This window comes from Kitasatospora sp. NPDC053057 (assembly GCF_044546945.1).
In the GTDB taxonomy this organism is placed as follows: Bacteria; Actinomycetota; Actinomycetes; order Streptomycetales; family Streptomycetaceae; genus Kitasatospora.
The window spans coordinates 202,306-257,602 of sequence record NZ_JBITZP010000004.1; the positions used below are offsets into that span (position 1 = coordinate 202,306).

Here is a 55,297-nt window from a genome sequence, read left to right on the forward strand (position 1 = left end):
CCCGCGGCCCCCCGGCCGCGCCGTCACCGCGGGGGGGGGGGGGGGGCGGGGGGGGGGCCGGGGGGGGGGGCGCGCCCCCGGGGGGGGGGGGGCCGGGGGGGGCGCCCCCCCCCCCGCCCGGCTCGTCGGCGGAGCAGCCGGTGGAAATTCGTCGCACCGCTCCCAACCTCCGTGCGCTGCAGTACCATCGGCGATATGCCTGCGCTCAACATCGAGTACACGGAGCACGAACTCGCCGCGATCCGCGAGGCCGCCGCCGCGGACGGCAAGAGCGTGAAGGCGTACGTCCACGATCTCAGCGTGCGGGAGCAGCAGCGGCGGGTGTTCGTGGACCACGCGGTGGCATTGTGGAAGGACCACCGGGCGGAGTTCGACGCCGCGTTCCCGGGGGACGCGCCCGCTGCGTGAGCCGCGGGGAGCGGCCCGGTGCACTGCGCCCGGGCGGGCACGACCGCCGCGTACCCGAGCGGGAAGGCCTGCCAGAGCGGGATGTCCTTCCAGGCCACCGCGTTACGCGGGGCTGTTCCGGCGGTTCAGCCCGGGAGCACGAACCCCGACTCGTACGCCGCGATCACCGCCTGGGTGCGGTCCCGGGCGCCCAGCTTGGCCAGCACGCTGCCGACGTGCGTCTTCACCGTCTCCTGGCTCACCACCAGCTGCCGCGCGATCTCACCGTTGTTCAGTCCGGTGGCCATCAGCCGCAGCACCTGCCCCTCCCGCTCGGTCAGCCGTCGGATCGGCCCCTGGTCCGCGGCCGCCTCCCGCCGGCCGTCCGCGCCGTGCCGCAGCGCGAGTTCGCGCACGGCCGCCGGGAACAGCAGCGAGTCCCCGCGCGCCACCAGCCGCACCGCCTGGACCATCTCCTCCGCCCGTGCCCGCTTCAGCAGGAACCCGGCCGCGCCCGCGCGCAGCGCGTCGTACACGTGGTCGTCGTGCTCGAAGGTGGTGACCACCAGGATCCTCGGCGGCTCGGCCATCCCGCCGAGCAGCTGCTCGGTGGCCCGGATGCCGTCGATGCCGGGCATCCGGACGTCCATCAGCACCACGTCCGGGCGCAGCTCGCGCACCAGCGGGACGACCTCGGCGCCGTCGGAGGCCTCGCCAACCACGCAGAGGTCGGGTTCGGCGTCGATCACCACCCGCAGGCCCATCCGGACCAGCCGTTCGTCGTCCGCGATCACCACCCGGATGCTGCCCGGCCCGCTGCCGCCGTTCCCGCGCTCGTGCTCGTTATTCGCGTGCCCGTTCTCGTTCTCGTGCTCGTTGATCATCCCGCAGTCCCTCCCACCGGCAGCCACACGGCCAGCCGCCACGTCGTCCCGTCCTCGCTCGGCCCCACGGCGCTGCCGCCGCGCAGGGCCGTCGCGCGTTCCCCGATCCCGCGCAGCCCGCGCCCGCCGCCGGGGCGGCTCGGGCGGGCCGGGCCCAGCGGGTTGGTCAGTTCGATCTCCAGCCGGCCCGCGTCGAGCGCGACCCGCAGCCCGGCCGGGGCGGGCCCGGCGTGCCGCAGCACGTTGGTCAGGCCCTCCTGCACGATCCGGTACGCCTCGCGGGAGACCTCGGCCGGCAGCGCGCCCAGGCCGGGCGCCAGCTCGGCGTCCACCGTCACGCCGGTGCGGGCGAGTTGGCGCAGCAGGTCGTCCAGCCCGGCCAGGGTGGGCCCGGCCGGTCCGGCGCCGGCGTCCTCCTCCTCGCGCAACAGCCCGAGCACGGTGTCCAGTTCGGCGACGGCCCCCCGGGCGGTCTCCTCGATCGCCCGCAGTGCCTCGGCGGCGAAGTCCGGGTTGGTGCGCAGCACCCGGGCGGCGGCCGTGGCCTGGATGCCGACCGCGCTGAGCGCGTGCCCGACCGAGTCGTGCAGCTCGCGGGCCAGCCGGTTGCGCTGGGCGAGCACGGTGGCCCGCCGCTCGGCGGCGGCCAGCCGCTCCTCCGGGGTCGGGCCGAGCAGGGCGGGCGCCCAGCGGGCCAGCAGTGAACCGCAGGCGGCGCTGGCTCCGACGATCAGCAGCAGCACGGCCAGGCCCAGTGCCGGGCCGGTGAACATCCAGCCGGGGAAACGGTCCGTCCAGTACTCGGCGAGCTCCTCGCCCCCGGCGAAGCCGAACAGCAGCACCACCCCGAACGGCACCCCGGCCAGCGTCATCCCGGCGACCACCCCGCCGGAGAACAGGTGCAGCACGAACCAGAGCACGGTGCGCCACCGGGCCGCCCAGGACCGGGCCGGCCCGGTGGCCAGCTCCTCCGGCCGCGCCACCGCGCACAGCGCCCGGGCGGCCGCCCCCTCCAGCCCCCGGACCGTCGGCACCAGGGCGGTGACCGCGGCCATCGGCAGCGAGGTGAACAACGCGAGGATCTGCAACAGCAGTTGGCGCGCGTGCCCCTGATCGGGATTCAGCGCCCCGAGCGCCACCACCGACAACAGGTAGTACGGCATGAGCAGCGCGCCGCCCAGCACTAGGTGCACCCAGCGCAGTCGGGCCCGCCGCCCGAACAACGCCTCTCCCGCCCGCCGAATCCGGCCGCCCCCCGTATCCACCCGGGTGACTCTACGACAGCGCCGCGCGCCGCGGCCGCCCGTTCGACCAGCGCCACCGCGCAGACGGCCAGCATCAGCACGGCGGCCACCACCTGCGCGGCCTGCACCAGGGCCAGCAGTCCGGTCGTCTCGGCCGCGGTGGCGCCGTAGGCCACCAACTGCCAGCAGCCCCAGCCGAACAGCGACCCGGCAGCCGTCCACACCACCAGCAGCGGCGCGCGCAGCGGTCGCCGGGGCCGGACCCGGAACACCAGCATCAGCAGCCCCGTCGACGCGGCCACCGCCATCACCGCCGTCACGGCGTCCATCACCGCCGGGCCCCTGGACCGGTCCTGTGCCAGCGCGATCGGCAGCCCGGCCGTGCCGCCCGCCGCCCAGTACGCCCGGGCCGCCGCGACGCCCAGCCCGAGCAGCGCGGCGACGCAGGCCAGACTGCGCTGCACGGTCAGGGTGGGGGAGTGCGGCAGGTCGCCGGTCCTCGCCCGGAGCAGCTCGGCCCAGCGCTGCCGGGTGTACAGGACGAAGGCGGTGATCAGCGCCAGCCCCTGGACGGCGAAGCCGCCGTACACCACGGGGAAGACCCACCCGCCCAGGCCGTTGCCGTTGTCCTGCGGCGTGCTCCGCTCGGGCCCCAGCAGCAGGATGCTCAGCAAGTACAGCGGCAGCGCCACCAGAATGGTGCCGAGCAGCCCGGTCGCCACCCACATCGGGAAGACCACGAGTCCGGCCGGCGCCCGCCGTCCCCACGGCCGGACGAAGGCCAGCGCCAGGGCCACGGCGATGGCGTCCATCCCGACGGTCAGCAGGTTCACCAGCCACAGTTTGTCCATCACGCCGGGATCGTCCGACCCCACGGGATGTCCGGTCAGCCACAGCGCCTTGAGCGTCAGGTACGGCCCCGTCGCCGCCACAGCGGTCCACGCGGCCGCGGCCCGTACCCGTCCTTCATCGATCCTCATGCCCCCACGCTGCCGCCGCGCCCCGGTCCGCGGCCTCCGCCCTGGGCGCGATCTCCCTCCCCCCGGCGGGGGATCTGCGGGCCTACGCCATCCGGTGGATCAGCCGGTCCTCGTGGTCCACCCGCCCGTCCGGGTCCGCCACCAGCCCGAGCCGCTCGGCGAGCCGGCGCGAGGGCAGGTTGTCCTCCCGGATCAGCGCCGTCACCGGAATCCCCGGGAACCGCGGCAGCGCCTCCGCCATCGCCGCCCGGCACGCCTCCGCCGCGTACCCCTTGCCCCAGGCGGACGGCCGGAACCGGTAGTACAGGTTGAACACCGGCTCCCCGTCCAGGCTGTGCAGGAACAGCCCGGCGATCCCGATGATCACCTCCGGTTCCTCCCGGGTCGACACGGCGCAGTACCCCACCCCGTCCCGCGGCCAGTCCGCCACGAACCCCGCCAGCTGCTCCCGCGCCTGCGCGATGTCCCGCTGCGGCCCGTACGGGTTGTACCGGTTGGTCTCCGGATCCCCGTGGATCGCGAACATCGCCTCGGCATCCCCCTCCTGCGGCCGCGTCAACACCAACCGCTCGGAAACGGCGACGATCGCCCGCCCGGTGATGACGGCCTGCTCAGCGGTGGTCATGCTACTTCCCCCGATGTCGTACGTAATGGGTCGCTCGCACGATAGACCATTACGTCGCCACCCGTCCGCCCAATTTCCCGCCGGACCGGCTCGCGCCGGTTCATCGAGGGTTGATGGAGGGGTGATCGGGGACGCGAGACCGGGGGTCGAGGTCTTGTTACCGGCGGGTTGCTTCCCTATCATCACGAGTGTTACAGCTTTACTGTCAAACCCCGAAGGGTTCTGCAGCCAGTGGGTGACACGAGCAGTCCGGCGGGCCGTGCCGGTGGTCCGGGGCCGTTGGCGGGTGTGCGGGTGGTCGAGCTCGCCGGGATCGGGCCGGGGCCGTTCGCGGCGATGCTGTTGGGCGATCTCGGGGCGGACGTGGTGCGGGTGGACCGTCCCGAGCCGTCGCCGCTCGGGACGGATCCGGCGTACGACCTCAGCAACCGGAACAAGCGGTCGGTGCTGGTCGACCTCAAGTCGCCGGAGGGGCCCAAGCTGGTGCTGGACCTGGTCGAGCGGGCCGACCTGCTGATCGAGGGCTACCGGCCGGGGGTGGCGGAGCGGCTCGGGGTGGGGCCCGAGGCGTGTCTGGCGCGCAATCCGGCGCTGGTGTACGGGCGGATGACCGGCTGGGGGCAGCAGGGGCCGCGCTCCGCCACCGCCGGGCACGACCTCGGCTACGCGGCGGTGGCCGGGGTGCTCGGGCTGGTCGCCTCACCGGGAGGGGCCGACGCGGCGCCCGGCATCCCGGCGAACCTGCTCGGCGACTACGCGGGCGGCTCGCTCTACCTGGTCGTCGGCCTGCTGGCCGGGCTGCACCATGCCCGTGCCACCGGCGCCGGTCAGGTGGTCGACGCCGCGATCGTGGACGGCGCGGCGCACCTCGGCAGCATGCTGTGGGGGCTGCTCGCGGCCGGCCACTGGCAGGACCGCCGGGGTGTCAACCTGCTGGACGGCGGTGCGCCGTTCTACGCGATCTATCGGGCGGCCGACGGCGGGCACCTCGCGGTGGGCGCCCTGGAGCCCCGGTTCTACGCCGAGTTCGCCCGGCTGCTGGAGCTGGGCCAGGATGCGCCCGGCCAGTACGACCTCGCCCGCTGGCCCGAACTGCGGGCCCTGATCGCCGCCCGCTTCGCCACCCGGGCCCGGGCCGAGTGGGAGGCCGTCTTCGCCGGCTCGGACGCCTGCGTGGAACCAGTGTTGACGATGCGTCAGGCGGCCGGTGAGGCACACCTGTTGGCGCGCGGGACGTACGTCGAGGCGGACGGCGTGACCCAGCCGGCCCCCGCCCCGCGCTTCTCCGCCACCCCGGGTGCGCTGCGCCGCCCGCCGGCCCGGCCGGGCGCGGACACAGCGGCGGTGGCCCGGGACTGGGCCGTTCCGTCCCTCGGTGCCGCAGCCGCCGACGCAGAATCATCCGACTCCGCAGCAGAGCAAGGAGAGTAGCGTTGCAGCGCGAGATCTTCACCGAGCAGCACGAGGACTTCCGGGCCACCGTGAAGGCCTTCCTCGCCAAGGAGGTGCTGCCGCACTACGACCGCTGGGAGAAGGCCGGCATCGTCGACCGCTCTGTCTGGCTGGCGGCCGGCCGGCAGGGCCTGCTCGGCATCGCCGTGCCGGAGGAGTACGGCGGTGGCGGCGCCCCGGACTTCCGCTACGCCGCCGTGCTGGCCGAGGAGTTCGCCCGGGCCGGCGCCTCCGGGCTGGCGATCGGGCTGCACAACGACATCATCGGCCCGTACCTCACCTCGCTCGCCACCGAGGAGCAGAAGCGCCGCTGGCTGCCCGGCTTCTGCAGCGGCGAGCTGATCACCGCGATCGCGATGACCGAGCCCGGCACCGGCTCCGACCTGCAGGGCATCCGCACCCAGGCGGTCGACCGCGGCGACCACTACCTGCTCAACGGCGCCAAGACCTTCATCTCCAACGGCATCCTGGCTGACCTGGTGATCGTGGTCGCCCGCACCACCCCCGAGGGCGGCGCGCGGGGGCTGAGCCTGCTGGCCGTCGAGCGCGGCACGTCGGGTTTCGAGCGCGGCCGCAACCTCGACAAGATCGGCCAGAAGGCCCAGGACACCGCGGAGTTGTTCTTCGAGGACGTTCGGGTGCCGAAGGAGAACCTGCTCGGCGAGCTCAACGGCGGCTTCGTCCACCTGATGCAGAACCTGGCCCAGGAACGGCTCACCATCGCCGCCGCGGCGATCGCCGGTGCCGAGTACCTGGTCGAGATCACCACCGACTACGTCAAGCAGCGCGAGGCCTTCGGCCGTCCGCTGGCCAAGCTCCAGCACGTCCGCTTCGAGATCGCCGAACTGGCCACCGAGTGCGCGATCACCCGGACCTTCGTCGACCGGTGCATCACCGAGCACAACCGCTACGCGCTCACCCCGGCGGACGCCTCGATGGCCAAGTGGTGGGCCACCGAACTGCAGAAGCGCACGGCCGACCGCTGCCTCCAACTCCACGGCGGCTACGGGTATATGAGCGAGTTCCCGGTCGCCCGGGCGTTCACCGACGGCCGCATCCAGACGATCTACGGCGGTACCACCGAGATCATGAAGGAGATCGTCGGGCGCTCCATCCTCGACTGAGCCCGCTCCGGTGCTCCCCGCCGCTCTGGTACTCCGGCCCGCTCCGGCACCCCAGGACCCTCAGGAATCCCCCTGCCCCGAAAGGCATTCCCATCGTGACCACCGAAGCGTACGTCTACGACGCGATCCGCACCCCGCGCGGCCGCGGCAAGGCCAATGGCTCGCTGCACGGCACCAAGCCGATCGACCTGGTCGTCGGCCTGATCCACGAAATCCGCCGCCGCCACCCCGAGTTGGACCCGGCCGCGATCGACGACATCGTGCTCGGCGTGGTCTCTCCGGTCGGCGACCAGGGCTCCGACATCGCCCGGATCGCCGCCATCGCGGCCGGCCTGCCCGACACCGTGGCCGGCGTCCAGGAGAACCGCTTCTGTGCCTCCGGTCTGGAAGCCGTCAACCTGGCCGCCGCCAAGGTCCGTTCGGGCTGGGAGGACCTGATCCTGGCCGGCGGCGTGGAGTCGATGTCCCGGGTGAAGATGGCCTCCGACGGCGGCGCCTGGTTCGCCGACCCGATGACCTCGTACGAGACCAACTTCGTCCCGCAGGGCATCGGCGCCGACCTCATCGCCACCATCGAGGGCCTCTCCCGTACGGATGTGGACGCCTTCGCCGCCGAGTCCCAGGCCCGCGCCGCCAAGGCCCAGGCGGACGGCCTGTTCGACCGCTCGGTGGTGCCGGTGCGCGACCGCAACGGCCTGGTCGTGCTGGAGCGCGACGAGTTCATCCGCCCAGGCACCACCGTCGAGACCCTGGCCGGTCTCAAGCCCTCCTTCGCCGCGATCGGCGAGGCCGGCGGCTTCGACGCCGTCGCCCTGCAGAAGTACCACTGGGTGGAGGCCATCGACCACGTCCACCACGCGGGCAACTCCTCGGGCATCGTGGACGGCGCCGCCCTCGTCGCGATCGGCAACCGCGAGGTCGGCGAGCGGTACGGGCTGCGCCCGCGCGCCCGGATCGTCTCCGCCGCCGTCTCCGGCTCCGAGCCGACCATCATGCTCACCGGCCCCGCCCCGGCCACCCGCAAGGCGCTCGCCAAGGCCGGTCTCACCGCCGCCGACATCGACCTGGTCGAGATCAACGAGGCGTTCGCGGCGGTCGCGCTCCGCTTCATCCGCGAACTCGGCTTCCGGCACGACCAGGTGAACGTCAACGGCGGCGCGATCGCCCTCGGCCACCCGCTGGGCGCCACCGGCGCGATGCTGCTCGGCACCGTCGTCGACGAGCTGGAGCGGCGCGACCTGCGCTACGGCCTGATCACCCTGTGCGTGGGCGGCGGCATGGGCGTCGCCACCATCGTCGAGCGCGTCTGAGCCCACCCGTCGCCCGCCGCCACCCTTCTCGGGACACGCTGCGCGTGGCACCTCCCCTGGTAGACCTGGAGACCTTCAACTCATGAGCGACACCACCACCATCCGCTGGGAGCAGGACCAGGACGGCGTGGTCACCCTCGTCCTCGACGACCCCACCCAGTCCGTCAACACCATGAACGAGGCCTTCACGGCCGACTTCGAGGCCGTGGTCGAGCGACTGGCCGGCCTCGCCTCCTCCGACGCGCTGCGCGGGGTCGTGATCACCTCCGGCAAGAAGACCTTCTTCGCCGGGGGAGACCTGCGGATGCTCTCCGCCGCACGCCCCGAGGACGCCGAGGCCGTCTTCGAGAAGTCCATGCGGATCAAGCGCTCGCTGCGCAAGCTGGAGACCCTCGGCAAGCCGGTCGTCGCCGCCGTCAACGGCAGCGCGCTCGGCGGCGGCCTGGAGATCGCCCTCGCCTGCCACCACCGGATCGCGCTGAACACCCCCGCCAGCCGGATCGGCCTGCCCGAGGTCACCCTCGGCCTGCTGCCGGGCGGCGGCGGCGTGGTCCGTACGGTCCGGCTGTTCGGCATCACCGACGCCCTGCTGAAGTACCTGCTGCAGGGCCGCCAGTACCGCCCCGCGCAGGCGCTGGAGCACGGACTGGTGCACGAACTGGTCGACACCCCCGAGGAGTTGACCGCCCGGGCGAAGGCCTGGATCGAGGCCAACCCGACCGCCGTCCAGCCCTGGGACGTCAAGGGGTACAAGATCCCCGGCGGCACCCCCGCCACCCCCGCGTTCGCCGCCAACCTGCCCGCCTTCCCGGCGAACCTGCGCAAGCAGCTGAACGGCGCCCCCTACCCGGCGCCGCGCAATGTGCTCGCCGCCGCGGTGGAGAGTGCCCAGGTCGACGTCGACACCGCGATGGTGATCGAGGCCCGCTACTTCACCGAGCTGGCCTGCGGGCAGACCAGCAAGAACATGATCCAGGCGCTGTTCTTCGACATGCAGGCGGTCAACTCCGGTGCTGGGCGCCCCAAGGACGTCGAGAAGCGGTTGGTCCGCAAGGTCGCGGTGCTCGGCGCCGGGGTGATGGGCGCCGGCATCGCCTACGCCTGTGCCAGGGCCGGCATCGACGTCGTGCTCAAGGACGTCAGCGTCGAGGCCGCCGAGCGCGGAAAGGCCTACTCCGAGGGGCTGTTGAACAAAGCCATCGCCCGCGGCCGCTACACCGAGGCCAAGCGCGACGCCCTGCTCGCCCGGATCACCCCCACCTCCGAGGCCGCGGACCTGGCCGACTGCGACGCGGTGATCGAGGCCGTCTTCGAGAACACCGAGCTCAAGCACAAGGTGTTCCAGGAGATCGAGGGCGTGGTCGCCCCCGACGCGCTGCTCTGTTCCAACACCTCCACCCTGCCGATCGGCGTGCTCGCCGAAGGCGTCCGGCGCACCGGCGACTTCATCGGCCTGCACTTCTTCTCGCCGGTCGACAAGATGCGCCTGGTCGAGATCATCCGCGGCCCGCAGACCGGCGACGAGGCGCTCGCCCGCGCCTTCGACCTGGTCCGGCAGATCGACAAGACCCCGATCGTGGTCAACGACTCGCGCGGCTTCTTCACCTCGCGGGTGATCGGCCAGTTCCTCAACGAGGGCGTCGCCATGGTCGGCGAGGGCGTCCACCCGTCCTCCGTCGAGCAGGCCGCCGCCCAGGCCGGCTACCCCGCCAAGGTGCTCTCCCTGATGGACGAGCTCACCCTCACCCTGCCGCGCAAGATCCGCGACGAGTACCGGCTCGCGGTCGAGGCCGCCGGCGGCACCTGGACGCCGCACCCGGCGGACGCGGTGGTGGACCGGATGGTCGACGAGTTCGGCCGCCCCGGACGCAGCGGCGGCGCGGGCTTCTACGAGTACGGGGAGGGCGGCAAGCGCGGCCGGCTCTGGCCGGGGCTGCTGGAGCACTTCTCGCAGGAGGGCGCCGGTTCCGGGTCCGAGGTGCCGTTCGAGGACCTCAAGGAGCGGATGCTGTTCAGCGAGGCGCTCGACTCGGTGCGCTGCCTGGAGGAGGGCGTGCTGACCTCGGTCGCCGACGCCAACGTGGGCTCGATCCTGGGCATCGGCTTCCCGGCCTGGACGGGCGGCGTCTTCCAGTACATCAACGGCTACCAGGGCGGCCCGGCCGGCTTCGCGGCGCGCGCCCGCGAACTCGCCGCCGCGTACGGCGAGCGGTTCGCGCCGCCGGCGCTGCTGGAGCGGATCGCGGCGGAGGGGCGGACCTTCACCGACTGACCCGGGGGATCGGGCCCGAGCCGGCGCCGGGCCGGATCGGGCCCGAGGCCCTGGTGGATCAGGGTGAGGTCGTGCCCCGCACGGCCTCGCCCAGTTCCTCGCCCAACTCCTCCCGCAACGACCGCTGGAACGCGGTGACCAGCGCCTGCGCCACCATCGGCTGGATGTGGTCGGTCAGCTCCTTCATCCGGGCCAGCTCCGCAGGGTCCGGCTCGCTCTCCCGGTACGGCTTCCACACCGTCTCCCGGAACAGCCGCTGCAACTCCCGCGCCGTCGCCCGGCTGTGCTGCAGCACCACCGCGCGGGCGGCCAGCAGCGTCTCCAACGGGATCGGCACGTCCAGGATCCGTACGCCCAACGGCAGTAGGCCCGGGTCCGCCCGGAACACCTCCGGGTCGGCCGTCCGCTCCAGCGCGCCCATCGCGACCAGGCGTTCCACCTGCTCCTCCGACAGCCCCCGACCGGCCCGCCGCTCCAACTGCGCCCGGCCCACCTCCTCGGCCGCCTCCGGCGTCCAGGACGCCACCAGCGCCCGGTGGATCGCCAGGCCCAGGGGTGTGCTGTCCTCCGGCAGCCGCGCCAGGTACCGCTCGATCGCGGCCAGCGTCAGCCCCTGCCGCTGCAACTCCTCGATCAGCCCCAGCCGGTCCAGGTGCGCCGCCCCGTACAGGCCCACCCGCCGTGGCCCCAGCTCCGGTGGCGGCAGCAGGCCCTTCGTCCCGTAGAACCGCACGGTCCGCACCGTCACCCCGGCCCGCGCCGCCAACTCGTCCACCGTCAGCCGCACCTCGCCCACCCCTGCGCCGTGCTCCCCCATCTGCTGCCTCCCGCGCTGGCACACTCCTGCTGTGACAGCAGCAGTGTGACAGTGCGCTGCGGTCAGGTCCATCGGGTGGCCTGGTGGCCTGGTGGCTTGGGGGCTGAGCCGAGCCGGCGGGGGCTGGAACGTGCGAACCGGCACGCGCCCCGGTGTGCGGGGTGCGTGCCGGTTCGGGTGCCGGATATCGGTGCTCAGCTGCTGGCTACCAGTGGTCGCCGTTCGCCGCTCGGTGCTCGCCGTCCGCCGCTCGGTGGGAGGCGGGTCAGGCGAGGGCGGCGTGGTGGCGGCGGGTGACCTCGGGGTGGGCCCGGGTGTAGCCCTTCCACTCGTTGAAGCCGAAGTCGGCGAAGAGCGGGTTCGCCGGGTCCTCGGTGGCGCCTGGGGCGTGGTGGGCGAGGGGGAAGTCGAGCGGCTCGATGTGGGCGTCGAGGCGGGGGTTGTAGAAGAACGGGACGGAGTAGCGCTCGCGGGCTCCGGCGGGGCTGACCACGCGGTGGCTGGTGGCCTTGAGGTAGCCGTCGGTGGCCACTTCCAGCAGCTCGCCGAGGTTGACCACGAAGGCGCCGTCGAGCGGGGGGATGTCCAGGAAGGTGCCGTCCGGGCGCTCGACCTGGAGGCCGCCGACGGTGTCCTGGAGGAGCAGGGTGATGAAGCCGTAGTCCTTGTGGGCGCCGACGCCCTGACCAGCGCCGTCCGGGGCGGTGCCGGGGTAGCGAACCAGCTTGAGGCGCAGGTGGGGGTGGCCCGCGAAGGCGTCGTCGTAGAAGTCGGGGCGGGCGCCGATCGCGGTGAGGAGTTCGTGCAGCAGGCGGCGGGCGACCGTGCCGAGGTGGTCGATCCAGCCGAGCGCGGCGGTGCGCAGCTCGGGGAGCGCGGTCGGCCACTGGTTGGGGCCCTCCAGCCACCAGTACGGGGGCTCGCCGCTGCCGGGGGTGTGCGGGGGCAGTTCGGCACCGATGTCCAGCTGGTCGCGCCAGTCCTGGCTGCCGCCGGTGCGCTCGTCGCCGGTACGGGTGTAGCCGCGGTAGTGCGGGGAGTTGAGGTTGCTCACGGCGAGCCGGTCGGCCTCGGGGAGGGCGAAGAAGGCGCGCATGGCTCCGGTGAGCGCGGCCGTTTCCTCCGGGGTGACGCCGTGGCCGACGAGCTGGAAGAAGCCGACGCCGGTGGCCGCGGCGCGGAGCTCGTCGTGCAGTCGGAGGCGATCCTCCGGGGTGCCGTCGGCGAGCGACAGGTCGATCACCGGGAGGGCCTCGGGGTGCGCCTCCGGGGTGGAGCCGGTTCCGGATATGGGCGTGTGCTGCTGCGTCATGTGTGACATCCGCTGGTCTCGTCCCGGCTGGTCCCGGTGGTCGACCAGGGATGGCCGGAGCCGCGCCTGGTGCGGCGGGTGCTCCGGTAGCCGGGAGGTGATGGCGGCCGCTCGGGGCCGCCGTGAGGGTGGGGGCGCGAGGTTCAGCCGGAGCGTCGACAGGACATGCTGGTCACGCGGAGCAGGTCCACGTGACGGCGGCGAACAAGGATGAGCACCCCACCACCCTAAATGACCCGTTCGGTGGCGGGCGAGCCCCCTGCCGCGGAGGGCCAGCTTTAGCTTGTCCGTGGTCCATCAAGACGTGGGGTGTGTGGTGATCGGCGGCTCCCTTCCAGGGGTGTCGAGGCATTCAGGGGGTGTCGAGGTCTTCAGGCGTTGTTGAGGTAGGCCAGGACGGCCAGGACGCGTCGGTTGTCGTCATCGGACGGCTGGAGGTCGAGCCGGACGAAGATCGACGCGGTGTGCTTGGCGACTGCCCGCTCGGTGATCACCAGCTGCTGGGCGATCGCCGCGTTCGAGCGGCCCTCGGCCATCAGCCCCAGCACCTGCCGCTCCCGGGGGGAGAGGGTGGAGACCGGGCCGGCCGAGGAGTTGTGGGTGAGCAGTCGGGTGATCACCTCCGGATCCATCGCGGTACCGCCCTGGGCGACCCGCCGGACGGCGTCCAGGAACTGCGCGCCGTCCAGTACGCGGTCCTTGAGCAGGTAGCCGATTCCGCCGGAGCTGCCGGCCAGCAGCTCGCGGGCGTACAGCTGCTCCACGAACTGCGAGAGCACCAGCACCGGCAGGCCCGGGTGAGCCTGCCGGGCCGCCAGCGCCGCGCGCAGCCCCTCGTCCGTGAAGCTCGGCGGCAGCCGCACGTCGACCACGGCGATGTCGGGCCGATCGGCAGCCACCGCGGCGAGCAGCTGCTCGCCGTTCTCGACCGCCGCGGTGACCTTCATGCCGTTGGCCTCCAGCAACCGAGTCAGCCCGTCCCGAAGGAGGAAGAGGTCTTCGGCGATGACAACGCGCACGGGATCTCCAGGTTCACGATGGTCGGACCACCGGACGGGCTGCTGATCGCGAGCACCCCGTCGAAGGCGGCCAGTCGGCGTTCGGTTCCGCTGAGGCCGGTTCCCCGGGACGGTTCGGCGCCTCCGCGCCCGTCGTCGGTGACCGATATCCGCAGCAGCCCGTCACTGTGCCCTATCTCGATCCATACGTGCGAGGCCTCAGCGTGTTTCACCACATTGGCCAGCAGCTCACTCACCGCGAAGTAGGCGGCCGACTCCACCGGAGCCGGGGCCCGGCCGGGCAGGCCGCCGGTGAAGGTGACCGGCAGCGGCAGGTCCAGTGCGGTCGCCTCGACCGCGTCGGCCAGGCCGCGGTCGGCCAGCACCGGTGGGTGGATGCCCCGGACCAGGTCCCGCAGCTCGCCCAGCGCCTTCACCGAGGACGTCCGGGCCTCGGCCAGCAGCGGCCCGAGGGCGTCCGGGTCGTGCTTCACCTGCTCGGCGACGGTCAGCAGCATGCCCAGTGCCACCAGCCGGGCCTGCGCCCCGTCGTGGAGGTCCCGTTCGATCCGGCGCAGTTCGGCCGCTCCGGCGTCGATGGTGTCCGCCCTGGTGCGCGCCAGGTGGTTGACCTGACGGGTGAGTTCGGCCTGCCGGGAGGGCCCGAGCAGCGACCGGGCGGCCTTCTCGTGAATCCGCAGGACGGGTGGGGCGGCCCACAGGATGGCGAACGGGGCCACCCAGATGCCCATGCCGTAGACGAGAAACAGCGGGAAGAGCAGTCCGTTCCGGCCGAAGATCTCCATGGCGATCGGGGTCAGCAGCACGATCGCGGCGGTGAACAGCACGGCGAAGCCAGTGAGGAACGCCCAGGCGAGGTCCCGCCAGATCGCCGGGTCGGTCAGCCAACCGCCGGACCGCAACCGGTGCCAGGGGCCGAAATCGCCGTCCGGGCGGCGGTACGGTTCCGGGACCGGCCGCCCGCTCCACCGGTCGACGACCCGCCGGCTCTCGGTCGCGATCCAGCGTGCGCCGAACAGCCCGAGCACCAGTAGTGACGGCGCCAGCCAGAGCGAGACGGACCGGTCACCGGGTGCGGCGCCGCCGTACAGGTGGGTCGCCGTCACCGCGAGCGCGCCCGGGGCGAACAGCGCGGCCCCGACCGCCCGGCCGCCGCCCCCGGTGGCCCAGCAGAGCGCCCAGAGGGCGACCGGCGCCAGCGGCACGAGCAGGATCAGCGGCCCGCCGGGGGAGGAGAACGGCCGGGACTCGTCCGGGCCGAACAGCGCCGAGGCCAGCAGGATCGGCCCGGCCAGCAGCGAGACCAGCCCCGTCACGGCCAGCGTCACCACGTACCAGGCGCGCACGCCGTCCACACAGGCCCGGCCCACCCGCCGGGCCACCCTGCCGATCGCTCCGGCCCTCATGTGGCACCCCCTCCGTCCTGAGCCCCCGACCGGGGGCTCGAAGCCTTGGTCCCGGAGCCCCGTGGGCCTCGGTTCCGATCTTTCGCTGGGTCAGTCTGCCCCGCCTGCAAGTCCGATGCTCTAGGCCTGAACACCCAGTTCGAGGTGTATCTGGATACACCCCCGGGACGCCGCCTAGACGGCTGTCTGCACCCGGCCGCGGATTCGTAGCGTGATGTTCCGTCAGCCGGCCCGGGTCCCCCGGTGCCGGACCCCGAACAGTGGAGGGCCCGTGAACGCGCCGATCATCAGGATCCGCGGCGTCAGCAAGACGTACGACCGATCCGACAGCGCCCGTCCCGCCCTGGCCGGACTCGACCTGGAGGTACGGGCCGGCGAGGCGCTGGCCGTGCTCGGCCGCTCGGGCAGCGGCAAGTCCACTCTGCTGAACCTGATCGCCGGCCTCGACCGCCCGAGTGAGGGCGGCGTCGAGGTGGACGGCGTGGCCGTCCACGAACTCGGTGAGGCCGCGCTGGCCGAGTACCGGCGGACACGGATCGGCATGGTGTTCCAGTTCTTCAACCTGCTGGACGACCTGAACGTGGAGGACAACGTGCTGCTCCCGGCCCAACTGGCCGGGATGCGGCGGGAGCAGGCCAGGGCCCGGTCCGGGGAGCTGCTGGAGCGGCTCGGGGTGGCCCGGCACGCCAAGGCCTTCCCCGGCCGGCTCTCCGGCGGTGAGCGCCAGCGCGTCGCGGTTGCCCGGGCGCTGATGAACCGCCCGCCGCTGCTGCTGGCCGACGAGCCGACCGGGGCGCTGGACACCGCCTCCGCCGCCGACGTTCGCGACCTGCTCCGCGGGCTCAACGCGGAGGGCCAGACGATCCTGCTGGTCACCCACGACAACGCGCTCGCCGAGGCCTGCGCCGACCGGACGATCGAACTGCTCGACGGCCGGCTGGTCCGGGACACGGCGGCCGTGCCGGCGCCGGGGGGCAGTCGGTGAGCGCGATGAGCAAGGTGGTCCGGGCCGGGGTCGGCCGCAAGCGTGTGCAGACCCTGGTCATGGTGCTCACCACGATGATGTCCGTGACGGCGTGCATCCTCGCCCTCGGGTTGGTGGTCGCCGCTCAGGGCCCGTACGAGCGCTCCTTCGCCGACCAGCACGGCGCGCACCTCAACGTGCTGTACGACCAGACCAAGGCGAGCCCCGCCCAGCTCGCCGCGGCCGCGCACGCGCCCGGCGTGACGGCCTCGGCCGGTCCCCTCCCGGCCGTGACCGTCCAGCCGCGCTCCGGCCCGGACACCAAGATCCCGCCGGCCGGTAGCCTGCTGCCGCCGATGACGTTGGTCGGCCGCACTCAGAACGGCCCGATGGACGACCTGCGGATCACCAAGGGCCGCTGGATCGCCGGTCCCGGCGAGGTGGTGTTCCTGGACGGGCACTCCCCGCTGGCCGTCGGCGACAGCGTGCAGTTCCCCGACCTGCCCGGCCATCCGACGCTCAAGGTCGTCGGCCTGGCCGCTTCGGTCTCCTGGAGCGCGGACGGCTGGGTCGCCCCGGAGCAGGTGGCCGGGCTGACCGCGCCAGGCACGACGCCCGCCGCCCAGTACCTCTACCGCTTCGCCCACGCCGGCAGCGACGCCGAGACGGAGGCCGACCACGCGGCGATCGCCGCCGCGGTCCCGAACGGCGCGATCACCAAGGCGACCACCTACCGGCCCGCCCGGCAGGAGGCCAACCGGACGGCCTCGACCTTCGTCCCGTTCGTCACGGCCTTCGGAGTGCTCGGCCTGGCCATGTCGGTGCTGATCATCGGCGTCGTGGTCAGCGGGGCGGTGAGCGCCGCCACCCGGCGGATCGGCATCCTCAAGTCCCTGGGCTTCACTCCGGCCCAGGTGGCGCGCGCCTACGTCGGCCAGGCGCTGATCCCCGCAGGGGTCGGCACCGCGCTGGGCGTGTTCGGGGGGAACCTGCTGTCCGTACCCGTGCTCGGGATGGCCCACAAGGCCCTGCGCGGTGGTCTGCTCGGCATCCCGATCTGGGTGGACGTGGTGGTCGCGGTGGCGGCCCTGGCCGCGGTGGTCGGCACGGCACTGGTGCCGGCGTTGCGGGCCGGACGGCTGCGCACGGTGGAGGCGCTAGCGATCGGCCGGACGGCGCCCGGCGCCAAGCGGGCGGCCGCCGGGGGAGCGGCGAGCGGGGCCGGAGCGGTGGGGCTGCTGTCCCGGGTGCAGAACCTGATCAGCCGACTGCCGGTGCCGCGCGCACTCAGCCTCGGACTGTCGTCCCCGCTGAACCGACCGGGCCGCTCGGCCACCACGGCCGCCGCGGTGGTGCTCGGCACGGTCGGAGTCACCCTCTGCGTCGGTCTGACGCTCTCACTGGGCTCCCTCCAGGACGGGCTGGCGGCCGACCGCGCGGGCAAGGTGATAGTCCAGCCCCCGATCGACGGCTCCAAGCCCGTCGACCACGTGGACGAGGCGGCCGTGGTGAAGGCGATCGAGTCCCGCCCCGGCACCCGGGCCTGGTACAGCAACGTGCCGGTCCCGGCCACCGTGGCCGGGAACACCGGACGCTCCGAGGTGGTCGCCTTCGCCGGCGACGCCTCGTGGAGCGGCTTCCAACTGGTCTCAGGCCGCTGGTTCCACGGCCCCGGCGAGGTGGCGGTCAGCGCGACCTTCCTGCGCACCAACCAGAAGAAGGTCGGTGACACCGTCACCCTCACCGACCACGGGCGCGACACCCCGGCGAAGATCACCGGCGAGGTCCTGACCACCGAGGACGTGGTGTTCCTGGACCGGTCCACGCTGGAGCCGCTCGGTGGCGCGATCCACGCCGAGGCGATCTCCTTCCACATCGACCTCACCCCGGGCACCGACGTGAAGGCCTACGCGGACGGGTTGGACACGGCCGTCTCGTCGATGGGGCTGAGCGCCGACCCGGGCGAGGATCACATCAACATCGTGGTGCTGGCGATGAACACCCTGGCGGGCACGCTCACACTGCTGCTCTCCGTGGTGGCCGGGCTCGGGGTGCTCAACACGGTGCTGCTGGACACCCGGGAGCGGGTGCACGACCTCGGGGTGCTCAAGGCACTCGGGATGTCGCCCCGGCAGACCATCGGCATGGTGCTCACCTCGGTCTGCGGCAGCGGACTGGTGGCCGGACTGATCGGGGTCCCGATCGGGATCGCGGTGCACCACCTGGTGATGCCCGCGATGGCCCGCGCCGCCGGGATCGGGGTGCCGGACGTGGACCTCACGGTGTTCGCCCCGTCGGTGGTGGGGCCGCTGATACTCGGCGGCCTGGTGCTGGCCCTGGTCGGGGCCCTGCTGCCCGCGACCTGGGCCGCCCGCACCCGGACGGTCACCGCGCTGCGGACCGAGTGACGGCAGGGACGGCGGGACGGCAGGGACGGCAGGGACGGCGGGGCGGACGGCGGGGGATCCGACCACCCGGTCGGCTGACCACCGGGTGACCGGAGGGAGAGGGTGGGCCGCTTCCACCAGGCCCGTCCCCCGGCGGCCGCGTCCGCACCCCGTCCCGCCCGGCTCAGGAGAGCCGTGCCACCGCGTACGCCTCCATGGCGGCGCGCTGGTAGGCGGCCAGCCCCGGCGCGATGGTCTCGTACGCGGCGCGCCACTGCTCGTTCTCCGTGCACGAGCGCGCGATGGCGAGGTACTTCTCCACCGGGACCGTCCGGAGCCCACTGAGCAGCCGGTAGTCCTCGTCGACCATGCGCTGTGCGGGCTCGGCGTCGGCCGGGTGGCCGGCCGCCATCAGCTCCGCCAGGCGGACCATCCGCGCGGTCCGCTCGCGCTGGCCGGCCTCGATCTCGGCTGGGGTCATCGCGGCGGTCGCGCGCCGGGCCGCCTCGGCGTGCTCGGGGAAGTCGCGCAGGCTGGCGTCGACGTCGGCGGGCCGGATTCCCTCAAACAGGTTCTCGGGTCGGTTGATGCTGGTCATGGGCGTGCCGTCCTTCCGGGAGCGTTCCAGGTCGGCGATCGTGCGCGAGACGGTGGTGGCCAGGGCGTCGAGCCGGTCGCGCTCGGCGACCAGTCGGCGGTGGTGGCCCCGCAGGGACTCCAGTTCGTCCACCTGGTCGCCGATGATCCGGGCGATCTCGGCCAGCCCCACGCCCAGTGCCCGCAGGACGAGGATCTGCTGCAGCTGCAGCAACTGCCCTTCCTCGTAGTAGCGGTGGCCGTTGGAGCCGATCCAGGCCGGAGACAACAGCCGGATCTCGTCGTAGTGCCGCAGGGTCCGGGCGGTCACGCCCGACATCCGGGCGACCTCCGCGATCGGCCAGGCCATTGCCGTCTCCTCCCTCTCCCTTGAGTCCTTCGCTTCCAGGCGCTCGGTTCCACGTCCATCGGCGTGCACGTTCGCTCGGGGCCGGTTCCTCCGACCCCGGTCACGACCGTAGAAGCTGCCGCTGCGGCAGCTTCAAGCCCACCGCAGTTACAAGCCCACCGAAGCTTCAAGCCCACCGAAGCTTCAAGCCCACCGCAGCGCCGGGCCGGTTACGGCACCGACGGCACTGCTCCCCGACGTCCTCCTGCCTCCCCCGGCTCCACCGCCGAGCGCAGCGCCTCCACCATGGCCCCGAGCACCGGTTGCCCCCAGGCCCCCTCCCGCACGGCGGCGTGCAGCGTACGGACCGGTTCCGGGCCGCGCACCCGGTGCACCGTGACGCCGGGGTGCCGCTGGGTCAGGCCCAGCTCGGGAAGCAGCGACACCCCCAGCCCCGCCGCGACGAAGCCCTGCGCGGTCAGGTAGTCCGCGCCGTCCACCGCGACCGCCGGGCGGAACCCGGCCGCGTCGCAGGCGTCGTACACGAGGCTCCGGCAGGGGCCGGGCGGTTCGGCGCCCACCCAGGGCTCGTCCGCCAGCTCGGCTAGGTCCAGGACGCGCCGCGCGGCCAGCCGGTGCCCCCGGGGCAGTACGGCGCGGTACGGATCGTCGTGCAGGTGCACCAGCCGCAGGCCGGCCGGGGCCTCGTCGGACCAGAACACCACAGCCAGGTCGGCTCGGCCGTCCCGCACCTCGGTGAGCTGGTCCGTCGGTTCGGTCAGGCCCAGGTCGAGCCGCACGCCCGGGTACTCCCGGCGGAAGGCGGCGACGGCCGGGGCGACCAGGGTGGCTCCGGCCGTGGCGAAGTAGCGGACGGTCAGACTGCCGCTGCGCCCAGCTCGCAGGTCGGCCAGCGCCGCACCCGCCTCCGCGACCTGCCGGTCGATGGCCTCCGCGTGCCCGGCGAGCAGCAGCCCGGCGGCGGTCGGCCGCACGCCCCGCCCGATCCGTTCCAGCAGGGCCGTGCCCGTCTCCCGCTCCAGCGTGGTCACCTGCTGGCTGACGGCGGACGGGGTATAGCCGAGCGCGGCGGCGGCCGCGCTCACCGAGCCGTGGTCGACCACGGCGCGCAGCACCTGCATCCGGCGGACGTCGAGCGAGGCATTCATACAGCTCAGCTTAAACATCATGAAGAACTTTTCGCTTGTGCTACTTGATCCCTCCGCGCGATCGTCGTCCGACACCTCGTCCATCACCGACCGGAAGGGCACCCCGTACTGCGGATGGCCGTCCTCGCCCTGTTCTGGGGCTCGGGCTTCCTCTGGATCAGGATCGCGCTGCAACACGGGCTCACTCCGGTGCAGATCACCGCGCTGCGCGCCGCCCTCGGCGCGGCCGTCCTGCTGCTGCTCGCCCGCTCCGCCCGGCAGCGCCTCCCGCGCGGCGGCGCGCTCTGGCGGCGGCTCGCCGTGGCCGCGTTCTTCTGCAACGCCCTGCCGTTCCTGCTCACCGCGTACGGCGAACGCAGCGTCGGCTCCGGCATGGCCGGGGTGCTGCACGCGACCACCCCACTCTGGTCCTTGCTGATCGGCCTGGCCCTCGGCACCGACCGAGCCGCCGGTACTGAACCCCGTGGCCCGTACCACCCGCTGCGCCTCACCGGCCTGCTGCTCGGCTTTGCCGGAGTGCTGCTGATCCTCGCCCCCTGGCGCGAGAGCGACGGCATCAGCGTCCCCGGGGCGCTCGCCCTGCTCGGCGCGGCAGCGAGCTACGCGGTCGCCTTCGCCTACATGGCCCGGGCACTCGCCGGGACGGGCACCGCCCCGCTCGCCCTCTCCGCCGCCCAGCTCACCGCGGCCGCCGGACTGAGCGCGGTCGCCCTGCCCACGGTCGGCCCGCTGAACCCGTTCAGCGGCGCCGATCCGCTCGGCCTGGCTGCCGTGACCGTCATCGGCGTCGCCTGCACCGGGCTCACCTTCCACCTCAACTACCGCCTGATCGCCACCGAGGGCCCCACCAGTGCCGCCACCGTCGGCTACCTGCTGCCCGTCGTCTCGACCGCGCTCGGCGCCCTGGTCCTCGGCGAGCAGCTGACCGTACGGGCGGTCGCCGGGACGGCCGTCGTCCTCGCCGGAGTGTTCCTGGTGAAGCACCGGCCAAAGCCCCGCACCGCCGTTCCGCTGCCCACCGACTGAAACGGACCATGCGCCCCGACTCCCTCTGGCGGATCCCCGACTTCCGCGTCCTCTTCGCCGCGACCGCCCTCACCCAACTCGGCACCAACGTCGGCTATGTCGCCGTCCCCCTGGTGGCCGTCGCCGCACTCGACGCGGGCCCCGGACAGGCCGGCCTGCTCGCCACCCTGAGCACCCTCGCCTTCCTGCTCATCGGTCTGCCCGCCGGTGCCTGGGTCGACCGGATGCGCCACCGCCGCGTCCTGATCGTCGCCGACCTGGTGAAGGCCGCGCTCTACGCCTCCGTCCCGCTCGCCTGGTGGTTCGGCGGGCTCAGCCTCGGGCAGCTGTACGCGGTCGCGCTGCTCACCGGGGGCGCCACGGTCTTCTTCGACGTCAGCGCGCAGAGCGTGCTGCCCGGGCTGGTCGGGCGCGAGCACCTGGTGGACGCGAACGCCGCCGTGGTCGGCCTGATGGCGGTCGGCAACGTCGCCGGTCGCGGCGCGGGCGGGATGTTGGTCCAACTGCTCACCGCGCCGTTGGCGATCGCCGTGACCGCGCTCAGCCACCTCGGCTCGGCGCTACGACTGACCGCGCTACGCCGCACCCCCGCCCCCGCGACCGACTCCGCCCCAGCGACCGTAGGCCCCACCCCCACCCCCGGCCTCGGCGCACAGATCGCCGAGGGACTGCGGCACGTCCTGGGCGCCCCGGAGCTGCGCGCACTGGCCGTCACCGCCGCCCTCAACAACCTCGGATCGCAGCTGGTCAACACCCTGCTCCCGGTGCTGTTCGTGCAGGAACTGCACCTTCCCGCAGGGGCGTTGGGCCTGTTCTGGGCGGTCGGCGGGGTCGGCATCCTGTTCGGTTCGCGCTGCGCCCGCCCGATCTCCGCCCGGCTCGGCGACGGCCGCACCCTCGCGCTGGCGGGCCTGTGCCTGGCGCCCGCCGGGCTGCTGGTGTCGTTGATCGGCGGCGGGCCGTGGCTGTTCCTGGCCGGGGCAGGTTGGCTGCTGGTCTCGCTGAAGACCGGCATGGACAACGTGCTCGGGGTGAGCCTGCGCCAGCGGATGACCCCGGACCCGCTGCTCGGTCGGATGAACGCCACCTTCCGGTTCCTGCTCTTCGGCGCGCTCGCGGTCGGCTCGGCGGTCTCCGGGCTGTTCGGCGAACTCCTCGGCCTGCACGCCACGCTCTGGCTCGGCGGGGCGGTGCTGGCGACGGCCTTCCTGCCGGTCTACCTGTCCCCGCTGCGCCCCCGCCGCCGACCGGCCGAGGCGCCGGCGGGGGCGAGGCCGGCTACCAGCCCGGACCGGCGCCGTGCCCCGGTTGCCAGTCCAGTCCCGGATTCGGGCGCGGACGAAGGGTGCGCACGAGCGAGTTGACCGACCAGACCACCACGGTCAGCAGCACGTAGAACAGCAGCAGCGCCCAGAACGGGGTGGTGGACAGGCTCTGGTCCTCGAACCGGCACCAGGCGTCCGGCGGTAGCCAGGACGCGCCCGTCTCCAGCAGCCGCCCACCGCCCGAGACCAGGCCGCGCTCGCAGCGCTCCCCGTAGTCCAGCGACCGTACGTACAACAGGGCGTACAGCGTGCCCGCCGAGGCGAGGGAGAGTGCGGCGCTGATGCCGAGGAGCATCGTCCGTCTTCGCCCGGCCGCCGTACGGATGTTCGTCACCGTGGCAGCGTACCGGCGCTTCGGCCCCGGCCGGGCCGGATCACAGCCCGGCACGGCACGGAACAGCGGCACGGCACGGCGGCACGGAACAGCGGCATGGAGCAGCAGCACAGCGGAACGGCACAGCAGCACGGAACAGCGACACGGCCCCGCCCCGCAGCTCAGCAGCTCACCCGAGCAGCCCGCCCAGGTGCCCGTCCTCGGCGAGCAGTCGCCAGGAGCGGCCCGGCGAGGCGAAGGCCTCCGGGTCGACGCCCTCGACCAGCCGGTCCACCACGGTGCTCAGCAGCGACTGCGGGTCGAACACCACCCAGGTGTCCCGGCCCCGGCCGTGCTCCCAGCGCTCCCACTCGGCGCGCAGCCGTGCGTACGTCCACAGCGCGTAGAGCAGGGCGGACAGGTCGCGGTTGAGGTAGGCCTCGGGCTGGCCGTCGTCGTACCAGTCCGGCAGTTCGAGCCGGCCGGTGGCGCCGTCCAGGGCGATCGTGAGGTCGGTCGGCCAGTCCCCGAGCGCGAGGAAGTCCCGCTGGTACGGGCGCTCCTCCTCACCGTCGAAGTACTCCGGGTACGCCTCCGCCATGGTGACCAGCGGCTCCTCGCACACCCCGAACATCGCCCCGCCGAGCGGCAGCCCGACTTCGGTGAGCAGCCGCCGGGTCGGCTCGTGCACCAGGGCGGCGGGCAGCCCCTCCGGCCGGAACCGGTGCACCAGGCCCGCGCCGCCGTCCTCGTCGGTGAGCGCCGCGAGCTCGGCCACCAGTTCCGCGCCGACCTCGTACGCGGGCCCGTCCGGTCCGCCGGGCAGCGCGCCCCAGCCCAGCGTCCGCACCAGCAGTGCCGTCCCCCAGTGCGCGGGCGGGGTGTCGCGCTCGAACAGTCGGGGGTCGATCTCCCGCATCCGCTGCTCGGCCGCCGCCATCACCTCGGCCACCACGGTGGGCCCGCGACGTCCGTCCAGCGACTCCGGCCGCCGGGCCGCCTCGCCCACCGACTCGATCTCCCGCACCAGTGCGGCCAGCGCGGCCAGGTCGGAGGCCAGCCGGTCCCGCCGGGGGCCGCCGTTGCCCAGGTACACCTCGCCGGTGGTCCCGTCCAGCAGCACCAGGTCGCCGATGGCGGCGAAGGGCGTGCAGTAGTCCGTCTCCCCGAGGACGAACAGCCGTTCCGCCCCGGCGGTCGGGAAGGCCCTCAGCGGCCCGCCGTCGAGCGCCCCGAAGTCCAGGAACGCCCCGGCCGCGGGCAGCCCCTCCCGCACCAGGAACTCCCGGCTCCCCTCGTGAACCACCCCGCCCGGCACCCCGGACACCCGCACACACCCCACGTGCCCCACCCTTCGCCGTTCCGTCCCCCTGACCCACCCGACCCTAGCGGGCCGACCCGACAGCGCCACGGGGGGTTTCGCCGGCCGGTGACGGTCGGCAGCCGGCCGGCAGGCGCCACAAGTCGATCAGTAGGTGGCAGCAGGCGGCAGCAGGTGCCACCAGCCGATCAAAAGATGGCACCCCGACCGGCCCTACGGCAGCACCCCCTCCTCCACGTTCCACCGCTCCGGCAGGTCCGCGTCGCAGAACACGCAGACGTAGTGCCCATCCCGGACGATGCCGCACTGTCGGCAGTCCGGGCAGCGGCGGAACACCACGGCCTGGGTGAAGCCGCCCGGATGCGGCAGCCCGAGCCGGTCGAGGGCCGCGGCGACGGCCGGCCAGGAGGCGACGTCCGGGCAGTAGCCGGTGGAGAGGTTGCTGACTGTCCCGACCTCCCAGCCGCACCCGCCACCAGGCCATCTCGACGGCCGTCCCGCTCAACCCGAACTCCCGTAGCTCGCCCAGCAGTTAGCGCGCGGAACCGAGCGGAACCCCGGTCCCGTCTTTGGCCCCTTGCTCCACATCCGTCATGCCCGCCACCCTACGGATTTCCGTATGGCGCCCCGAGGTCAGGCGAGCCCGCCGGCCTGCCGGGCGGCCTGTTCCACGCGGTCGTGGTGGGCCTGCCACCAGGCCGTGTCGCCGGGGGCCGTGTTGGCGCCGTCGGAGCGCTGGCCGGTGGCGCCGTCGATGAGTTCGCGGACCAGATCGGCATGGCCGACGTGCCGGTGGGTCTCGGCGATCACGTGGACGAGCACCCGGTGCAGGGTCTGCTTCGCGCGGTTGCCGAACGGGACTTGGCCGATCGTGTCCAGTGGCAGCGCCGCGATGGTGGCGTCCGAGTGCGCCCAGACCCGGCGGTAGCGTCCGAGGATCTCCTCGGTGCTCTCGTCCGACCGGGCCCACAGGTCCCCGTTCGGTTCGGCGGTGCCGATGATCCACAGCGGGGTCTCTTCGGGGAAGGGGCGTCCGAAGGTCTCGCCGAGGTACAGGGCCTCGGCCCCGGTGACGTGCTTGACCAGCCCCAGCAGGTTGGTTCCGGTGGGGGTGAGCGGCCGCCGGAGGTCGTACTCGGAGAGGCCGTCCAGCTTCCACATCAGGGCGTCACGGGCATCCTGGACGTAGATCTGCAGGTCGTTCTTGTCGTCACTCGTCGTCATGGGTTCAGTCTGTTGACCGCCGGGATCCTGTCCACCGGTTTTGCCGTCCGGCAGACTTGACTGGCCATCAGGAAGAACGGCTGCCCGGTCCCACGCCCGCGATGGGACCGGCGGCCTCCGGCGCGGCGGGAACGCCCGGTCAGCGGACGACGTCGAAGACCTGCTTCTGCAGGCCGTTGCCGTAGACCTCGTGCTCGACCAGCCTCAGCTTCTGGGCGTCCTTGTCCGTGGCGCTGAACAGGCGCTTGCCGGCGCCGAGCAGCAGGGGGTAGACGAGCAGGTGGTAGCGGTCGATCAGGCCGGCGTCCGAGAGGCTCTGGTTCAGGGCGGCGCTGCCGTGGAGGATGATCGGGCCGCCCTCGGTCTCCTTCAGGGCGGCGACCTGGTCGACCGAGCGCAGGATGGTGGTCTCGCCCCAGTTCGGGACCAGGTCGTCCTCGGTGAGGGTGGTGGAGACGACGTACTTCGGCATCGTCTTGTAGCGGGCGAACTCCGCCATGTCCGGCCACACCGGGCTGAACGCCTGGTAGCTGACCCGGCCCATCAGCATGGCGGTGGCCTCCTCCTGCTCCCGTCCCTTGATCTCGTACGCCTCGGGGAGGAACTCGACGTCCTTGAAGGTCCATCCGGAGTTCCGGTAGCCGGGTTCGCCGCCGGGGGCCTCGACGACGCCGTCGAGCGAGATGAAGGCGGTGCTGATCAGGGTGCGCATGAGTGGTTCCTCGGTTCTCGTGGGTCTGTGGATGTCGGGTAGTGCGGGTGTGCGTCAGGCGGCGAGGAGCCCGGCCAGCCACTGCTGCCAGGCGGCTTCGGCCCCGTCCGGTGACGGCCCGAAGAGGTGATGGAACATCAGCACCAGTCCGCCGCCGTGGTGGAAGGTGTAGAGCCCGTCGGCGGTGCGGAGTTCGAAGCGCTCGTCGTCCGCCCGGACCACCTCGCCGTCCAGCGGCGGCAGCCCGGCCGGTTCGGCGTGGGCCCGGGCACCCACAGTGACCGGGAGTGGCAGGGAGAGCGCGTGGGCGAGGGCGCTCCGGACCTCCGGGTCGGTGCGTCCGGCGGCCGGGGCCGCGGCGAAGACGGGGAGGGCGGTGCGCCCGGGGAAGTGGGTGAGGTACTCGCGGAGGGTGTGCAGGTGGAACGGCCAGCCGCGGCGCAGCGCGTCGTACTCGTCCTGCCAGTCGTCGCCGAGCAGGCCGCTGTGGACGACGCGGAGCACGGTGCTGCCGCCGTCCCGCCCCTCGATCAGGTACTCGAAGGCCATGAACCGGCCGTCCTCGGCGGTGGTCGTGCGGGTGGCCAGGCGCCTGCCGGGTTCGTAGGCGGTGATGAGGGCCTCCTCGCGGTGGCCCCCGGTCTCCATGGTGGCGGTCCCGCCCTCGCGCGGGTCGAGTTCGTTGCGTCCCATGAACCAGGAGTCGATGCCCGGTCCGGTGGCGATCGCCTCCCAGACCTGTTCCGGGCTCGCCGGGAGGGTCGTCTCCAGTTCGATTTCGAACGGGTGGGTCATGTCCGGTCCTCCTTCTCCTGATCGGGCCCGGGTGCCGGTTCGGTTCCGGGGTGGGGTGCGGGGATCTGGTGCAGTCCGACGACCACCCGGTGGTTGCGGCCCCCGGGGGCGGACTCGTCGTGGTAGCGGCTGACCAGGGTGGCCACGGTCCGGGAGAGTTCCTCGGCGAAGGCCGTCCGGTCGGCTGCCGAGGCGAACCGCACCTGGGCGTCGATGCCGAAGGTGGCGACCCGCCGCTTGGCCCGGGACGCGCCGGTCAGCAGGGCCCCGACCTCCTGCACCAGCCGGGAGCCCAGAGCGAGCAGCCAGCGGGCGGAGAGCTGGTCGGGGGAGCGGGAGGGGTCCGGGCTCACGGCGGCCAGGACGCTGGGGGAGATCACGTAGGAGGCGGCGGTCGCGCGGTAGACCCGTTCGGTGACGTTGCCCTTGCGCCGTTCCTCGGCGAGTTCGACCAGTCCGTGCCGTTCCAGTTCCTTCAGGTGGTAGTTGACCTTCTGTCGGGGCAGCTCCAGGCGGCCGGCCAGCATGGCGGCCGAGCCGGGTTCGGTCAGGGCGGCGAGGATCCGGGACCGGATCGGGTCCAGGGAGGCCTCGGCCGCGGCGGGTTCTTCGATCACGGCGATGTCCAGCACCCTTCCAGCGTCCAACCGACAAAAAAATTTGTCAAGGAAAAAATGCTTGTCGGTAGCCCGGCCGGGCGAACGCCGTCCCGCGTTCGGCGCATCCGACACGGAGCGTGACGGGTCGGAGCGATGTGGCGGACTTGAATCTTTGCGAACGGATGTTCGATCCTGGGGCTGTGCCCGTTTTCGAATCTGTTTTCGAATCTGCTGCTGAGCAGCCCGAACGCCCCGCGCTGCGGCCGGTGGCGCTGACGGCTGCCGTGCCCGAGGACGGGCAGGCGGCGACGGGGCGCGGGCTGGTACCGGTGGCACCCGCGTTGCGGGAGGTGCTGCCGGACGGCGGACTGCGGCGGGGGACGGCGGTGTCGGTGGCGGGCGGGGACGCCGGACTGCTGCTGGCACTGGCCGCCGGGGTGCGGGAGACCGAGGGCGGCTGGGCGGCGGCGATCGGGCTGCCGGACCTGGGGCTCGCCGCCGCCGAGGGGTACGGGCTGGACCTGCGCCGCCTGCTGGTCGCGGACGACCCGGGGTCGCACTGGCCCGAGGTGGTGTCGGTGCTGGCCGGCGCGGTCGAACTGATCATGCTGCGCCCGGACGGGCCGGTGCCCCCGAAGCTGGCCACCCGGCTGGCCGCCGTGCTGCGGCGCAGCGGCTGCGTGCTGCTGGTGGCCGGGCCGTGGCCGGGCGCGGTGTTGCGGCTGGGGGTGCGGTCCGGGCGCTGGTTCGGGCTGGGGGACGGCTACGGGCAGCTCGCCGGGCGGCAGGTGGAGGTGGTGGCCGAGGGGCGCGGTTCGGCGGTGCGCGGCCGGACGGCCCGGCTCTGGCTGCCGGACGAGCACGGCGCGGTGCGCCCGGTCCACCAGCATCCGGTCCGGGAACAGCCACAGCCCGTGGCCGGGCCGGTGGAACCGGCGGCACCACTCGTGGCGGCGGTGGTCTGACATGTCGATCGTGCCGACCACGCCCACCACAGCGACCACGCCGACGATGCCGACCGCGCCGACGACGTCCGGCGATTCCGGCGACGGCAGGACCCCCCGGGTGCTGGTGGTCTGGTGCCCGGACTGGCCGGTGGTGGCCGTCACCGGCGACGACCCGGTGGCAGTGACCGAGGACGGGCGGATCCTCGCCTGCTCGGCGGGCGCCCGGGTGGCCGGGGTGCGGCAGGGGCAGCGGCTCAAGCTGGCCCAGCGGCTCTGTCCGGAGCTGGAGCTGCGCGACCGCGACCCGGAGGCGGAGGCCCGCCGCTTCGAGCCGGTGGTCGCGGCGGTGGAGGCGTTCACGCCCCGGGTGGAGGTGATCCGCCCGGGCCTGTGCGCCATCCCGGTGAAGGGTCCGGGCCGCTACTTCGGCGGGGAGGAGGCACTGGCGGCCCTGGTCGGCACGGCGGTGACGGAGGCCCTCGAACGGCCGCCCGTCCCGGACGCCGTCCCCGGCGCGGTGACGGTGCCCGGGACCGACCCCGGGACCGGAACCGCAAACGACCCCGACCCCGACCCCGACCCCGCCACCCCCACACCCGAGGCCGTACCGACACCACCCCGGACCACCCCCCACGCCCAGATCGGCGTGGCCGACGGCCTGTTCGCCGCCGTGCTCGCCGCCCGCGCCGGGGTGCTGGTCCCCGCCGGTCGCACGGCGGAGTTCCTCGCCCCCTATCCGGTGGGCGCACTGGGCGACGAGGCGCTGGCCGAACTGCTCGGGCGGCTCGGCCTGCCCACCGTCGGGGCCTTCGCCGCGCTGCCGCCCGAGGCCGTCGCGGACCGCTTCGGCCCGGCCGGGACGGTCGCGCACCGGCTGGCCCGCGGCCTGCAGCCGCGCCCGCTGGTGCCGCGCGACGAGGAGCCGGACCTCGCCGTCGAGCAGCGCTTCGACCCGCCGGAGCCGCTGGCCGAGCCGCTGGTGTTCGTCGCTCGCACGCTGGCCGAGCAGCTGCACCAGCGACTGGCCGGGGCCGGGCTGACCTGCCGCCGGGTGGCCGTCGAGGTGGCCTGCGCGGACGGTCGGACGGCCTCACGGCTGTGGCGGCACGAGGGCCGGCTGTCCGCGACGGCGCTGGCCGAGCGGGTCCGCTGGCAGCTCCAGGCCTGGCAGGGCATGGGCACCTTCACCAGCGACCAGGGCGATCAGACGGGCTTCACCCTGCTCCGCCTCGCCCCCGACGGCCTCTCCCCGGACCAGGGCCGCCAGCTCGCCCTGTGGGGCCAGGCCGTCGCGGACGACCGGGTGGAGCGCGCGGTGGCCCGGGTGCAGGCGGTGCTCGGGCACGCCGGGCTGCGCCGGATCGAGCCGGCCGGCGGGCGAGGCCCCGGCGAGCAGCAGGTCAGGGTGCCGTGGGGCGAGCCGTACGAGGCGGCGACCCCGGCCGACGCGCCCTGGCCGGGGCGGCTGGCGGAGCGGTCGGCGGACCTCTGGCCGGCCGTGGTGCTGCGCGAGCCGGCCCCGGTGCGGGTGCTGGACGAGGACGGCCGGCCGGTCACGGTGGACGGCCGGGCGGGGGTGTCGGCCCGGCCGGCCCTGGTCGTGGTCCGGGGCCGGGAGGAGCGGGTGGCGGGCTGGACCGGGCCCTGGCCGGCGGTCGAGTACTGGTGGGACCAGTCGCTCGCCCGCCGCCGGGCGCGGTTCCAGATGGTGGTGGACGGCGGCCGGGCGCTGCTGCTCACCGTGGAGGGGGGTGCGTGGTACCTGGAGGCCGACTACGACTAGCGGCCCGTCCGGCAGGATCAGCCGGACGGGCCCTGGCGGCCCGAGAACCCGCAGCAGGGGGGAGCAGGACGAGCACGAGAACGACGAAGGCAACCCCCGATGGGCTTCACCAGCCACCCCACCCTCCCCTGGAGCGAGCTGCACCGCCGGATGACCGGCGCCGCGCCGGACCGCACGGTCGTCCCGCTGCGCCGCCCCGTCGAGGAGCACCCTGCCGCACAGTCCGAGACCCCCGACACCGCCGAACCCTGGGCCGAGCTGCACGTCCACTCCGCCTTCAGCTTCCTGGACGGCGCCAGCGACCCGGAGGACCTGGTCGCCGAGGCGGCCCGACTGGGCGTGGAGACCCTGGCGATCACCGACCACGACGGCCTGTACGGCGCCGTGCGGCTCGCCGAGGCGGCCCGGGGGACGGGCGTGGCCACCGCGTTCGGCGCCGAACTGACGATCAGCCGCGAAGGCGACACCGAACACCTGCTGGTCCTCGCCCGCGACCCGGCCGGCTACCGCCGCCTCTCCGCCGCGATCGCCGCCGCCCAACTGGCCGGTGGCGCCAAGGGCCGCCCGGCGTACGACCTCGCCACGCTGGCCGGGGCGCACGACGGCCACTGGGCGGTGCTCACCGGCTGCCGCCTCGGCCGGGTCCCGGCCGCGCTGCCCGACCAGAGCGAAGCGGAGCGGCGACTGCGCACCCTCACCGAGGCGTTCGGCCACGAGAACGTCCACGTCGAGCTGATCGACCAGTGGCTGCCCGGCGACGACCGGCGCAACGACGCCCTCGCCGCGCTCGCCGCCGGACTGCGGCTGCCCGTCATCGCCTCCACCAACGCCCACCACGCCGGCCCCGCCCAGGGCCGCCTCGCGCAGAGCCTGGCCGCCCTGCACGAACGCCGCACCCTGCAGGAGGCGGTCGGCTGGACGCGGGCGGCCGGCACCGCGCACCTGCGCTCGGGCCGCGAGATGGCCGCCCGACTGGCCCGCTTCCCCGGCGTGCAGCGGGCCACCGCCGAACTCGGCCGGGCCTGCGCCTTCGACTTCGCCAAGCTGGACCCGGAACTGCCCGGCTACCCCGTCCCCGAGGGCGAGACCGAGATCAGCCACCTGCGCGCCCTGGTCGCGGCCGGCGGCCCGGCCCGTTTCGGTCCCGGCAACGCCGCCGCCCGCCGCCAACTCGGCAAGGAGCTGGACGTGATCGAGGACCTCGACCTGGCCGGCTACTTCCTGATCGTGCACGACATCGTGGACTTCTGCCGGAGCCAGGACATCTGGTGCCAGGGCCGCGGCTCGGCCGCCAACTCGGCGGTCTGCTACGCCCTCGGGATCACCGCCGTCGACCCGATCCACTACAAGCTGCTGTTCGAGCGCTTCCTCTCCACCGCCCGGGACGGCCCGCCCGACATCGACCTGGACATCGAGAACCGCCGCCGCGAGGAGGTCATCCAGTACGTCTACCGCCGTTACGGGCGGGAGCACGCCGCCCAGGTCGCCAACGTGATCACCTACCGGCCCCGGCTGGCGATCCGCGACGCCGCCCGGGTGCTCGGCTACCCGCAGGGCCAGGTGGACGCCTTCAGCCGGCAGACCGATTTCCGCTCCGCCCCCGGCGCGGACGCCGTCATCCCCGCCGACGTGCTCTCGCTCGCCACCCAACTCCACGGCCTGCCACGCCACCTGGGCATCCACTCGGGCGGCATGGTGCTCACCAAGGAGCCGATCGGGGAGATCTGCCCGACCGAGTGGGCCCGGATGCCCGGGCGTTCCGTGCTGCAGTGGGACAAGGAGTCCACCGCCGGCGCCGGGCTGGTGAAGATCGACCTGCTGGGCCTCGGCATGCTCGCCGCGCTGCACGACGCCTGCGACCTGGTCGCCGAACACCACGGCCTGCGCTACGACCTGGCCACCATCCCGGACGACGACAAGGGCGTGTACGGGATGCTGCGCCGGGCCGACACCGTCGGGGTGTTCCAGGTCGAGTCCCGGGCGCAGATGGCCACCCTGCCCCGGCTCAAGCCCGACCACTTCTACGACCTGGTGGTCGAGGTCGCGCTGATCCGGCCCGGCCCGATCCAGGGCGGCTCCGTCCACCCGTACCTGCGCCGCCGCGCCGGGGTGGAGCCGCCGGGCTGCCCCCACCCGCTGATGGAGAACGCCCTCGGCAAGACCCTCGGGGTGCCGCTGTTCCAGGAGCAGATGATGCAACTCGCCATCGACTGCGCCGGGTTCACCCCGTCCGAGGCGGACCGGCTGCGCCAGGCGATGGGCGCCAAGCGCTCGCACGAGCGGGTCGCCCGGCTGCGCGAGCGGCTGCTCACCGGGATGGCCGAGCGCGGCATCCCGGCCGAGGTGGCCGAGGACGTCTACGGCAAGATCGAGGCCTTCTCCAACTACGGCTTCCCGGAGAGCCACGCGATCAGCTTCGCCTACCTGGTGTACGCCAGCGCCTGGCTCAAGTACCACTTCCCGGCGGCGTTCACCTGCGCCCTGCTGGCCAACCAGCCGATGGGCTTCTACTCCCCGCTCAGCCTGGTCGCGGACGTGCGGCGGCACGGCGTCCGGGTGCGCGGGGTGGACGTCAACGCCAGCGGTCCGCGTCCCACCCTGGAACCGTACCGGGGCCCGACGCCCAAGCCGCCGCTGACCGCCGGACGCCCGCAACCCGCCATCCGGCTCGGCCTGGAGACGGTGCGCGGCATCGGCACCCCGCAGGCCGAGGCGATCGCGGCCGGACAGCCGTACGCCGACCTGGAGGACTTCGCCCGCCGCACCGGCCTGCCCGCACCCGTCCTGGAGGCACTGGCGACGGCCGGCGCCTTCGACTGCTTCGGATTGACGAGACGTCAGGCCCTGTGGGCCGCAGGGGCGTTCGCCGGGATCACGGCCGATCTGCTCCCCGGTACCACCCCCGGCACCGAGGCGCCAGACCTGCCCGGCATGAGCCCGGTGGAGGAGACCATCGCCGACCTGTGGGCCACCGGCACCTCCGCCACCAGCCACCCGCTCCAGCACCTGCGCGCCCACCTGGACCGCGGCGGCGCGCTCCGCGCCGACCAACTCCCGGACGTGCCACCGGGAACGGCGGTGGTGGTCGGCGGCCTGGTCACCCACCGGCAGCGGCCGCCGACGGCCGGCGGGGTGCTCTTCCTCAGCCTGGAGGACGAGACCGGCCTGATCAACGTGATCTGCAACCGCCCGGTCTGGGAGTCCCAGCGCCGCACCGCCCTGGACCGAGCCGGCCTGCTGGTGCACGGCCACGTCGAACGCGACCGCGGCGCCACCAACCTGATCGCCACCCGGCTCACCCCGCTCCGGATCGGCCTCTGACCTTCGCGCCGCTCAGTCGGGGTAGCGCACCAGCCCGCTCAGGTCCAGGTCGAAGTCGAACGGATCGGGGATGCGCATGCTGTCGCCGAACTTCCGGTCGTGCCGCACGTGGTAGCGGTCGCGGTTCGGTTCGGAGAACAGCGTGACCACCCCCTCCAGCGGATCGACGATCAGGTAGAGCGGGATGCCCATCACCGCGTAGTCGCGGAGCTTGTCCACCCAGTCGTTCCCCGGGTTGGACGGTGAGACCACCTCGACCGCGACGAGGGCCTCCTCGGCGGGGGTGGTGTTGCCCGGCTGGGCCAAAGAAGCGATCGGAAGGTAGGTCAGATCGGGGTTGCGCTCCTTCGTCACGTCGGGGGTGGTCAGCGCGCTGTAGCCGCTGAAAGCGTAGTCGTCCGGGACGTGGCGCTCGAACTGCCGTTGGACGAGTGCGATGTTCAGCTGGTGAATGTTGGACGGAGCCGCCTGCATGATCAGTGTGTCGCCCGACCATTCGACGCGAACACCGTCGGGGGCAGTCCGCAGCACCTCCTCCACGAAGTCTCGGTGCCGCTCGTAGAAGCTCATGGTGCCTCCTCCGGTCTGTGCATTCGGCCGACTCGCAGTCTATGCGCGTACCCGCCCGGGACCGTTCAGGCTCCGGCGGCCGGCGCACGGCCCTTGCCGGGGGCGCCGGCGAAGGCCTGGGTGATCGGCAGCCAGGCGGTGGCGACCGGGCCGGTGGCGGTCAGGGCGAGGTCGTCGCGGTGGCGGCGCTGGGTGACCAGCAGGCAGAAGTCCAGGGCCGGGCCGGTCACCACGTCCGTCGCGTCCGCCGGGCCGAAGGTCCACGGGCTGCCGTCGGGCGCGGTCAGTTCGAGCCGCACCGGGTGCCCCGGTGCGGGCAGCCCGTGAGCCGCGAAGGCGAAGCCCAGGGTGCGCAGCCCCAGGTGGACGATGTGCCGGAGCCGGGCAGTGGGCTCCCGGGTGACGCCGAGCGCGTCGGCGACGTCCTGGCCGTGCGCCCAGGTCTCCATCAGCCTGGCGGTGGCCATCGAGGCGGGCTTCATCGGCGGGCCGAACCAGGGCAGCCGGCGGTCGGCGGGGGCTGCGGCCAGGGCGGCCTGCACCTCGGCCCGGCCGGTCCGCCAGCGGGCGAGCAGGGCGGCGGGGTCGGCGGCCGCGCCCTCCCGGGCACCCTCCTCGACCGGGTCGGCCCCGGCGGCGAGCAGGGCGGTGAAGGTGCCGCCGAGCGCCGCGGTGAAGCCCTCCGGGTCGCGGGCGGCCAGTGTCGTCCAGTCGTCGGTCCAGGCCAGGTGGGCGATCTGGTGCGCGACCGTCCAGCCCTCGGCCGGGGTGGGGCCGGCCCAGCCGTCGGCCGGCAGCTCGGCCACCAGCGCGTCCAGGACGGCGCTCTCGGCCCGCAGGTCGGCCAGCAGGCCCCGCAGGACGTCGCCCGCGGCGTTCGGGTCGGTCATCGGCTTTCCCTCCGACTGCAGTTGAACAGGAACCGTGGCAGTTGCCGCCCGCGGTTGCTACCCGCCGGTAGCCCCGCGCCCGCACCCTATGCCCTGACCCGCACCGACGCCCGCCACTCCACGAAACACGCACGTCAGGACTCTCGCCACCGGCCCCACCACGTGTGACAATTCCGCGATGACCAGGGCTGCGGACCCCCATCTTGCGCAACCCGTCGACCGTGTGCGACCCGACGACGTCGTACGGCCCGGCGGCGTCGTACGACCCGACGACCCCGAACTCGCCGCGCGCGCCGCCGAACTGGTGCGGCACGCCGTGCTCGGCGACCTCGCCCGCCGGGTGGTGGCCGAGTGCGGCGCCGACGTCGGCCTGGTCGGCGTGCCCGAGCCGCTGCCCGGGAGTCGTCCCGGCAGCGAGGGCATGGTGCTGCGGCACTGGGCCGGCACCCGGGCGGACCTGCTGCACGACGTGCCCGTCCCGGCCGGCCTCGGCCTCGGCGGTCGGGCACTCGCCGAGCGCGCCCCCACCTGGGTGCCCGACTACCGCGCGGCGACGACCATTTCGCACCAGTACGACGCGGCCGTGGCCGCCGACGACCTGTACGCGATGCTCACCGTCCCGCTGGTGGACGGCGACACCGTGCACGGCGTGGTGTACGCCTCGCTGCGCACCGTCGTGCCGTTCGGCGACGTCCGGATCTCGGCCGTCGGCAAGCTGGCGGCGGCCGCCAGCCGGGCGCTCGCCGGAGCCGCCGCCTGGGGCCGGGAGAAGCCCCGACCGGCCGCCCCGGAAAGGCCGTTGACCCGGCGCGAACACGAGGTGCTGCGCTGGGCGGCGACCGGCCGCACCAACCCGGAGATCGCCGCCCACCTGGGCCTCACCCGCAACACCGTGACCGGCTACCTCAAGTCCGCGATGCACAAGCTCGGCGTCCGCAACCGCACCGAACTCGCCCTCAAGGCACGCGAATTCGGCCTCCTGGACACGACCGCCCGCCCGCCCGGCCCGGTTCGAACGATCTAGGGCCGGACCGGGAGACCGGCATGCGGAGTTTCCTGGAGGACGGACCCGGCAGGGCGAGGTTCCGTGACACCCCGCCGGGGCCCGGCTCCCGGGAACGGCCCTGGCTAGTTGACCTGGCACTCCCGCCCGCTCCAGTACGGCTCGCGCAGCCGGAACTTCTGCAGCTTCCCGGTGGCCGTCCGCGGCAGCGCGTCCCGGAACTCCACCGAGGTCGGGGACTTGTACCCGGCCAGCCGCTGCTTGCAGTGCGCGATCAACTCCGCCTCGGTGACGGCCGCCTGGCCGTCCCGGAGCACCACCAGCGCCTTGACCGTCTCGCCCCACTTCTCGTGCGGCACCCCGATCACCGCGACCTCGGCGACCGCCGGGTGGCCGTACAGGCAGTCCTCCACCTCGATCGAGGAGACGTTCTCCCCGCCGCTGATGATGACGTCCTTCTTCCGGTCCGAGATGGTGAGTTGGCCGTCGGTGAGGGTGCCGCCGTCGCCGGTGTGGAACCACTCGTCCCGCAGCGCCTCGGCGGTGGCCTCCGGCTGCCGCCAGTAGCCGTCCAGCACGGTGTTGGAGCGCACCAGCACCTCGCCGGACGCGTCGACGCGCAGCTGGGTGCCCAGCGCCGGGGCGCCGGCCTGCACCAGCTTCTCGGCCCGCTCGGCGGCCGGCAGGGCGTCCCACTCGGCCCGCGAACGGTTGACCGTGACGATCGGGGCGGTCTCGGTCAGGCCGTAGAGCTGCATGAACTCCCAGCCCAGCTGCTCCTCGACCTGCTGCACCACCGAGGTGGGCGGCGGCGCGCCGGCCACGATCATCCGCACCCGGTCCCGGCCCGGCACCGGGCCGTCCCAGTCGGCCGCCGCGTCCAGCACCATCTGCACCACGGCGGGCGCGCCGGACAGGCAGGTCACCCCGTGCCGCTCGACCCGGCGCAGGATCTCCGCGCCGTCCACCTTGCGCAGCACGATGTGCCGGGCGCCGAGCCCGGTGATCGCGAACGGCAGGCCCCAGCCGTTGGCGTGGAACATCGGCAGGGTGTGCAGGTACACGTCCCGGTCGCTCGCGCCGTAGTGCAGGGCCATCAGCGTCGCGTTCAGCCAGGCGTTGCGGTGGGTGATCTGAACGCCCTTGGGGCGGGCGGTGGTTCCGCTGGTGTAGTTGATGGTGGCGGTGTCGTTCTCGGAGATCGCGTACCGGCGGGGCGCGTTGTCGAAGTCGTACAGCAGGGCGTCGCTGTCCGCGCCGATCACGAACTTGTGCTTGGCCACCACCCCGTCGAGCGCGTCGGCGAGTTCGGGGTCGACCAGCAGGACGGAGGCGCCGCTCTGCTCGACGATGTACGCGACCTCCTCGGCCCGCAGCCGGAAGTTGACCGGCACCAGCACCCGGCCGTACCCGCTCACCCCGAAGAAGGAGGTGAGCAGCCGGGCCGAGTTGTGCGAGACGACCGCGACCCGCTCGCCCGGCCCGACGCCGAGCCGGTCCAGCCCGGCCGCCTGGGCCCGGGCGAGTTCGGCGACCCGCCGGTAGCTCAGCTCGCCCCAGGATTCGGCCGGCTGCACCGGTTCGTCGACGATGCCGACCCGGTCGCCGTAGACCAGCTCGGCCCGGTCGAGGAAGTCCATCACGGAGAGTGGAATCTGCATGCGCCCACTGTCCCCCCTGGTCGGTTTCCTGCACACCCCCGATCGGGGGTGTCACTCGCCCCGGGGCCCTCCCGAGCACACTGCCGCGTGGTCCCCGGCGCCCTCCCGTGGCCGGCCTCCGGCCGCCGCCAGCGCCGCGACCAGCCGGTCCCGGGACTCGGTCTGAGCGGCGATCCGGCGCTCCAGCACCGCCAGCCGTTCCCGGACGATCCCCAGCACCCGTTCGGACGGCGGCCGGGAGAGCACGTCCCCGTCCAGGCAGCCCAGCAGCGGCCGGAGGTCCTCCAGGGTGAGCCCGGCGGCCACCAGGGCGCGGATGTTGCGCACCCGCACGACCGCCGGCTCCCCGTACTCCCGGTAGCCGTTGGCCGCCCGCTCGGAGTCGATCAGCCCGGCCTGTTCGTAGTGCCGCAGCGCCCGGGCCGTGCTGCCCGTCCGCCGTGCCAGTTCACCGATCAGCACCCCTACCGCGCCCCCGTTCATGTCAGCCCACCAGCGCGCCCCCGTCCACCGACAACACTACGCCGGTCACGAACGAGGCCTGCGGTGAGGCGAGTTGGGTGATCGCCCAGGCCACCTCGGCGGGCCGGCCGATCCGGCCCAGCGGGGTGTGCCGGAGCTGCCACGCACGGATCGCCGCCGACTGCTCGGGGCCGTACCCGGAGTGCTCGCCGATCGGGGTGTCGATCGCCCCGGGCGCCACCGCCACCACCCGGATGCCGCGCGGGGCCAGTTCGACCGCCCAGCTGCGGGTGATCGTCTCCAGTGCCGCCTTGCCCGCCGCGTACACCGCGTTGTTCGGCCAACCGCGCTGCCCCACGGCCGTGCTGACGTTGACCACCACCCCCCGGCTCTCGCCCAGCGCCGGCAGCGCGGCCTGTCCGAGCAGCACCGGGGCGACCAGGTTGGTGGCCAGCAGCGTCTCGATGCCCGCCCGCTGGTAGCCGCCGACGGCCTGCCCGCTCTGCACGATGCCGGCGTTGTTGACCAGTACGTCGAGCCGCCCGTACCGCTCCAGGGCCTTCCCGACGATCGTCTCCGGAGCGTCCGGCCCGGTGACGTCCGCGACCAGCGGCTCGATCAGCCCCGGGTGCGCGGCCGCCGTCTCCGCCAGCGGCTCCGCCCGCCGGCCGACCGCCACCACCCGGGCCCCCTCGGCCGCGAAGGCGCGCGCGGTCTCCCGCCCGATCCCCGTCCCGGCCCCCGTGACCACCACGACCCGCTGCTCCACCACGTTCTCGTCGCTCATGTGGAGCACTCTCCGACCCTGCCGCCAGCGTCAGGGTCAAGCCGGGCCCGCAACCGAGCGGCAGCCGAGGACCGTCCGTCAGGAGGATCACCGTGCCCGGTTCCGAACCCAGGGGGAGGCCACCCATGACTGACCAGCAGCCCGACACCCTCCGCCGCCAGGAGGGCCTCCGATGAGCACCGTCACCGTGACCGGCTATCCGACGGCGGACGGCCTGCTGCTGCGTCCCTTCGAGGACGCCGACGCACCGGCCCTGATCGAGGCCCACCGGGACGAGACGCTGCGCCGCTTCATCCGCAACCCGGTGGCCGGCGCCGAGCAGGCCGTGCGCTGGCTGAACACGCAGTACGAGGGCTGGGCGGCGGGCACCCGCTACTCCTTCGCCGTCCTCGAAGCCGGTGAACTGGTCGGCAACGTGGTGCTCAAGCGCGGTGCCCCGGGCGGGGAGCGCGCCGAGGTGGGCTACTGGACGGCGGCCCAGGCGCGCGGCCGGGGCGTGGCCCCGCGCGCGGTGGAGGCGCTCACCGGGTGGGCCTTCGCCACCTTCGCCGAGGACGGCCTGCGCCGGATCGACCTGTTGCACGAGGGCGACAACGACGCCTCCTGCCGGGTCGCGGAGAAGAGCGGCTACACCTTGACGGAGATCGTTCCCGCCTACCCGCCGTACCCGTTGGACGGTCACCGGCACTCCCGGAAAGCCCTGGACGTGACCGAACCACACAGGTCAGAGTGAGCGCATGGCTTCTCTTGTACGACACGTGACGATCGACTGCGCCGACCCGCACGCGCTCGCGGGCTTCTGGGCGCAGGTGCTGGACGGCACCCTGGCCGAGGACGACAACCCGGGCGACGAGGAGGCGGCGGTGAACTCCGCCGGTGCCTCGCTGCTGTTCATCCGGGTGCCCGAGGGCAAGTCGGTGAAGAACCGGGTCCACCTCGACCTCCAGCCGCAGGACCGCAGCCGGGACGAGGAGGTCGAGCGCCTGCTCGCCCTGGGCGCCACCGTGGTGTCGGACCAGCGCCGCCCGGACGGCACGGGCTGGGTCACCATGGCGGACCCGGAGGGCAACGAGCTGTGCGTCGAGCGCAGCCACGCCGAGCGGGTCGCCACCGGCGCCGCCTGAGCCCCGTCAGCGGCCGCCCGCCGGGTCCACGGGGACCCGGCGGGCGGCCGTTCGCTTCCGCACGCCCGGTGCATCGGGGCAGTGCCTCCGTCGGGTGCGTGCGTGGGCCGCTGCCGAGGGTTCGTCCGATAATCGACCCTGTCTGACTCCAGCGAGGCCGTCCCCGAGAACCAGGCAGGTACCCCATGGCCAGAATCGCCGTGATCGGCGCCAACGGCACCATCGGCAGCGCCGTCGTCGCGGAGGCCGCGGCACGCGGGCACGAGGTCACCGCGGTGGTCCGCGACCCGGACCGCTACCGGGGCGGGGCCGCCTCCGTGGAGCGCGGCGACGTGCTGGATCCGGCCGACGTGGCCCGGGTGGCGGCCGGCCGGGACGTCCTGGTGAGCGCCGTCGGCGGCGGCGACGGCCCGGGCCACCTGGCGCTGATCGAGCCCGCCGCCCGCTCCCTGGTCGAGGGCCTGCGCTCGCTCGTCGAGGGCGCACCCCGGCTGGTCGCGGTCGGCGGCGCGGGCAGCCTGGAGACCGCGCCGGGGGTACGGGTCTGGGACATCCCGGGCCTGCCGGAGCCGATCCTGCAGATCATGCACGCCCACGGCGCGGCGCTGGACTACTACCGGACCGTCTCCGACATCCGCTGGACGGTGCTCAGCCCGGCCGCCGAGATCGGCCCGGGGGAGCGGACCGGCCGCTACCGGACCGGCCTGGAGCAGCTGCTCACCGACGGCGAGGGGCGCAGCTGGATCTCGGTGCCGGACTACGCGGTCGCCCTGGTGGACGAGATCGAGCAGCCCGAGCACATCGGCGAGCGCTTCACCTGCTGCGCCCTGTGATGTCGTGCGCTGTGTGCCGGTGCCCGCTCTGACCCGTTCAGCCCAGCTGGATCGACCGCTTGGCGAGCCCCATCCAGAACCCGTCGATCACGCTGCGCTGGCTGCCGAGATCGGCCTCTCCGGCACCGAGGGTGACGAACAGCGGGGCGAAGTGCTCGGTGCGCGGGTGGGCCAGCCGCCCGGCCGGGGCCTTGTGCTCGAAGTCGAGCAGCGCGTCCAGGTCGTGGGCGTCCAGGGCGCGCTTGCCCCAGTCGTCGAACTCGGCCATCACCGAGCTGATCCGGCCGTCGCTGCTGAGCGCCCGCAGGTTGTGGGTGAAGAAGCCGCTGCCGATGATCAGCACGCCCTCCTCGCGCAGCGGGGCGAGCCGGCGGCCGATCTCCAGCAGGCGCTGGGGGTCCAGGGTGGGCATGGAGATCTGCAGCACCGGGATGTCGGCCTCCGGGAACATCTCCACCAACGGCACGTACGCGCCGTGGTCGAGCCCGCGGTCGGGGATGTCCTGGACGGGCGTGCCCGGGGCGCGCAGCAGCTTGCGCACGCGCTCGGCCAGGTCCGGTGCGCCGGGGGCGGTGTACCGGACCGTGTAGTAGTGCTCGGGGAAGCCCCAGAAGTCGTAGACCAGCGGCACGGCGGTGACGGCACCGACGGCCAGCGGGGCCTCCTCCCAGTGGGCGGAGACCATCAGGACGGCCTTGGGGCGCGGCAGCTCGGCGGACCAGGCGGCCAGCTCGCCCGGCCAGATCGGGTCGTCGGCGAGCGGCGGCGCGCCGTGCGACAGGTACAGGGCGGGCATGCGCTCGGGGGCCGCGGCGCTCATGGCGTCCTCCTCGGGGTCGGTCGGGAGCCCTGGGGCAAGTAGTTCAAATTTGAATCTCTGCTACTGACGGTACACCTTCGTTCGAATTTGAACAACAGGAGTAGGCTTCACCCATGTCCTCACTGAACGAACCCCGCTGGCTCGACCGGGACGAGATGGCCGCCTGGCGGGGCTTCGTCGTCGCGAGCAACCTGCTGAACCGGCGGCTGGAGCGCCAGCTCAAGGAGGACTCCGGCCTCTCCCACCAGCAGTACGAGATCCTGGTGCACCTGTCCGCCGCCCCGGGCGACTCGCTGCGGATGACCGAACTCGCCGACAAGCTGGTCACCTCCAAGAGCGGACTGACCTACCAGGTCACCCAGCTGGAGCGGATGGGCCTGGTCGGCCGCCGCTCCTGCCCCAGCGACGTGCGCGGCGTCATCGCCGAACTCACCGATCAGGGGCGGGAGATGATCCGCCAGGCCGCACCCGGGCACGTCGCCCTGGTGCGCGAGCTGCTGATCGACGTGCTCACCCGCGAGCAGCTGGCCGTGCTCGCCGAGGGCCTCGGCGCGGTCAGCGCCCGGCTGCGCCAGGACGAGACTTCCTAGCCGCCCCGGTTTCCCCGCAGTGCGGCGGCCCGCTCCCGCAGCAGCTCGCGCTCCCGCTCGTTGCGGGTCAGCTCCGCCGCCCGATCGAACTCCGCCCGTGCCTCCGCCGCCCGCCCCAGCCGGGCCAGCAGATCACCCCGCACGCTCGGCAGCAGGTGGTAGTCGCGCAGGGCCGGCTCCGCCGCCAGGGCGTCCACCAACTCCAGCGCGGCGGCCGGTCCCTGGGCCATCGAGACGGCCACCGCCCGGTTCAGCGCCACCACCGGCGAGGGCGACAGGGCGAGCAGCCGCCCGTACAGCGCGGCGATCGTCGCCCAGTCGGTGTCCTCGTACCGCCGCGCACTGGCGTGGCAGGCGGCGATCGCGGCCTGCACCGAGTACGGCCCGGTGCCCGCCCGTTGGAACGCGTCGAAGCCACGCCGGATCAGCAGCCCGTCCCAGCGCGCCCGGTTCTGCTCGGCCAGCAGCACCGGCCGCCCGTCGGGCCCGGTGCGGGCGGCCGTCCGCGAGGCCTGGAACTCCAGCAGCGCGGCCAGCCCGTGCACCTCCGGCTCGGCGGGCGCCAGCGCGGCCAGCACCCGGGCCAGCCGCAGCGCGTCCTCGCACAGCTGCGGGCGGAGCAGGTCGTCCCCGGCGGTGGCCGAGTAACCCTCGTTGAAGATCAGGTAGATGACCTCCAGCACCGAGGACAGCCGCTGCGCCCGGTCCGCGCCGTACGGCACCTCGAACGGCACCCGCGCCTTGGCCAGCGTCCGCTTCGCCCGGACGATCCGCTGCGCCACCGTCGGCTCCGGCACCAGGAAGGCGCGGGCGATCTCCGCGGTGGTCAGGCCGCCGAGCAGCCGCAGGGTGAGCGCGATCCGGGCCCGCGCCGACAGCACCGGGTGGCAGGCGGTGAAGATCAGCCGCAGCAGGTCGTCGTCGATGTCCTCCGGCCCGGACGGCTCCACCGGCTCGGGCGGCGGCGCGTCCTCCAACGACCGCCCCACCTCGGCGAGTTTGCGGGCGTAGACCTCCCGGCGGCGCACCAGGTCGATCGCCCGCCGCTTGGCGGTGGCCGTCAGCCAGGCGCCCGGGTTGTCCGGTACGCCGTCCCGCGGCCACTGCTCCAGTGCGGCCACCAGCGCGTCCTGCGCCAGCTCCTCGGCGATCCCGACGTCCCGCACGATCCGGGCGGCCGCGGCGATGATCCGGGCGGACTCGATCCGGAACACCGCCTCGACGGCCGCCACCGCATCCCTCTCCGTCACGGCCACCCATCAGAGCAGCCGGCGGAGAGGGAGGCAACCGGGGCGTGTTCCGGCGCCACGGCGGCTGTTGCTGCGGGGGCTGTTACTTCGGGGGCTGCGGCATCTCGTCGATCTGCCGGACCTCCGCCTCGACCTGCCAGTGCGCCGGGTGGGTCTGCAGGAAGCGCCGGGTCCACTCCAGCGCCTCCGCCTTGTCCTTGCACTGCAGGATGGCGTAGCCGCCGACGACCTCCTTGGTCTCGGTGAATGGCCCGTCGGTGTAGCCGACCTTGCCGTCGTTCCAGGTCACCCGGGTGCCCTGGGCGGTCGGGGTCAGCCCGGCGGTCTCCAGCATCACCCCGGCCCTGGTGATCTCCTCGAACAGCGCCCCCATCCGCTGCTCGAACCCGGGGTCGGGCTCCCAGCCGTCGCGGGCGTTCTCGTCGATGCGGATCAGCGTCATGAAGCGCGGCATGGTGACTCCTCGGTCCTGCGGGCGGGGCCTCTCCCCGCCGCTCACCCCTGCGTCGATCGGGCCGGTGCCGGATCGACACCCGCCGCGAAGAATTCTTCCGCCGGTTCCCGGGCGGGGTGCCACGGGTTGGGCCGTCCGTGATCGAATGGTTCGGACGCGAAAGCGATGGAGGGGGAGAGATGCTCGACGAGATCATCGGCGTGGTGGTGGCAGCCCTGACGCCCGGGGGTGCGGGGGAGCGGACGCAGACGCACGAACAGATCTTCAAGGCGGGGCGGGTGCTGGTCTTCGAGGGCTGCGTCATCGGCCCTCGTCCCTACTGCCGCCCGGAGGCGGCCTTCCTGCACCTCTCGCTCACCGCGCTGGCGATCTCGCCGGTCCGGGAGACCAGTGCGCTGGCCCGCCACCTGCCGGTCGGCGGCCTGGGGCTGGTCGAGGTGCGCAAGTGGCGCGAGGGCGACCCGGCGGCGATCAAGAAGCACTGGGACGTGGTCGAGTGCCGGGACGGCGAGGACACCGTGCTGATCGGCTTCGAGCTGTTCTACACGCAGTACGTGCGCCGGGCGCTTCAGCTGGACGAGGTCTGACGCGCGGCCCCCACCGGCCCCGGCGCGCACAGCAGCGCCGCCCGCAGGTCCAGCCGGTCCCGCAGCCGGGCCAGGTTGCGGCCGGTCAGCTCCTCGATCCGGCGGATCCGGTAGTGGACGGTGTTGACGTGGATGTGCAGCGACTCCGCCGTCCGGGCCCAGGAGCCGTCGAGGTCCAGGAACACCGCCAGGGTGCCCAGCAGCGAGACGGCGTTCTCGGCGTCGTGGGCGGTCAGCGGGGCCAGCAGCCGGGCGTGGAAGGCGGCCGTCACCTCGGGCGGGATGCCGCGCAACAGCCCGTCCAGTGAGTCCAGTTCGGCCGCGCTGCCGACCGGGCCGGCCGCGCCCGCCAGCACGTACCGGGCCTGCACCAGCGCGGCGCGCAGCGGCTGGGGGGCGGGCGGTGCGGCCGGGCCGACGCCGATCCGCAGGGTGCGCCGGCCGGTCAGTGCGGCCTGCAGGGCGGGCCGGGCCCGGCGCAGCCGTTCGGCGACCCGTTCGGCGGGCGCGGCCACCAGGGCGGCGCCCGCCCCGGTGCGGTCGGTGCCCGCCGCGTACGGCACGCCCAGCGGATGCAGCGCCTCGGCCAGCGCGCGCGCCGCCCAGTCGGCCGGCGGCTCGTCGCCGGCCCGGCCGGGCTCGATCCGCGCGGTGACCGCGACCAGCGGACCGGCCTCGCCCAGCCCGCAGGCCGCGAGCGGCTCGGCGAGCCCGCCGTCGTCGGCCAGCGCGTCCAGCAGCCGTCCGGCGGCCAGGCGCCGGGCGCCGGACGCGGCCCGGGTGCGGGCGGCGAGCGGGGCGAGCAGCTCGGCCAGGCACTGCAGCACCGGCTCCACCGCGGGGGTGTGGGGGTGGGCCCGCAGTCGCCAGCCGTCGAACGGGGAGCCGTCCTGCGGGCCGACCGGCAGCCCGACCCCGCCGCGACCGGCCCGCCCGGCGGGCGGCGCGGGCGGTGGCCCGCCGGCGATCGGGCGGCCGCCGGTGGTGCTGATCGTGCAGTCCGGCAGCCCGAGCCGGCCGACCGCGTGCGCCAGCACCTCGCCGGGCCCGGCCTCGGTGCGGACCAGGTCGAGCAGCTCGCTCCGGACGGCCTCCGGGATCGCCGCGGTGTCCTGTACCCCGGCCCGCAGGTCGCCCCAGAGCCGCAGGTAGACCCGGTCGGTGACGGCCCGGAAGCTCACCCCGGCGGGCACCGCGAGCAGTGGGATGCCGTGGGTGCGGCAGGCCTCGGCCAGGCCGTCCGGGATGCTGCCGTGGGTGCCTTCGCCGGCCAGCAGGGCGGCCACGCCCGCGCTGCGCAGCGCGGTGGCGAAGCGCAGCGCGCCGGAGTCGTCGGCGGGCCGCCACCAGACCAGGCCGGTGAGCACGAGTTCGCCGGGCTGGAGGTAGCGCGCCGGGTCCTGGAGGTCGGTGGAGCTGACGCCGGTGACCGGGCGGTCGAGCAGGTCCGGGGTGCCCCAGGCCAGTCGGATGGACAGGTCGTCGAGGTGCAGCAGGTCGCCGACGATCATCTCTCGCTCGCTCTCGCCCGGGTGTCGCCTTGGTGCGTCGCCCCCCGGCCTACTCGCAGATGAGAGGGCTGGCGGCGCAGTCGCATCGTAAATGCCAGTTGGGTAAGCGTGAACCTTCTTGTCGGATCATCCAGCGGAGGGTCCTGTGGCTGGTGTCCGGAACCAGTCGTCCACCCGATTGCCGGGTTGCTTCAATCGGTGGGCGGGGCGCGCCGAGCCCTTCTCCTCCGGCGCGCTCCGTGAAGGCCGCAGCTGCAAGCCAGCTCGGCGACCCGGCACACTCCGCCGGATAGTCCGCCGCGGTGCCCCGGTGACGTGCCCGGGGCCGGCGGCCGTGCCGCGCAAACCGCTCGCCCGGGGCGGCTTTCCGTGCCAACATGCCCCATATGGGGACGATTCTGCACGGCACGCTGGTCACCCTCCGCCCGGCCACCGCCGACGACATCCCGGCGCTGGTGGCGATCCGCAGCACGCCCGAGGTGTTCGCCCGCTGGCGCGGCGGCGACGACCTGGTCGACGAGGTCGCCGGGGACCTGGAATCGCCCGACACCGAGACCTTCGCGATCGACGTGGGCGGCCGGGTGGTCGGCGCCGTCCAGTGGTACGCCAACAACGACGACGAGTACCGCCACGCCGGGATGGACCTCTACCTGGACCCGTCGGTGCACGGCCTGGGCCTGGGCACCGACGCCGTGCGCACCATGGCCCGGCACCTGGTGCACGACCACCACTACCACCGGCTGGTGATCGACCCGGCCGCGGACAATCTCGCCGCGATCCGCTGCTACACCAAGGTGGGCTTCCGCCCGGTCGGCACCATGCGCCAGTACGAGCGTGGCCCGGACGGCAGTTGGCACGACAACCTGCTGATGGATCTGCTCGCGGACGAACTGTCGGACGGCTGACGTAAGCTCACCGGGTCCTCGCCGCCCGGTGCAAGGGTGTACAGACATCTTGTCAGCCAACCGCGCTGACCTGTACAGACACCTCGTCGCCACAGGAGCGATCGAAACTGATCGCCTGCCGTTCTTCCCGAAGTACCGAGCAGTAGCTAGCGTTCCCCCGCCAATCCCCGGCGGCCGGTCACCCCGGGCCGGCCGGGCCCACCGGATTGACGGACCCAGGAGAACGCCCATGCTCTCGCGTCGCACGGCCACCGCCCTCACCTCGGCGGCCGCCGCCGCACTGCTGTTCGGCGGCACCGCGCCGACGGCCTTCGCCACCACCGCGGCTAGCCCCACCACGCTGTCCGTCTTCGCGTTCAACGTCGACCTCGGCACCGCGATCGTCGACAGCACCCAGAACGAGCAGGCCGCCCGCCGCACCCCGGTGATCGAGCAGATCGTCCGCCAGCACAACGCCGACGTGGTCGTCCTGGACGAGCAGTTCAACAACAGCTCGACCGCCGACATCAACGCCAAGCTCGCCGACCTCTACCCGTACCGCACCCCGGTGGTCGGCGGGGTCTGCTCCGGCGGCGGCTGGACGGGCGTCAGCGGCAACTGCTCCAGCTCGCTGTTCGTCATCAACGGCGGCACGATGATCCTCTCCAAGTACCCGATCACCGCCCAGTACGCCCACGTCTTCAGCAACTCCACCTACGGCACCTGGGACTACCACGCCAACAAGGGCGCGGCGCTGGTGCAGGTGAACAAGAACGGCAGCACCGCCTGGGTGGTCGGCACCCACCTGCAGGCCGACGAGTCCGACACCTCCACCGACACCACCCAGTCCACCCGGCTCGGCCAGCTCGCCGAGATCCGCGCCTGGGTCGACGGCATCGTCGGCAGCAGCGCGCCGGTGCTGATCGGCGGCGACCTCAACGTCGAGTACTTCCACGGCCAGAGCCGCGGCGACTACGCCAACGCCCAGAACGCGGTCAACGGCGTGCTCGGCACCCCGGCCACCGACCCGACCCAGGCCCACACCACCATGGACTGCCCGGTCTCCTCCTGGTGCCAGTACATGGCGGGCGTGGAGACCTTCCCGACCGACTACCGGGACGACCTCGACTACATCGGCTACCTCAACGCCCCGGGCCGCCCGGTGCCGACCTCGATGTCCAACGTGAAGATCGACTTCGACCCGCAGGCCGGCTGGACGCCGGGCCGGCTGGACACCAACGCGCCCAGCGACCACTACCCGGTCGAGGCCGCCTTCCAGCTGAACTGACGTACGTCTTGAGGCTGTTGTCGCTGCTACCGCGCAGCCGCGGCCGGGCAGCCGCAGGAGCGCCGCACCACCAGCCGGGCCGGGAAGGTCCGGGCCCCGGAGGCGCGGCGCTCGGGCCCGCCGAGCACGAGGTCCAGCGCGGCCCGGGCCATCTCGTCCTGCGCGGTGGTGACGGTGGTCAGCGCCGGTCCGGCGATCACCGCCTCGGCGATGTCGTCGAACCCGGCCACCGCGAGGTCCTCCGGCACCCGGATGCCCAGGTCGTCGGCGGCCCGCAGCAGGCCGATCGCCTGGTCGTCCGTCGCGCAGAACACGGCGGACGGCCGGTCGGGCCGGCTGAGCAGGGTGAGCGCCTCGGCGTGCGCCCGGACCCGGTCGAAGGGCGCCGGGGTGAGCCGCCCGTCGGTGGACAGCTCGGCCTCGGCCAGCGCCTCGGCCCAGCCGGCCGTCCGTCCGGTGACCGGGTCGAGCGGGCTGAGCGCCAGGGTGCCGCCGAAGCAGTGCACCTCGGCGTGGCCGTGGCCGAGCAGGTGGCGGACCACCTCGCGGGCGCCGCCCTCGTCGTCCGCCACCACGGCGACGCCGTCGGCGCTCTCCGTCCGGTGGTGCAGCAGGACGACCGGGGTGCCGTCGGCTGAGTCGAAGCCGGTCAGCCCGGGGGTGGCCGGGTCCTGGGTGACCAGGATCAGGCCGTCCACCTGCATCCCGAGGAAGGCCCGGATGTAGTGCGCCTCACGCTCGTCGGCGTAGTCGGAGTTGCCGATCAGCAGCAGTCGGCCGTGCTCGGTGGCGGCCTGCTCGACGGCGTGCGCCAGCCCGGCGAAGAAGGGCTGGCGGGCGTCCGGCACGACCATCCCGAGCAGGTTGGTCCGCCGCCGCGCCATCGCCTGGGCGACCCGGTTGGGCCGGTAGCCGAGCTCCTCCACCGCCGCGAGGACCCGGGCCCGGGTGGCCGCCGCCACCGGCCGCGGTCCGTCGTTGATCACATAACTCACGACCGCTGTGGACGTCCCCGCCACCCGCGCCACATCGTCCCGTGTCACCCTCGCCATGACCAGTGAGCCTACACAGCACCTCCGACCAGCGTGTTTTCCGCGTCCGGGGGAACCCCCGATCGGCCCGTCCCGGGCGGCGTTCTTCTGGGCGGAGCTGCTGGTCGCGATCGGCCTGACCATGGTCGTGGTCAGCGGTGCCCGGATCGAGGGCGCGCCTCGCCCGGCCGTGAGCGCCGGCCGTGAGCCCAGGGCCAACCCTGAGCGCTAGACGGCGTCCGGCACGATCACCGTCAGGGAGGTCTCCTGCCGCAGGAAGCCCAGGGCCTCGTAGACCCGGCGGGCCGGGTTGCCCTCGGTCACCGCCAGGTGCACCTCGGCCAGCCCTCGGTCGGCGGCGTCCGCGACCGCCCGGCGCAGCAGGTCGGCGCCGAGTCCGCGGTAGCCGCGCCGCGGGTGGCGGAAGACCTCGGCGACCCAGGGCAGGCCGTCGCGGTCGGTCAGCACGGCGGCGGCGACCACCCGGTCCTCGGCGTCCACGGCGAGCAGGCTGGAGGGCAGCACCGGGCCGATGGCCTGCCCGGCCAGCAGCGGGCCGATCCGGTCGGCGACGGCCTGGGCGTCGTCGCCGGGAAAGTGGTCCACGTGGGCCGGGTCGAAGGCGGCCCGCCAGGACTCCAGCATCTCCTGTGGCGAGCGGTCGCAGGGCACCGCCCGCAGGCCCTCGCGCAGCGGCGTCCCGGCCCACTCGGCGGGCGGGGGATCGGCGCGCAGGTCGCGCCGGAAGGTGTGGGCGTGCCGCAGGGCGGTCGCGCCCCGCGCCAGCAGCCGCTGTCCGAGCTCGGGCGGGCCGGAGACGACCCAGCCGGGCAACTCGGTGCGGATGTACTCCGCCGCGTCCGCCGAGTCGTCCAGCACCTCCAGCAGGTCGGCCCAGGGCCGCCCCTCCCGCTCGCCCAACCGGTACCGCAGCACCGGTACACCGTCGCCGTTCCTCCTGATCACCCGGTCCGCGTCGGCCATGGCCCCACCCCGTTCACGAGATCGTTCGCCGGCGGCCCATGCTCACCAGAACCGGGAGCCCGGTGCAACGGGTTTTCGATCAGCGGGTTTTCGACCAGCGGGTTTCGAGGCGGCGTTCGTGGCACCCGCGCGCTCGTGGCGGCGGCTCAGCTCACCACCGCCGCGCGGACGCAGAGCACGTCCGGCAGGTGGGAGACCAGCAGCGACCAGTTCTCGCCCTCGTCGCGGCTGCCGTACACGTCGCCGGTCCGGTTGCCGAAGTAGATCCCGGCCGGGTCGGCGTCGTCGGTGCGCAGGGCGTCGCGCAGCACGATCCCGTAGTGGTCCTCGCCCGGCAGGCCGTTGGCCAGCTGCTTCCAGCTGGTGCCGGCGTCCGTGGTGCGGAAGACCCGGCAGCGGCGGCCGGGCGGGATCCGGTCGTCCGCGCCGCCGAGCGGGAAGAGGTAGGCGGTGTCGCCCCGGCGCGGATGGGCGGCGATGGCGAAGCCGAACTCGGCGGGCAGCCCGTCCACGATGGAGCGCCAGCTCGCGCCCCAGTCGTCGCTGCGGTAGACGCCGCCGTGGTTCTGCAGGTAGAGCCGGTCGGGGTGGACCGGGTCCGCGGCGATCTTGTGGACGCACTGGCCGAACTCGGGGTACTGGCGCTCCTCCGGGAAGAACTCGGCGCGCAGGCCGGTGTTGGAGGGGGCCCAGCTGTCGCCGCCGTCCTTGCTGCGGTAGACGCCGCCGCTGGAGACGGCGACCAGCAGCCGCTGGGGGTCGCGCGGGTCGGTGAGGATGGTGTGCAGGCCCTGGCCGCCGTACCCGGCGCCCCACTCGGGCCGCTGGGGGTGGTTCCAGAGCGACTCGACGAGGGCGAAGGTCTCGCCGCCGTCGGTGGAGCGGAACAGCGCGGCCGGTTCGGTGCCCGCGTACACCACTCCGGGAACCTCCGGCCCGGCGGGCTGGAGCTGCCAGACCCGGGTGAGCGAGGCGCCGGTGGACTCGGGGAAGCGGATCGCCGGGCGCGTCGGCTCGTGCCAGGTGGCGCCGAGGTCGTCGGAACGCCACACCGAGGGGCCCCAGTGGCTGCTGTCGGCGCCGACCAGCAGTCTGGTCCGGCCCTTACGGCGGTCGATCGAGACGGAGTAGATCGCGTTCATCCGGAAGTGCGGCCCGCTGAACTCCCAGTCCAGCCGGTCGCGGCTGCGGCCGAGAAAGAGGCCCTTCTCGGTTCCGACGGCCAACAGCACCTCGGTCATGCCTCACACCACCTGATCACGAGCACGGCCCCCCGGGACGGCCCCCCGAGGCGCGTCGGCACGCCTCATCGCCAGTGTCCCGCCGTCCGCCGGTGGTCACATCTCGCCGCGCCGCGCCGGCCGGCCGGACCACATGCACCCCGGTAGGGCTCGGGCACCCCGGCCGCGCCGGGCAGGCCCTAGCCCCGGCAGCCCTCCAGCAGCCGCAGCCACACCTCGCTGATCGTCGGGTAGGCGGGGACGGCGTGCCAGAGCCGGTCGATCGGCACCTCGCCGACCACCGCGACGGTCGCGGAGTGCAGCAGTTCGGCGACGGCCGGGCCGACCAGGCAGGCGCCGACGATAACCTCCCGGTCCAGGTCGAAGACCACCCGGGCCCGGCCACGGTAGCCGTCGGCGTACAGCGAGGCCCCGGCGACGTCGCCGATCTCGTGGTCGACTGCCTTGACCCGCAGCCCGAGCCGCTCGGCCGCCGCCAGGGTCAGGCCGACGGCCGCGACCTCCGGCTGGGTGAACACCACCTGCGGCGCGCCGGCGAGGTCGGCGGACGCGGAGTGCGCGCCCCAGCGCGAGGTGTCCAGCGCACGCCCCTGGGCGCGGGCGGCGATCACCGCACCGGTGATCCGGGCCTGGTACTTGCCCTGGTGGGTGAGCAGCGCCCGGTGGTTGACGTCCCCGGCGGCGTACAGCCACTCGCCGTCCACGCCCAGCACCGTGCAGCTGTCGTCCACGTCCAGCCAGCTGCCCGGCCGCAGCCCGACCTGCTCCAGCCCGACGTCGGCGGTGCGCGGCGCCCGTCCGGTCGCGTACAGCACCTCGTCGACGGTCAGGCGCTCGCCCCCGGTCAGCCGCTCGCCGTCGTTCAGGGAGAGCACCACCGGCCCGGAGGCCCCGGTGCGCTCCAGCGCGGTCACCTCCGTGCCGAAGCGGAGGTCCACCCCCGCCTCCCGCAGGCTCTCGGCGACCAGCTCGCCCGCGAACGGCTCCATCCGCGGCAGCAGCGCGTCGCCGCGCACCAGCAGCACCACCTTGGAGCCGAGCGCCCGCCAGGCGCAGGCCATCTCCACCCCGACCACCCCGCCGCCGACCACCGCGAGGCGCCCGGGGACGGTCGGCGAGCCGGTCGCCTCCCGATTGGTCCACGGGTGGGCCTCCGCCAGCCCGGGCACGTCGGACGGCAGCACCGGGCGGCTGCCGGTGCACACCGCGACGGCGTGCCGGGCGGTGAGCACCCGCTCGGTGCCATCCTCCGCCTCCACCGTGACGGTCCGCACGCCCGCCAGCCGGCCGTGGCCGCGGACCAGCTCGATGCCGGTGTCCCGCAGCCACTGCACCTGGCCGTCGTCCTTCCAGTGCGAGGTGAAGGAGTCCCGCCGGGCCAGCACCGCCACCGCGTCCAGTCGTCCGTCGCCGACCGCCTCCCGGGCGCCGCCCACCGCGCGGGCGTCGTCCAGCGCGGCCCCCGGGCGCAGCAGCGCCTTGCTCGGCATGCAGGCCCAGTACGAGCACTCGCCGCCGACCAGTTCGGCCTCCACGATCACCGTGCGCAGCCCCGCGGCGACCGTCCGGTCGGCCACGTTCTCACCGGTCGGGCCGGCGCCCAGGACGATGACGTCGTACTCCTCGGCGGTGCTGCTGGTCATGTCCCGTCCTCCGTGGTCTCGCGGGCCTCGCGTGGTCCCGCCTGGTGCGGGCCGCTCTCGACGGCCGCCGGCGTGGGCCCCATCCTGCGACGCGCAGGGGCCCGCGCGCGGGCGAACACGCGGACGGACTCAGATTGCCGCGAGCTCCGCCAGCAGGGCGGCCGTGTCGGCGGGGCGGGAGAACATCGGCCAGTGCCCGGTGGGCAGTTCACGCAGTTCCCAGTTGGGCCGGTCCATCCCGGCGAACCACGGGTGCCCGGCCGCGATCAGCGCCCGCACCTGTTCGAGCGGGAAGGAGCAGGAGACCAGTGCCTGCGGCAGCGCGGCCCCGGCGCCGGTCAGCCGCAGCGCGTCCCGGTAGGCCCCGGCCGGGTGCGGGGTCAGCCGGGTGCGGACCTGCGCGAGGGCAGCCTCGTCCAGGCCCTCGATGCTGGACCCGTGGGCGGCCATGTACTCCCAGGAGGGCATCGGGAACCGGCCGTCGACCACCGTGGCGTCGGCCTCCGCCCGGAAGTCGGGCTGCCAGAGGTCGTACACCGAGGTGCCGTCGACCATCGGGCCGCTGTCCAGGTAGACCACCCGCCGGATCCGCTCCGGCATCCGGTCCGCGACCCCGCACACCGGCGCGCAGGCACCGCTGTGCGCGACCAGCACCACGTCCCACAGGTCCTCGCGCACCAGCAGCTCGACCAGGTCCGCGATGTGCTCCTCCAGCCCGAAGTCGCCCTGCTCGCCCGCCCGTTCCGCGAGCCCCGGCAGGCTCACCGGGTGGACCCGGTGCCCGGCCGCGCGCAGCGGCGCGGCCACCTCGTCCCAGGCCCAGGCACCGAGCCAGAGCCCGGGAACCAGTACGAACGTGCTCATGGTGGATCGCTCCTTCCGCGATGGGACCCCCGTCACCGGCGACTCTAGCGTCCGAACCGGACGGATCGCGCCCGGATTTCCCGCCTCGGGAGCGCCCCGGGTGGAGCACCCGGTCGGCCGTCAGGCCTGGCCTTCGGCCGCCTGCTCCTCCGCCACCTTGCGCTTGACCTCGGTCATGTCCAGGTTGCGGGCCTGGCCGATCAGGTCCTCGAAGACCGGCTCCGGCAGCGCGCCGGCCTGGGAGAAGACGAGCACGCCCTCGCGGATGATCGCCAGCGTCGGGATCGACTGGATGCCGAACGCGGCGGCCAGCTCCTGCTGGGCCTCGGTGTCGACCTTGGCGAAGACCAGGTCCGAGTGGCGCTCCGCGGCCTTCTCGTACACCGGGGCGAACTGGCGGCACGGCCCGCACCACCCGGCCCAGAAGTCGATGAAGACGAAGTCCTTGCCCTCCGGGCCCGGGACGATGTCGTCGAAGTTCTCCTTGGTCAGCTCGACCGTGTTGCTCATCTCGCGGATCCTTCCCTTCCGAAGGTGGCGGCACAGACCATGTGCCCCGGACAACGGTGATGCCCGCCGGGGTATTCCGGGCGCCGTGCGGATTGAGCACGCGGCGGCCATCGCCCGTACAGAAGGGTGTCCAGTCCGTCCACCGAGGCGGGAGGCGCCCATGCGCAGCACACCCCGCACCCGGCGGGCCGCCGTGCTCGCCGCGACCGACATCGCCGCGGCCGCCCTGGTCGCCGGCTGCGGGTCGTCCGGGGCCGGCAAGTCGAGCACCCCGAGCATGTCGGGCAGTCCCGCTGCTCCGGCCGGTACCACCCTGCGGACCGCGCACGACCCCGAGCTCGGCACGGTCGCCACCGACAGCGCGGGCTTCACGCTCTACCGCTTCGACCAGGACGAGACCAACCCGCCGGAGTCCTACTGCAACGGTAACTGCGCCACGGTCTGGCCGCCCGAGCAGGCCCACGGCAACGTCACCGCCAAGGGCGTCGACAGCAAGCCGGTCGGCACCGTCACCCGCTCCGACGACACCGAGCAGGTCACCGTCAACGGCTCGCCGGTCTACCGCTTCTCGATGGACACCAAGGCCGGTGACACCAAGGGCGAGGGCGTGGCCGGCAGCTGGTTCGCGGTGACCCCGACCGGCGGCAAGGCGATGCCGAGCGGCAGC

53 protein-coding genes (1 of these 53 cut by a window edge) are annotated in these 55,297 nt (G+C 73.8%); 21 read left to right on the forward strand and 32 right to left on the reverse strand.

From position 1 onward, the window contains the following. Positions 1-195: 195 nt before the first annotated feature. Positions 196-408 (forward strand): hypothetical protein, encoded by a 213-nt coding sequence (locus tag ACIG5E_RS07440; protein ID WP_396532190.1) that lies wholly within the window; start codon positions 196-198, stop codon positions 406-408. A 125-nt stretch (positions 409-533) separates the two neighbouring features. Here the strand turns inward: ACIG5E_RS07440 and ACIG5E_RS07445 are convergent, their stop codons facing one another. The 4 genes from ACIG5E_RS07445 to ACIG5E_RS07460 all read right to left on the reverse strand — a co-directional run bounded on the left by ACIG5E_RS07445 (position 534) and on the right by ACIG5E_RS07460 (position 4,120). Continuing rightward, a complete protein-coding gene (locus ACIG5E_RS07445) occupies positions 534-1,190 on the reverse strand; it encodes a response regulator (protein WP_396532281.1) in 657 nt (218 codons plus the stop codon). A 77-nt stretch (positions 1,191-1,267) separates the two neighbouring features. Then, on the reverse strand, positions 1,268-2,464 hold the full coding sequence (locus ACIG5E_RS07450; RefSeq protein ID WP_396532191.1) for a sensor histidine kinase: 1,197 nt from the start codon (positions 2,462-2,464) through the stop codon (positions 1,268-1,270). After that, positions 2,455-3,495 carry a hypothetical protein gene (locus ACIG5E_RS07455; RefSeq protein WP_396532193.1) on the reverse strand — a complete coding sequence of 347 codons (1,041 nt, stop codon included), beginning with the start codon at positions 3,493-3,495 and terminating at the stop codon, positions 2,455-2,457. The genes ACIG5E_RS07450 and ACIG5E_RS07455 overlap by 10 nt, the downstream gene beginning before the upstream one ends. A gap of 82 nt (positions 3,496-3,577) precedes the next feature. After that, positions 3,578-4,120 (reverse strand): GNAT family N-acetyltransferase, encoded by a 543-nt coding sequence (locus ACIG5E_RS07460; RefSeq protein WP_396532194.1) that lies wholly within the window; start codon positions 4,118-4,120, stop codon positions 3,578-3,580. Between the two features lie 288 nt (positions 4,121-4,408). Here ACIG5E_RS07460 and ACIG5E_RS07465 point away from each other — a divergent pair, with 288 nt between their 5' ends. The 4 genes from ACIG5E_RS07465 to ACIG5E_RS07480 all read left to right on the forward strand — a co-directional run bounded on the left by ACIG5E_RS07465 (position 4,409) and on the right by ACIG5E_RS07480 (position 10,278). Then, on the forward strand, positions 4,409-5,551 hold the full coding sequence (locus ACIG5E_RS07465) for a CaiB/BaiF CoA transferase family protein (RefSeq protein ID WP_396532282.1): 1,143 nt from the start codon (positions 4,409-4,411) through the stop codon (positions 5,549-5,551). A 2-nt stretch (positions 5,552-5,553) separates the two neighbouring features. Next, on the forward strand, positions 5,554-6,696 hold the full coding sequence (locus ACIG5E_RS07470; protein ID WP_396532195.1) for an acyl-CoA dehydrogenase family protein: 1,143 nt from the start codon (positions 5,554-5,556) through the stop codon (positions 6,694-6,696). Positions 6,697-6,791: 95 nt separating this feature from the next. Then, positions 6,792-8,006, forward strand: coding sequence for an acetyl-CoA C-acetyltransferase (locus ACIG5E_RS07475; RefSeq protein WP_030281483.1), 1,215 nt, complete (start codon positions 6,792-6,794; stop codon positions 8,004-8,006). Positions 8,007-8,088: 82 nt separating this feature from the next. Then, positions 8,089-10,278, forward strand: coding sequence for a 3-hydroxyacyl-CoA dehydrogenase NAD-binding domain-containing protein (locus tag ACIG5E_RS07480; RefSeq protein ID WP_396532196.1), 2,190 nt, complete (start codon positions 8,089-8,091; stop codon positions 10,276-10,278). A gap of 58 nt (positions 10,279-10,336) precedes the next feature. Here ACIG5E_RS07480 and ACIG5E_RS07485 read toward each other — a convergent pair whose 3' ends face one another. The 4 genes from ACIG5E_RS07485 to ACIG5E_RS07500 all read right to left on the reverse strand — a co-directional run bounded on the left by ACIG5E_RS07485 (position 10,337) and on the right by ACIG5E_RS07500 (position 14,832). After that, positions 10,337-11,095, reverse strand: a complete 759-nt coding sequence (locus tag ACIG5E_RS07485) for a MerR family transcriptional regulator (protein WP_396532197.1) — start codon at positions 11,093-11,095, stop codon at positions 10,337-10,339. 265 nt (positions 11,096-11,360) lie between these two features. Next, on the reverse strand, positions 11,361-12,407 hold the full coding sequence (locus tag ACIG5E_RS07490; protein WP_396532198.1) for an isopenicillin N synthase family dioxygenase: 1,047 nt from the start codon (positions 12,405-12,407) through the stop codon (positions 11,361-11,363). Positions 12,408-12,778: 371 nt separating this feature from the next. Continuing rightward, positions 12,779-13,426 (reverse strand): response regulator transcription factor, encoded by a 648-nt coding sequence (locus ACIG5E_RS07495; protein ID WP_270148094.1) that lies wholly within the window; start codon positions 13,424-13,426, stop codon positions 12,779-12,781. Next, complete coding sequence (locus ACIG5E_RS07500) at positions 13,378-14,832, reverse strand: histidine kinase (RefSeq protein ID WP_396532199.1); 1,455 nt, start codon at positions 14,830-14,832, stop codon at positions 13,378-13,380. Before ACIG5E_RS07500 ends, ACIG5E_RS07495 begins: the two co-directional genes overlap by 49 nt. A 271-nt stretch (positions 14,833-15,103) precedes the next feature. On the opposite strand from ACIG5E_RS07500, the gene ACIG5E_RS07505 reads away from it, so the two are divergent. Further along, positions 15,104-15,817, forward strand: coding sequence for an ABC transporter ATP-binding protein (locus tag ACIG5E_RS07505; RefSeq protein WP_396532200.1), 714 nt, complete (start codon positions 15,104-15,106; stop codon positions 15,815-15,817). Between the two features lie 5 nt (positions 15,818-15,822). Continuing rightward, entirely contained in the window at positions 15,823-18,204 is a 2,382-nt protein-coding gene (locus ACIG5E_RS07510; protein WP_396532283.1) for an FtsX-like permease family protein, read from the forward strand. Positions 18,205-18,367: 163 nt separating this feature from the next. On the opposite strand, the gene ACIG5E_RS07515 is transcribed toward ACIG5E_RS07510, so the two are convergent. Continuing rightward, the gene (locus tag ACIG5E_RS07515; protein WP_396532201.1) at positions 18,368-19,129 is read right to left on the reverse strand and encodes a MerR family transcriptional regulator; all 762 of its coding nucleotides are present in this window, start codon (positions 19,127-19,129) and stop codon (positions 18,368-18,370) included. Positions 19,130-19,338: 209 nt separating this feature from the next. Then, positions 19,339-20,250 carry a LysR substrate-binding domain-containing protein gene (locus tag ACIG5E_RS07520; RefSeq protein ID WP_396532284.1) on the reverse strand — a complete coding sequence of 304 codons (912 nt, stop codon included), beginning with the start codon at positions 20,248-20,250 and terminating at the stop codon, positions 19,339-19,341. A 141-nt stretch (positions 20,251-20,391) separates the two neighbouring features. On the opposite strand from ACIG5E_RS07520, the gene ACIG5E_RS07525 reads away from it, so the two are divergent. Both ACIG5E_RS07525 and ACIG5E_RS07530 read left to right on the forward strand, forming a co-directional pair. Further along, positions 20,392-21,303 carry a DMT family transporter gene (locus ACIG5E_RS07525; protein ID WP_396532202.1) on the forward strand — a complete coding sequence of 304 codons (912 nt, stop codon included), beginning with the start codon at positions 20,392-20,394 and terminating at the stop codon, positions 21,301-21,303. 8 nt (positions 21,304-21,311) lie between these two features. Further along, entirely contained in the window at positions 21,312-22,667 is a 1,356-nt protein-coding gene (locus ACIG5E_RS07530; RefSeq protein WP_396532203.1) for an MFS transporter, read from the forward strand. On the opposite strand, the gene ACIG5E_RS07535 is transcribed toward ACIG5E_RS07530, so the two are convergent. The 7 genes from ACIG5E_RS07535 to ACIG5E_RS07565 form a co-directional block, all read right to left on the reverse strand. Beyond that, entirely contained in the window at positions 22,582-22,962 is a 381-nt protein-coding gene (locus ACIG5E_RS07535; protein WP_396532204.1) for a hypothetical protein, read from the reverse strand. The two genes, ACIG5E_RS07530 and ACIG5E_RS07535, sit on opposite strands and share 86 nt — an antisense overlap. Positions 22,963-23,131: 169 nt before the next feature. Further along, entirely contained in the window at positions 23,132-24,247 is a 1,116-nt protein-coding gene (locus tag ACIG5E_RS07540) for an SUKH-4 family immunity protein (RefSeq protein WP_396532205.1), read from the reverse strand. A 228-nt stretch (positions 24,248-24,475) separates the two neighbouring features. Continuing rightward, positions 24,476-24,601 (reverse strand): hypothetical protein, encoded by a 126-nt coding sequence (locus ACIG5E_RS07545; RefSeq protein WP_396532206.1) that lies wholly within the window; start codon positions 24,599-24,601, stop codon positions 24,476-24,478. A 294-nt stretch (positions 24,602-24,895) separates the two neighbouring features. Then, complete coding sequence (locus ACIG5E_RS07550) at positions 24,896-25,486, reverse strand: DinB family protein (protein WP_396532207.1); 591 nt, start codon at positions 25,484-25,486, stop codon at positions 24,896-24,898. Positions 25,487-25,625: 139 nt separating this feature from the next. Then, positions 25,626-26,198, reverse strand: coding sequence for a dihydrofolate reductase family protein (locus ACIG5E_RS07555; RefSeq protein ID WP_396532208.1), 573 nt, complete (start codon positions 26,196-26,198; stop codon positions 25,626-25,628). A 54-nt stretch (positions 26,199-26,252) separates the two neighbouring features. Beyond that, on the reverse strand, positions 26,253-26,993 hold the full coding sequence (locus tag ACIG5E_RS07560; protein ID WP_396532209.1) for an SRPBCC domain-containing protein: 741 nt from the start codon (positions 26,991-26,993) through the stop codon (positions 26,253-26,255). After that, positions 26,990-27,625, reverse strand: coding sequence for an ArsR/SmtB family transcription factor (locus ACIG5E_RS07565; RefSeq protein ID WP_396532211.1), 636 nt, complete (start codon positions 27,623-27,625; stop codon positions 26,990-26,992). Before ACIG5E_RS07565 ends, ACIG5E_RS07560 begins: the two co-directional genes overlap by 4 nt. A gap of 167 nt (positions 27,626-27,792) precedes the next feature. Between ACIG5E_RS07565 and ACIG5E_RS07570 the strand changes: the two genes are divergently transcribed. The 3 genes from ACIG5E_RS07570 (at position 27,793) to ACIG5E_RS07580 (ending at position 33,643) form a co-directional block, all read left to right on the forward strand. Then, on the forward strand, positions 27,793-28,557 hold the full coding sequence (locus tag ACIG5E_RS07570) for a hypothetical protein (protein ID WP_396532212.1): 765 nt from the start codon (positions 27,793-27,795) through the stop codon (positions 28,555-28,557). A gap of 1 nt (position 28,558) precedes the next feature. Beyond that, complete coding sequence (locus tag ACIG5E_RS07575; RefSeq protein WP_396532214.1) at positions 28,559-30,322, forward strand: DNA polymerase Y family protein; 1,764 nt, start codon at positions 28,559-28,561, stop codon at positions 30,320-30,322. 99 nt (positions 30,323-30,421) lie between these two features. Beyond that, on the forward strand, positions 30,422-33,643 hold the full coding sequence (locus tag ACIG5E_RS07580) for an error-prone DNA polymerase (RefSeq protein WP_396532215.1): 3,222 nt from the start codon (positions 30,422-30,424) through the stop codon (positions 33,641-33,643). Positions 33,644-33,655: 12 nt separating this feature from the next. Here the strand turns inward: ACIG5E_RS07580 and ACIG5E_RS07585 are convergent, their stop codons facing one another. Both ACIG5E_RS07585 and ACIG5E_RS07590 read right to left on the reverse strand, forming a co-directional pair. Next, positions 33,656-34,213: a Uma2 family endonuclease gene (locus ACIG5E_RS07585; protein ID WP_396532216.1), complete on the reverse strand. Its 558-nt coding sequence runs from the start codon at positions 34,211-34,213 to the stop codon at positions 33,656-33,658. Between the two features lie 65 nt (positions 34,214-34,278). Next, entirely contained in the window at positions 34,279-35,103 is an 825-nt protein-coding gene (locus ACIG5E_RS07590) for a TIGR03084 family metal-binding protein (protein WP_396532218.1), read from the reverse strand. A 223-nt stretch (positions 35,104-35,326) separates the two neighbouring features. Between ACIG5E_RS07590 and ACIG5E_RS07595 the strand changes: the two genes are divergently transcribed. Next, complete coding sequence (locus ACIG5E_RS07595; protein WP_396532219.1) at positions 35,327-36,127, forward strand: LuxR C-terminal-related transcriptional regulator; 801 nt, start codon at positions 35,327-35,329, stop codon at positions 36,125-36,127. A 104-nt stretch (positions 36,128-36,231) separates the two neighbouring features. On the opposite strand, the gene ACIG5E_RS07600 is transcribed toward ACIG5E_RS07595, so the two are convergent. Genes ACIG5E_RS07600 through ACIG5E_RS07610 form a run of 3 tightly spaced genes read right to left on the reverse strand, consistent with a single transcriptional unit; the run spans position 36,232 to position 39,016 of the window. Next, entirely contained in the window at positions 36,232-37,767 is a 1,536-nt protein-coding gene (locus ACIG5E_RS07600) for an AMP-binding protein (RefSeq protein ID WP_396532220.1), read from the reverse strand. Between the two features lie 51 nt (positions 37,768-37,818). Next, entirely contained in the window at positions 37,819-38,250 is a 432-nt protein-coding gene (locus tag ACIG5E_RS07605; RefSeq protein WP_396532221.1) for a MerR family transcriptional regulator, read from the reverse strand. 1 nt (position 38,251) lies between these two features. Next, positions 38,252-39,016 carry an SDR family NAD(P)-dependent oxidoreductase gene (locus ACIG5E_RS07610; RefSeq protein ID WP_396532222.1) on the reverse strand — a complete coding sequence of 255 codons (765 nt, stop codon included), beginning with the start codon at positions 39,014-39,016 and terminating at the stop codon, positions 38,252-38,254. A 172-nt stretch (positions 39,017-39,188) separates the two neighbouring features. On the opposite strand from ACIG5E_RS07610, the gene ACIG5E_RS07615 reads away from it, so the two are divergent. From ACIG5E_RS07615 to ACIG5E_RS07625, 3 genes are all read left to right on the forward strand, one after another. Next, on the forward strand, positions 39,189-39,749 hold the full coding sequence (locus ACIG5E_RS07615) for a GNAT family N-acetyltransferase (protein ID WP_396532223.1): 561 nt from the start codon (positions 39,189-39,191) through the stop codon (positions 39,747-39,749). 4 nt (positions 39,750-39,753) lie between these two features. Next, the gene (locus ACIG5E_RS07620; protein ID WP_396532224.1) at positions 39,754-40,140 is read left to right on the forward strand and encodes a VOC family protein; all 387 of its coding nucleotides are present in this window, start codon (positions 39,754-39,756) and stop codon (positions 40,138-40,140) included. Positions 40,141-40,325: 185 nt separating this feature from the next. Then, positions 40,326-40,973, forward strand: coding sequence for an NAD(P)-dependent oxidoreductase (locus ACIG5E_RS07625; RefSeq protein WP_396532225.1), 648 nt, complete (start codon positions 40,326-40,328; stop codon positions 40,971-40,973). Positions 40,974-41,010: 37 nt separating this feature from the next. Here the strand turns inward: ACIG5E_RS07625 and ACIG5E_RS07630 are convergent, their stop codons facing one another. Beyond that, positions 41,011-41,793 carry a dioxygenase gene (locus tag ACIG5E_RS07630; RefSeq protein WP_396532226.1) on the reverse strand — a complete coding sequence of 261 codons (783 nt, stop codon included), beginning with the start codon at positions 41,791-41,793 and terminating at the stop codon, positions 41,011-41,013. 122 nt (positions 41,794-41,915) lie between these two features. On the opposite strand from ACIG5E_RS07630, the gene ACIG5E_RS07635 reads away from it, so the two are divergent. Further along, entirely contained in the window at positions 41,916-42,383 is a 468-nt protein-coding gene (locus ACIG5E_RS07635) for a MarR family winged helix-turn-helix transcriptional regulator (protein ID WP_396532285.1), read from the forward strand. Here ACIG5E_RS07635 and ACIG5E_RS07640 read toward each other — a convergent pair. Both ACIG5E_RS07640 and ACIG5E_RS07645 read right to left on the reverse strand, forming a co-directional pair. Then, entirely contained in the window at positions 42,380-43,633 is a 1,254-nt protein-coding gene (locus ACIG5E_RS07640; RefSeq protein ID WP_396532227.1) for an RNA polymerase sigma factor, read from the reverse strand. The two genes, ACIG5E_RS07635 and ACIG5E_RS07640, sit on opposite strands and share 4 nt — an antisense overlap. Positions 43,634-43,715: 82 nt before the next feature. Continuing rightward, entirely contained in the window at positions 43,716-44,087 is a 372-nt protein-coding gene (locus ACIG5E_RS07645; protein WP_396532228.1) for a YciI family protein, read from the reverse strand. A gap of 179 nt (positions 44,088-44,266) precedes the next feature. Between ACIG5E_RS07645 and ACIG5E_RS07650 the strand changes: the two genes are divergently transcribed. Next, a complete protein-coding gene (locus tag ACIG5E_RS07650) occupies positions 44,267-44,674 on the forward strand; it encodes a hypothetical protein (RefSeq protein ID WP_396532230.1) in 408 nt (135 codons plus the stop codon). Here the strand turns inward: ACIG5E_RS07650 and ACIG5E_RS07655 are convergent. After that, positions 44,656-46,185: a PucR family transcriptional regulator gene (locus ACIG5E_RS07655; RefSeq protein ID WP_396532231.1), complete on the reverse strand. Its 1,530-nt coding sequence runs from the start codon at positions 46,183-46,185 to the stop codon at positions 44,656-44,658. The two genes, ACIG5E_RS07650 and ACIG5E_RS07655, sit on opposite strands and share 19 nt — an antisense overlap. A 386-nt stretch (positions 46,186-46,571) precedes the next feature. Here ACIG5E_RS07655 and ACIG5E_RS07660 point away from each other — a divergent pair, with 386 nt between their 5' ends. Both ACIG5E_RS07660 and ACIG5E_RS07665 read left to right on the forward strand, forming a co-directional pair. Further along, positions 46,572-47,090, forward strand: a complete 519-nt coding sequence (locus ACIG5E_RS07660; RefSeq protein WP_396532232.1) for a GNAT family N-acetyltransferase — start codon at positions 46,572-46,574, stop codon at positions 47,088-47,090. A 229-nt stretch (positions 47,091-47,319) separates the two neighbouring features. After that, positions 47,320-48,357, forward strand: coding sequence for an endonuclease/exonuclease/phosphatase family protein (locus tag ACIG5E_RS07665; RefSeq protein WP_396532233.1), 1,038 nt, complete (start codon positions 47,320-47,322; stop codon positions 48,355-48,357). Positions 48,358-48,383: 26 nt separating this feature from the next. Here the strand turns inward: ACIG5E_RS07665 and ACIG5E_RS07670 are convergent, their stop codons facing one another. The 6 genes from ACIG5E_RS07670 to ACIG5E_RS07695 all read right to left on the reverse strand — a co-directional run bounded on the left by ACIG5E_RS07670 (position 48,384) and on the right by ACIG5E_RS07695 (position 54,630). Further along, positions 48,384-49,409 carry a LacI family DNA-binding transcriptional regulator gene (locus ACIG5E_RS07670; protein WP_396532234.1) on the reverse strand — a complete coding sequence of 342 codons (1,026 nt, stop codon included), beginning with the start codon at positions 49,407-49,409 and terminating at the stop codon, positions 48,384-48,386. Between the two features lie 207 nt (positions 49,410-49,616). After that, a complete protein-coding gene (locus ACIG5E_RS07675) occupies positions 49,617-50,372 on the reverse strand; it encodes a GNAT family N-acetyltransferase (RefSeq protein WP_396532235.1) in 756 nt (251 codons plus the stop codon). Positions 50,373-50,518: 146 nt separating this feature from the next. Next, positions 50,519-51,613, reverse strand: coding sequence for a WD40/YVTN/BNR-like repeat-containing protein (locus ACIG5E_RS07680; RefSeq protein WP_396532236.1), 1,095 nt, complete (start codon positions 51,611-51,613; stop codon positions 50,519-50,521). Positions 51,614-51,792: 179 nt separating this feature from the next. Next, entirely contained in the window at positions 51,793-53,256 is a 1,464-nt protein-coding gene (locus ACIG5E_RS07685) for a dihydrolipoyl dehydrogenase family protein (RefSeq protein ID WP_396532237.1), read from the reverse strand. A 129-nt stretch (positions 53,257-53,385) separates the two neighbouring features. After that, positions 53,386-54,120 carry an alpha/beta fold hydrolase gene (locus tag ACIG5E_RS07690; RefSeq protein WP_396532238.1) on the reverse strand — a complete coding sequence of 245 codons (735 nt, stop codon included), beginning with the start codon at positions 54,118-54,120 and terminating at the stop codon, positions 53,386-53,388. Positions 54,121-54,240: 120 nt separating this feature from the next. Continuing rightward, positions 54,241-54,630 carry a thioredoxin family protein gene (locus tag ACIG5E_RS07695; protein WP_396532239.1) on the reverse strand — a complete coding sequence of 130 codons (390 nt, stop codon included), beginning with the start codon at positions 54,628-54,630 and terminating at the stop codon, positions 54,241-54,243. A 160-nt stretch (positions 54,631-54,790) separates the two neighbouring features. Between ACIG5E_RS07695 and ACIG5E_RS07700 the strand changes: the two genes are divergently transcribed. Beyond that, a protein-coding gene (locus tag ACIG5E_RS07700; protein WP_396532240.1) for a hypothetical protein crosses the window boundary here: on the forward strand, positions 54,791-55,297 show its 5' portion. The gene runs 63 nt beyond the window's last position; the window shows 507 of its 570 coding nt (coding positions 1-507); its start codon is at positions 54,791-54,793; its stop codon lies off the right edge, out of view.

Coding starts and splice junctions, on each gene's coding strand:
- ACIG5E_RS07440 (WP_396532190.1), top strand. CDS start 196: ATGCCTGCGCTCAACATCGAGTACACGGAGCACGAACTCGCCGCGATC.
- ACIG5E_RS07455 (WP_396532193.1), bottom strand. CDS start 3,495: ATGAGGATCGATGAAGGACGGGTACGGGCCGCGGCCGCGTGGACCGCT.
- ACIG5E_RS07460 (WP_396532194.1), bottom strand. CDS start 4,120: ATGACCACCGCTGAGCAGGCCGTCATCACCGGGCGGGCGATCGTCGCC.
- ACIG5E_RS07480 (WP_396532196.1), top strand. CDS start 8,089: ATGAGCGACACCACCACCATCCGCTGGGAGCAGGACCAGGACGGCGTG.
- ACIG5E_RS07485 (WP_396532197.1), bottom strand. CDS start 11,095: ATGGGGGAGCACGGCGCAGGGGTGGGCGAGGTGCGGCTGACGGTGGAC.
- ACIG5E_RS07490 (WP_396532198.1), bottom strand. CDS start 12,407: ATGACGCAGCAGCACACGCCCATATCCGGAACCGGCTCCACCCCGGAG.
- ACIG5E_RS07500 (WP_396532199.1), bottom strand. CDS start 14,832: ATGAGGGCCGGAGCGATCGGCAGGGTGGCCCGGCGGGTGGGCCGGGCC.
- ACIG5E_RS07510 (WP_396532283.1), top strand. CDS start 15,823: ATGAGCAAGGTGGTCCGGGCCGGGGTCGGCCGCAAGCGTGTGCAGACC.
- ACIG5E_RS07515 (WP_396532201.1), bottom strand. CDS start 19,129: ATGGCCTGGCCGATCGCGGAGGTCGCCCGGATGTCGGGCGTGACCGCC.
- ACIG5E_RS07520 (WP_396532284.1), bottom strand. CDS start 20,250: ATGCAGGTGCTGCGCGCCGTGGTCGACCACGGCTCGGTGAGCGCGGCC.
- ACIG5E_RS07525 (WP_396532202.1), top strand. CDS start 20,392: ATGGCCGTCCTCGCCCTGTTCTGGGGCTCGGGCTTCCTCTGGATCAGG.
- ACIG5E_RS07530 (WP_396532203.1), top strand. CDS start 21,312: ATGCGCCCCGACTCCCTCTGGCGGATCCCCGACTTCCGCGTCCTCTTC.
- ACIG5E_RS07550 (WP_396532207.1), bottom strand. CDS start 25,486: ATGACGACGAGTGACGACAAGAACGACCTGCAGATCTACGTCCAGGAT.
- ACIG5E_RS07555 (WP_396532208.1), bottom strand. CDS start 26,198: ATGCGCACCCTGATCAGCACCGCCTTCATCTCGCTCGACGGCGTCGTC.
- ACIG5E_RS07560 (WP_396532209.1), bottom strand. CDS start 26,993: ATGACCCACCCGTTCGAAATCGAACTGGAGACGACCCTCCCGGCGAGC.
- ACIG5E_RS07575 (WP_396532214.1), top strand. CDS start 28,559: ATGTCGATCGTGCCGACCACGCCCACCACAGCGACCACGCCGACGATG.
- ACIG5E_RS07580 (WP_396532215.1), top strand. CDS start 30,422: ATGGGCTTCACCAGCCACCCCACCCTCCCCTGGAGCGAGCTGCACCGC.
- ACIG5E_RS07585 (WP_396532216.1), bottom strand. CDS start 34,213: ATGAGCTTCTACGAGCGGCACCGAGACTTCGTGGAGGAGGTGCTGCGG.
- ACIG5E_RS07590 (WP_396532218.1), bottom strand. CDS start 35,103: ATGACCGACCCGAACGCCGCGGGCGACGTCCTGCGGGGCCTGCTGGCC.
- ACIG5E_RS07600 (WP_396532220.1), bottom strand. CDS start 37,767: ATGCAGATTCCACTCTCCGTGATGGACTTCCTCGACCGGGCCGAGCTG.
- ACIG5E_RS07605 (WP_396532221.1), bottom strand. CDS start 38,250: ATGAACGGGGGCGCGGTAGGGGTGCTGATCGGTGAACTGGCACGGCGG.
- ACIG5E_RS07610 (WP_396532222.1), bottom strand. CDS start 39,016: ATGAGCGACGAGAACGTGGTGGAGCAGCGGGTCGTGGTGGTCACGGGG.
- ACIG5E_RS07615 (WP_396532223.1), top strand. CDS start 39,189: ATGAGCACCGTCACCGTGACCGGCTATCCGACGGCGGACGGCCTGCTG.
- ACIG5E_RS07620 (WP_396532224.1), top strand. CDS start 39,754: ATGGCTTCTCTTGTACGACACGTGACGATCGACTGCGCCGACCCGCAC.
- ACIG5E_RS07625 (WP_396532225.1), top strand. CDS start 40,326: ATGGCCAGAATCGCCGTGATCGGCGCCAACGGCACCATCGGCAGCGCC.
- ACIG5E_RS07630 (WP_396532226.1), bottom strand. CDS start 41,793: ATGAGCGCCGCGGCCCCCGAGCGCATGCCCGCCCTGTACCTGTCGCAC.
- ACIG5E_RS07645 (WP_396532228.1), bottom strand. CDS start 44,087: ATGCCGCGCTTCATGACGCTGATCCGCATCGACGAGAACGCCCGCGAC.
- ACIG5E_RS07650 (WP_396532230.1), top strand. CDS start 44,267: ATGCTCGACGAGATCATCGGCGTGGTGGTGGCAGCCCTGACGCCCGGG.
- ACIG5E_RS07655 (WP_396532231.1), bottom strand. CDS start 46,185: ATGATCGTCGGCGACCTGCTGCACCTCGACGACCTGTCCATCCGACTG.
- ACIG5E_RS07660 (WP_396532232.1), top strand. CDS start 46,572: ATGGGGACGATTCTGCACGGCACGCTGGTCACCCTCCGCCCGGCCACC.
- ACIG5E_RS07665 (WP_396532233.1), top strand. CDS start 47,320: ATGCTCTCGCGTCGCACGGCCACCGCCCTCACCTCGGCGGCCGCCGCC.
- ACIG5E_RS07670 (WP_396532234.1), bottom strand. CDS start 49,409: ATGGCGAGGGTGACACGGGACGATGTGGCGCGGGTGGCGGGGACGTCC.
- ACIG5E_RS07675 (WP_396532235.1), bottom strand. CDS start 50,372: ATGGCCGACGCGGACCGGGTGATCAGGAGGAACGGCGACGGTGTACCG.
- ACIG5E_RS07680 (WP_396532236.1), bottom strand. CDS start 51,613: ATGACCGAGGTGCTGTTGGCCGTCGGAACCGAGAAGGGCCTCTTTCTC.
- ACIG5E_RS07685 (WP_396532237.1), bottom strand. CDS start 53,256: ATGACCAGCAGCACCGCCGAGGAGTACGACGTCATCGTCCTGGGCGCC.
- ACIG5E_RS07690 (WP_396532238.1), bottom strand. CDS start 54,120: ATGAGCACGTTCGTACTGGTTCCCGGGCTCTGGCTCGGTGCCTGGGCC.
- ACIG5E_RS07695 (WP_396532239.1), bottom strand. CDS start 54,630: ATGAGCAACACGGTCGAGCTGACCAAGGAGAACTTCGACGACATCGTC.